The sequence below is a fragment of the Spirosoma migulaei genome (assembly GCF_054776855.1).
Genome location: NZ_BAAHBG010000038.1, coordinates 115,343 through 169,146 on the forward strand (window position 1 = coordinate 115,343; position 53,804 = coordinate 169,146).

The 53,804-nt window shown below is 47.7% G+C and carries 30 protein-coding genes (1 of these 30 cut by a window edge); 3 read left to right on the forward strand and 27 right to left on the reverse strand.

What is annotated here, in order from left to right; all coding sequences use genetic code 11:
- The 9 genes from ACYVGO_RS34155 to ACYVGO_RS34195 form a co-directional block, all read right to left on the reverse strand.
- Positions 1 to 27, reverse strand: the 5' portion of a protein-coding gene (locus ACYVGO_RS34155; RefSeq protein WP_460973197.1) for a glycoside hydrolase family 95 protein. Its footprint begins 2,814 nt before the window's first position; only the first 27 of its 2,841 coding nucleotides appear in the window; its start codon is at positions 25 to 27; its stop codon lies off the left edge, out of view.
- A gap of 88 nt (positions 28 to 115) precedes the next feature.
- The gene (locus ACYVGO_RS34160; protein ID WP_460973199.1) at positions 116 to 1,693 is read right to left on the reverse strand and encodes a sodium:solute symporter family transporter; all 1,578 of its coding nucleotides are present in this window, start codon (positions 1,691 to 1,693) and stop codon (positions 116 to 118) included.
- A 99-nt stretch (positions 1,694 to 1,792) separates the two neighbouring features.
- Positions 1,793 to 2,857, reverse strand: a complete 1,065-nt coding sequence (locus ACYVGO_RS34165) for a Gfo/Idh/MocA family protein (RefSeq protein WP_460973201.1) — start codon at positions 2,855 to 2,857, stop codon at positions 1,793 to 1,795.
- Positions 2,858 to 3,011: 154 nt separating this feature from the next.
- Entirely contained in the window at positions 3,012 to 5,522 is a 2,511-nt protein-coding gene (locus ACYVGO_RS34170) for an L-rhamnose mutarotase (RefSeq protein WP_460973203.1), read from the reverse strand.
- A 164-nt stretch (positions 5,523 to 5,686) separates the two neighbouring features.
- Entirely contained in the window at positions 5,687 to 8,479 is a 2,793-nt protein-coding gene (locus ACYVGO_RS34175; protein WP_460973205.1) for a glycoside hydrolase family 2 TIM barrel-domain containing protein, read from the reverse strand.
- A 107-nt stretch (positions 8,480 to 8,586) separates the two neighbouring features.
- Positions 8,587 to 9,489 (reverse strand): glycoside hydrolase family 43 protein, encoded by a 903-nt coding sequence (locus ACYVGO_RS34180; protein WP_460973207.1) that lies wholly within the window; start codon positions 9,487 to 9,489, stop codon positions 8,587 to 8,589.
- Positions 9,486 to 10,892: a glycoside hydrolase family 140 protein gene (locus ACYVGO_RS34185; protein WP_460973209.1), complete on the reverse strand. Its 1,407-nt coding sequence runs from the start codon at positions 10,890 to 10,892 to the stop codon at positions 9,486 to 9,488. The genes ACYVGO_RS34180 and ACYVGO_RS34185 overlap by 4 nt, the downstream gene beginning before the upstream one ends.
- 183 nt (positions 10,893 to 11,075) lie before the next feature.
- Complete coding sequence (locus ACYVGO_RS34190; RefSeq protein ID WP_460973211.1) at positions 11,076 to 12,491, reverse strand: RagB/SusD family nutrient uptake outer membrane protein; 1,416 nt, start codon at positions 12,489 to 12,491, stop codon at positions 11,076 to 11,078.
- A 108-nt stretch (positions 12,492 to 12,599) separates the two neighbouring features.
- A complete protein-coding gene (locus tag ACYVGO_RS34195; RefSeq protein WP_460973213.1) occupies positions 12,600 to 15,779 on the reverse strand; it encodes a SusC/RagA family TonB-linked outer membrane protein in 3,180 nt (1,059 codons plus the stop codon).
- Positions 15,780 to 16,190: 411 nt separating this feature from the next.
- Here ACYVGO_RS34195 and ACYVGO_RS34200 point away from each other — a divergent pair, with 411 nt between their 5' ends.
- Positions 16,191 to 18,935: a carboxypeptidase-like regulatory domain-containing protein gene (locus tag ACYVGO_RS34200; protein WP_460973215.1), complete on the forward strand. Its 2,745-nt coding sequence runs from the start codon at positions 16,191 to 16,193 to the stop codon at positions 18,933 to 18,935.
- A 28-nt stretch (positions 18,936 to 18,963) separates the two neighbouring features.
- On the opposite strand, the gene ACYVGO_RS34205 is transcribed toward ACYVGO_RS34200, so the two are convergent.
- From ACYVGO_RS34205 to ACYVGO_RS34280, 16 genes are all read right to left on the reverse strand, one after another.
- Entirely contained in the window at positions 18,964 to 20,475 is a 1,512-nt protein-coding gene (locus ACYVGO_RS34205; protein WP_460973217.1) for a sulfatase family protein, read from the reverse strand.
- A 211-nt stretch (positions 20,476 to 20,686) separates the two neighbouring features.
- The gene (locus tag ACYVGO_RS34210; protein ID WP_460973219.1) at positions 20,687 to 22,006 is read right to left on the reverse strand and encodes a Gfo/Idh/MocA family protein; all 1,320 of its coding nucleotides are present in this window, start codon (positions 22,004 to 22,006) and stop codon (positions 20,687 to 20,689) included.
- Between the two features lie 34 nt (positions 22,007 to 22,040).
- Positions 22,041 to 24,317, reverse strand: coding sequence for an alpha-L-rhamnosidase-related protein (locus ACYVGO_RS34215; protein ID WP_460973220.1), 2,277 nt, complete (start codon positions 24,315 to 24,317; stop codon positions 22,041 to 22,043).
- Between the two features lie 143 nt (positions 24,318 to 24,460).
- Entirely contained in the window at positions 24,461 to 25,300 is an 840-nt protein-coding gene (locus ACYVGO_RS34220) for a ceramidase domain-containing protein (RefSeq protein ID WP_460973221.1), read from the reverse strand.
- Positions 25,301 to 25,322: 22 nt separating this feature from the next.
- Positions 25,323 to 26,882 (reverse strand): hypothetical protein, encoded by a 1,560-nt coding sequence (locus ACYVGO_RS34225; protein WP_460973223.1) that lies wholly within the window; start codon positions 26,880 to 26,882, stop codon positions 25,323 to 25,325.
- Positions 26,883 to 26,941: 59 nt separating this feature from the next.
- Entirely contained in the window at positions 26,942 to 28,948 is a 2,007-nt protein-coding gene (locus tag ACYVGO_RS34230) for an NPCBM/NEW2 domain-containing protein (RefSeq protein ID WP_460973225.1), read from the reverse strand.
- Positions 28,949 to 29,275: 327 nt separating this feature from the next.
- The gene (locus ACYVGO_RS34235; RefSeq protein WP_460973226.1) at positions 29,276 to 31,525 is read right to left on the reverse strand and encodes a DUF7133 domain-containing protein; all 2,250 of its coding nucleotides are present in this window, start codon (positions 31,523 to 31,525) and stop codon (positions 29,276 to 29,278) included.
- Positions 31,518 to 33,551: an NPCBM/NEW2 domain-containing protein gene (locus ACYVGO_RS34240; protein ID WP_460973227.1), complete on the reverse strand. Its 2,034-nt coding sequence runs from the start codon at positions 33,549 to 33,551 to the stop codon at positions 31,518 to 31,520. Before ACYVGO_RS34240 ends, ACYVGO_RS34235 begins: the two co-directional genes overlap by 8 nt.
- A gap of 160 nt (positions 33,552 to 33,711) precedes the next feature.
- Positions 33,712 to 36,090, reverse strand: a complete 2,379-nt coding sequence (locus ACYVGO_RS34245; RefSeq protein ID WP_460973228.1) for a GH92 family glycosyl hydrolase — start codon at positions 36,088 to 36,090, stop codon at positions 33,712 to 33,714.
- A 309-nt stretch (positions 36,091 to 36,399) separates the two neighbouring features.
- The gene (locus ACYVGO_RS34250) at positions 36,400 to 38,691 is read right to left on the reverse strand and encodes a DUF7133 domain-containing protein (protein WP_460973229.1); all 2,292 of its coding nucleotides are present in this window, start codon (positions 38,689 to 38,691) and stop codon (positions 36,400 to 36,402) included.
- 129 nt (positions 38,692 to 38,820) lie between these two features.
- The gene (locus ACYVGO_RS34255; RefSeq protein WP_460973230.1) at positions 38,821 to 40,527 is read right to left on the reverse strand and encodes a hypothetical protein; all 1,707 of its coding nucleotides are present in this window, start codon (positions 40,525 to 40,527) and stop codon (positions 38,821 to 38,823) included.
- Positions 40,528 to 40,727: 200 nt separating this feature from the next.
- A complete protein-coding gene (locus ACYVGO_RS34260) occupies positions 40,728 to 42,092 on the reverse strand; it encodes a 3-keto-disaccharide hydrolase (RefSeq protein WP_460973231.1) in 1,365 nt (454 codons plus the stop codon).
- A 56-nt stretch (positions 42,093 to 42,148) separates the two neighbouring features.
- Positions 42,149 to 44,020 carry a RagB/SusD family nutrient uptake outer membrane protein gene (locus ACYVGO_RS34265; protein WP_460973233.1) on the reverse strand — a complete coding sequence of 624 codons (1,872 nt, stop codon included), beginning with the start codon at positions 44,018 to 44,020 and terminating at the stop codon, positions 42,149 to 42,151.
- Between the two features lie 25 nt (positions 44,021 to 44,045).
- Complete coding sequence (locus ACYVGO_RS34270; protein ID WP_460973234.1) at positions 44,046 to 47,387, reverse strand: TonB-dependent receptor; 3,342 nt, start codon at positions 47,385 to 47,387, stop codon at positions 44,046 to 44,048.
- Between the two features lie 107 nt (positions 47,388 to 47,494).
- The gene (locus ACYVGO_RS34275) at positions 47,495 to 48,583 is read right to left on the reverse strand and encodes a FecR family protein (RefSeq protein WP_460973235.1); all 1,089 of its coding nucleotides are present in this window, start codon (positions 48,581 to 48,583) and stop codon (positions 47,495 to 47,497) included.
- A 35-nt stretch (positions 48,584 to 48,618) separates the two neighbouring features.
- Positions 48,619 to 49,290 carry an RNA polymerase sigma-70 factor gene (locus ACYVGO_RS34280; RefSeq protein WP_460973236.1) on the reverse strand — a complete coding sequence of 224 codons (672 nt, stop codon included), beginning with the start codon at positions 49,288 to 49,290 and terminating at the stop codon, positions 48,619 to 48,621.
- A 413-nt stretch (positions 49,291 to 49,703) separates the two neighbouring features.
- Here ACYVGO_RS34280 and ACYVGO_RS34285 point away from each other — a divergent pair, with 413 nt between their 5' ends.
- Positions 49,704 to 50,468, forward strand: a complete 765-nt coding sequence (locus tag ACYVGO_RS34285; protein WP_460973237.1) for a DeoR/GlpR family DNA-binding transcription regulator — start codon at positions 49,704 to 49,706, stop codon at positions 50,466 to 50,468.
- A 115-nt stretch (positions 50,469 to 50,583) separates the two neighbouring features.
- On the opposite strand, the gene ACYVGO_RS34290 is transcribed toward ACYVGO_RS34285, so the two are convergent.
- Positions 50,584 to 51,294 (reverse strand): LytR/AlgR family response regulator transcription factor, encoded by a 711-nt coding sequence (locus ACYVGO_RS34290; protein ID WP_460973238.1) that lies wholly within the window; start codon positions 51,292 to 51,294, stop codon positions 50,584 to 50,586.
- A gap of 185 nt (positions 51,295 to 51,479) precedes the next feature.
- Positions 51,480 to 52,523, reverse strand: coding sequence for a sensor histidine kinase (locus ACYVGO_RS34295; RefSeq protein WP_460973239.1), 1,044 nt, complete (start codon positions 52,521 to 52,523; stop codon positions 51,480 to 51,482).
- A gap of 241 nt (positions 52,524 to 52,764) precedes the next feature.
- On the opposite strand from ACYVGO_RS34295, the gene ACYVGO_RS34300 reads away from it, so the two are divergent.
- On the forward strand, positions 52,765 to 53,804 hold a 1,040-nt coding region (locus ACYVGO_RS34300), incomplete at its 3' end, for a carboxypeptidase regulatory-like domain-containing protein (RefSeq protein WP_460973240.1).

Below are 53,804 nucleotides of genomic sequence, written 5' to 3' on the forward strand. Positions count from 1 at the left end.
TATTAAAAGAGAAAGGTGTAGGCGCATACTGTTTTTCATAAGCCACTGTAGCCTGGACGGCCACGTCCGGGTAAAATCAAGTTCGATTACACGCGGACGTGGCCGTCCAGGCTACTTAATAAAATACAAGATACAATCCCACCATTATGACAATCAGCGCAATCCAGGCTATCCAGACCCGTTGGGTAGGTTTCAGAATGGCGGTAGCCGTAACGGGTGTATAAATAGACGGATTTTTATCGAGTACTGAAATAAGAATCGCCTTGATCAACAATACCGCAAAAATGGCGAATGATAACAACAGATAGTGCGGCCAAAAAGGATATTCATCGGGAGGTAGAACCCATAAATATAGAATGCCCACGCCCAGACTGAATGCCGAGCCTGCTGACAAAACGGTATTTACGGCTGTTCGGGTAGTACGTTTCCAGAAAACGGTCAGTAGAAAAACAACAGACAAGGGCGGGGCAATGAACCCCAGCACCGACTGAAATACATCGAACAGGTTGAGTCCTTTGATGCTGTCAATGGCCAATGCCATCAGAATGGCAAACAGGCAACCCACCACAACCGTCATTCGCCCCACTTTGATCAATTGCTGGTTGCTGGCGTTTGGGTTGATTTTTCGGGCGTAGACGTCCATCGTGAATACCGTGCTCAACGAGTTTAACGACGAGCCAATCGTACCCACCAAAACCGCAATCAGTACCACAATCACCAGCCCATTCATACCCGGCGGAAACAGGTTCGTAACCATCGTCATATAGGCTTCGGCGGGGTCGTTGAGGTTCGGAAACAGAATAAAGCAAAGAATGCCCGGCAGAATAAAGAGCGGCAGCGACAGGATCTTGAGCCAGCCGATGAAGTTGACGCCCAATTGCCCCTGCTCCAGATTTCGAGCGCCCAGCACCGATTGCACCATACTTTGATCCGTACAGAAAAAGGCAATAGCGGCCACGGGATACCCTAGCAGAATAGCGGGCCAGGGGTACTTGGTATCGCTGGCGGGGTGAATCAGATTCCAGTAGCCAGCGGGCGCTTTCTGATAAACGGCTTCCAGGCCACCCACTTTATTGATGCCTAAAATCGTGAGTGTCAGCGAGACGACGATCAGCAGGATCATCTGAAACACATTCACGCGCGCAATGGCTTTCAGTCCACCCGTGTACGCGAACAGGCCCGCAAACAGCACCAGTACAATAACCGATTGCCACATGGGAATGCCCAAAATCTGCCGAACCAGAAAGCCACCGGCAAACAGCCCCAGCGACAACCACGAGATCAGGATTTTAATCAGCGCATACCAGGCCAGAATAGTTTGGGTAGATTCTCCATAGCGTTGCCCCATGAACTCGGGCATAGTTGATACATTGGCGGCTAAATACTTGGGCGCGAAAACAATGGCCAGCAGGAACAGAAATACGAACGCATACCAATCGAAATTTATCGCCACAATGCCCGTACTATACCCGATGCTCGCAAACGCCAGCAACATGGATGGCCCTACGTTAGTCCCCCACATATTGAAGCCAATGCTCGCCCAGCCCAGCGATTTATTTGCTAGAAACAGGGTTTCATCTGTGTGGCCTTTTTGCGGCTTACTCGCCCTATAGCCGATGATGGCTAGAATGACCAGGTAAGCTAAAACGATACCGTAGTCTAAGGCGGTTAAGCGATCAGTGATGTTGTTCATATACTAGGTGAATGGATAATGGATAATGGATAATGTATAATTGATAATGAGGGGCTTGCATTTCCATTTTACATTGTTCATTATCCATTATTCATTAATTTATGACAACCCATACTCTCTCAGCACATCCTGCACCTTCACCGGCTGGCCGGTTTGCAGAGACTTGTCCATCGACTGAAGCAGGGCCACTGTGCCGATGCCTTCTCTAATATCTGGGTACGCTGTCTGGCCCGATTCCAGGCAGGTGGCGAAATAGTCGAGGTAGTTCTGGTACTCGCCCGCATGATGGCTTTTGCCTTCAAACCGGAAGTAATGCTTCAGTTTGTGCTCCCAGGTTTGTACGATTTCCTCGCCCGTGCTGGTCGTGATGGCGTAGCGTAAATCCATGTAATCGGCCTGGCTGCATCCTTCGGTGCCGCGCAGAATACAGCTCATTTCGGAGTCGCGAACGTTGGGTTGAACGGGGCCGGTGTAGGCACCACTCACGCGGGCGATGCGTCCGTCGGTGGCTTTGAAAATGAAGTGCATGGTATCCACGTTTTTCAGGCCGCCCTTCCGACCGTTGGCGCTGAGCATGCCGTAGCCCATCACCTCCTCAATGTTGGGCAGATACCAGCGAATAAAATCGACCGGGTGACTGAGTCCACCGTACAACCATTTGAACGCATTTTCCAACGACCAGCCTTTGTCCAGGAACCAGCGATGGTCGGCGTGATAATAGCCTTCAATGGTGATCAGTTCACCGATTAGCCCCGCGTTAAAATCGGCGCGTTGCTTTTTCATCGGCTCAAAAAAGCGCGAACTCTGCCCAACAAATACCTTTTTACCAGTTTGTTCGCTGATGTCGATGAGTTCTTTTGCCTTCGATAAATCATCGATAAATGGCTTTGTACACACCACATGCTTGCCGTGAAGCATGGCCTGTTTGGTATGCTCCGCGTGGAATTTATCGGGCGTATAAATCGCGATGACGTCAAGGGTTGGATCATCGAGCAAATCCTGGTAATTGGTCGTATAGTGTTGAAAATCAAATTCTTTGGCCCGTTGCTGGCACAGTTCGATTTTCTGATCGCAAACTTTCACCAACTCATAATTCGGGCTCGACAGTGCCGCTGACATCGTACTGCGCCCTTCGCCTAATCCTAAAATGCCTAATCGTAACATGGTTTGTTATTTTGATTGCTACTTAGCTAGTGATGGCAGGTTCTTCAACCAGACATTGTGCGGTTTCTTAAAACCGCGCGAATACTTCTAAAGCGGTTTTGAGAAACCGCACCGTGTCGGGTTCAGAACCCGACACCACGGGATCACCTGATTTTTACTTTATCATCTTAAATCCCACCCACACCTCACCCGGCTTCGCCCCAGAAATCCCTTCCTGATACTTCTTCATTCGGGCATTCCACTCATCGACGCGCGGGTTGTTTTCGGTAGTTTTGGGATTGAGTTTGTCTAAACTTTCGCCTTTGGGAATGCTGATGACCAGCATGAGTTGCCGCCCGTTTCGGAATAGAAGCAGCTGCTGGAAATTGGCATTACAGAATCCTTTCGCCACTTCCGGCCATTTCTCGAACCGCGTGGCATGGTAGGCCAGATAGTCGTTCTGTAGCTTCGTGTCGGCCACCAGATTGGCGGTGAGTATCGTGTGATCCCATTCCCCTGCTACCGGCCCGGTGGCGCAGTTGTTCCGGTTGAATTCGTAGAATAAATCGTAATAGGTCTTGACTTTCGCCGTTGGGAAAGCTCCTTTCAAGCGCTCACTCAGCACGAACACGTCCTGCACTTTGTCGAAAATAACGTAATGATTTTCCCATTGATAGAGCGCTTCCGGATTAACTTTAGAGCGAATCATTACCTCCTTTATTCGCTGTATATCAATAGGTTGTTTCGCATCGGCAACCAGCTCGACAATAACCGGATTTTCTTTATTAATGCCCCAGCGTGCGTCGGGTCTGACTTTGTTGTTCAGCAGGTATTGATACGGTGTCTGGAGACCTGCTTTTGCTTTAATGCTATCCGCTACCTGAGGGCCGTTATGCGCCCAGACGTTGTTCGGGCCGTTGGCGTTTTGCAAGAATTTTTCGGAGGGCGTCCAGTTGTCTTTGATCGTGAAATACGACGAGCCTTCATCGGTATACAGATAAAACCAGTGGGCAGGCAGATGCGCATAAGGTGCTTTGTAGACACTATCGATATAATTCTCTGCAATAGTCGAACCCGGTTGCGCCGACAGGGTATAGATGGCGGCTGCATCGTACATGTGTTTGGCAAAGTGGTGAATCTTGTTCGCCACCACTTTATTGTTCCGCATCGCGTTGATGGTTTTGGTCCATCCCCAGCCCATACTGATACCGCTATAGCCTACCTCGTTTATCTCATTATGCTCGATGGTAATGCCTCTAACATACCCCGCTCCAATGGCCACGCAGCCCCAGTCTTCGTTGGTTACGTTGGTAATCAGGTTGTTGCTGATGGTCAGGTTGCTGCAGACTTCCCACTCATCGGTTGGGTTGTAGGGTAAGTGAATTTCAGTGGCTTCGTCGGAGAAAACACCTGCCTGAATGCCCGTGCCACCAATGTCGGTGAACAGATTGCCCCGGATGACATTGTCGTGAACGCCTTTGTGATAATCGAGTCCGGTTGCTGCCAGGTGCTCAAACCGGCAGTTTTCGAAGCCCGTATGATTGGCAAAGGAAACGTCCACAGCCGCTGCCGGACGACCGACCCAGGCCTGATTTTCCAGTGACTTTTTATCGGGCGTACCCGGAATTTTCAACTTATACGCATCCAGCATATACTGACCCGCCTGATGCGGCACATGCCCCTGCTGCGAAGGACGAAGCCAGCCCGAATGCTGGAATGAGATGCCTTTGAACATCACGTTTGCTACCGGATTATCGACCGTTCCTGTCATGCGTACCAGCGTTTCGAGGTTTGGGGCAATCACCTGAGCCGTTGCCAGATTCTCGTTCGGACGGGGGATGTAGTAGATTTTTTTCGCTTTGGTATCCAGAAACCATTCGCCGGGCTGGTTCAGGAATTGAATGGCGTTTGTCAGGTAGAAGGCAGAGTTGCCGGTTTCTTTCGAAAGCCAGGGCGAAGGCCACGGATGCTCGGATTGAATGCGACTTTCGGGTTGATGGAACCACAATTTGGCGCTATCGCCTTGCACCTCAATGCGTTTAATACGAAGATTGGCAATCGCCCACCATTGATGAATAAGCATTTCCAAACCAACTGCTTTCGATAAATCACCGACTTTAGGCGCTGGAATCCAGCAGGTTTGTTCCTGTTTATTCCAAGACAAAATACGATTCATCAACGGATAAGGCGTGTCTTTAGCGCGCGTTGCTTTAGTGCCATTCACCCACAGTTGCCGAAATTCCAGAAGCCGCCCACCCACGTTCGGCGCATCGGCCATCCAGACGTTTCCGATGGCTTCTTTGGGTAAACCAGGAATGGTGCCTTTTACTTTTTGCCAGCCTGGTATAGAAATGCCCCCACTTAAAATGGGTTTTTCCGTCGGAGCGGCTTCGATTACCGTTGGGGCTGCTGGTGTTCCTGAATCTTCCGGGCGAATAAAAACAGGCTCATTTAACGCATAAAGCCCATTTTTTAGATAGATATGAGCGCCTGTAGCAATACTCGGATCGGCTAGCCGACGCAGTTCGCGGACCTTACGCAACGCCATCTGCAAACTAGCCACCGGTTTTTCCTTCGTCCCCGCATTCATATCCGATCCATCTGGTGCCACCCAGATTTCGGCCTGCTGCGCGAAGAGGAGCGAGGGGAGGAGGGTCAGGAGTATTGTGGCTAGGAGTCGGTTCATGTTAATTTCTATAGTTGGAGCGTGGTGTCGGCGGGGCCGCCCGAGCGGTTCTTCAACCCGACACTGGGAGGTTTCTCAAAACCGACTTTGGCTTGTTCACGCGGTTTTGAGAAACCGCACAATGTCAGGTTTAGAACCTGACATCACTACTGCAAAAACGAAGTTCATTTCCCTGAAAAGTCAAAGTACAACGTCAATTCTTTGGCGCGGGCGGGTTCTTTTTCGTAGTCGTAAAAAATGTGTTTCATGCCCATTGGTCCTGTGGTTTCGTTGCGTTGTGTTTTTGTGCCGATACTGCTGATTCCCTGCATGAAGGAGATGTCGCCCGATGGGAACGTTGGCTCGTAGTTGTGCCATTGGTCAGTTTTCCAGTTGGGGGTGAATAACCGGAAGAAGACGTCTTCGTTTTCCGTGGCCACGGTAAAAGGTTGACCCGATGTTTCAAATCGGCACCAGTACATATTGGCGTGATAGCCTTTGAATTCGGGGTAAATAAACGGCGCTTCACCCGTTTCTGAGTTGTTATACGCTTTGTTCCAAACGCCTAACGCTCCTCCTTTCATCCGGTTTTTCCAGACGCGATACGGGCCTTTCCCCATCCAGTTCACCGCTTTCATCTCCGATTCTGGGAACGAAAAATTGACCCCGTCCATCATCGTGAAATAGCCATCCGGGAAATACCGCACCCGCATTTTGACCCAGCCCGACGGGTAAATGGTCCATTGCAAGGTATTGTAGCTTGATTTACGGTCGAAGGTCGATTCGATGATGACGCTTTTTCCGTCGCTATGTTCGGTGAAGTTTTTGAAGTTATTCACGCCTTCCTGCAAAATGGGGCCGTTGGTGAACGGGATTTTTCCCGCGCTGTTGGCCACTTGTTTCAATAACCCGGTTCGTCTGCTGAATGTCAGTTGAATGCCGTTTGCTGAAACAGTATAGAGTGAATCGGTTTCAGTCATTGTGACGGTGCCGGAACCGTCCTTGCTGATGAGTGAGGCTGCTACTTTGTTCGGTAGAGAAATGGGGAAACTCCAGGTAAACAGCTCGCGTTTGTGTGGGTCGATTGCCGTGATGTATAGAAAATCATAGTCCTTCCAATCAGCAGGCAGATAGGCTTTTAGCGTCCCTTTTTCGAAGGGTTTCAGGTTTGGCGCAGCAATCGAAAATGCTTTCGCTGCCGGTTTCGAAACATCGTATGGCCCGCCTACTTTGACCAGTTTTCCGGTAAACGAACATTGATTGGTGTTCGTGAACTGGTAGCGGTTTTCAATTGGGAAGCTGCCGTCAAACGCCGGGGTGATTTCCCGGTGCGCCAGTTTGATGGGCGACCAAACTTCTTTAATCGTAAAAAAACTGCCTTCTTTTTCCCGATACGGACCGACAATGCCATCGGCACCCCGATTGCCGTCTGTATCAAGGGGGCCTTTACCCTCATTTCGGTCGGTACGAACCACGCCCTGATCCGCGAAATCCCAGAGGAAACCACCAGCCGCCAGTGGATCGTGCCACATGGCTTCCCAGTAATCTTCGAGGCCCGCCCCGTGGCCGCCATCGTACATGCCATGCAGAAATTCAGTCGGTAGGGTTATGGAATGGCCGTGGTTGTAGTTGCCAATGCCGTAGTTGTACTCCCGATAATGCTGCGTATCGAAGCCGCCGAAATCCTCCCAGGCATGGATCACGTGCCGTTTCTGAATATCCAGTTGGGCGAACAACGGGTCGAGTTCGTAATTGTGACCACCTTCGTTCCCGTTGATCCAGAAAATAACCGATGGATGACTTACATCGTGTGTAATAAGCTCTTTGAGTAATTTGGTGCCGGTTGGCGTATCGTAATGGCCATGCCAACCCGCCAGTTCATCGAATACGAACAAGCCAAGCGAATCGCAAACGTCCAGGAAGTGATCGTCGGGGGGATAGTGCGACATCCGAACGGCGTTCATGTTCATGTCCTTCATCAGGTTCACATCCAGGATACTCAGCTTCTTACTTAACGCCCGACCCGACGATGGCCAGAATGAATGCCGGTTGACACCCTTAAGCTTGATTTTCGTGCCGTTCACGTAAATGCCATCCCGTTGCTTTACCTCCACCGTTCGGAAACCAAATGACTTCGTCAGCGTGTGAATCAGCTTCCCGTTCTGGGTTAGGCTGAATGTTACTTTGTACCGATTCGGTGTTTCGGAGGTCCACAGAAGTGGATTTGATATAGATTTTGTAAGTGTTGCTAACTGACTTCCGGTGCCAGTTTTTACACGAAACGGTGTACCTACTTTTTGGCCTGAAATTGTATAGATCTGAGCCGAAATATCTGTTGTTTTACCGCTTGTGTTGAGCTGAAGTTGAGCGGTAAACGTGCCGTTCGCTTTAGCGTCGATGGCTACGTTGGCGATGTGTTCGGCGGGGAGGGCTTCCAGATAAACGGGCCGGAAAATGCCACCGAAAATCCAGAAATCTCCTTTTCGCTCGGCTTCATTTACGGACTGATTTGCCGAGTGTTTCGATACCGTAGCTTCCAGTAAATTGCCTGATCCATAGGTCAATAAATTCGAAATGTCGTACTTGAAGGCGTAGTATGAACCCTGATGGATTTGCCCCGCCGACTTGCCGTTTATCTTGACTTCGGTGTCGGTCATGGCTCCCTCAAACACAAGGTTGATGTGTTTGCCTTTCCAGGATGCTGGTACCTGAAATTCATATTTGTATAATCCCTGCTCTTTTCCCCGCGAGCTATCTTTGGCGAAACCGTAATTGTATTTGCCAAACCCCTGCAACTCCCAGTTCGACGGTACTGGAATGGTTGTCCACTTGCCCGAATTCTGCCCAGCCGTGCAATAGAATTGCCAGTTTACAGTAGTGGAGTTCCCCGTGCCCGACAGGTAGCGTTTTTCCGTTTGCTGGGCTAACGTGAGCTGAGTTAGGGAAAGAAGGAGAGCTATTAAAAGACCGTATTTCATTTTTAAGTCAGTTGATTTTGTCATTCCGACCGTAGGGAGGAATCTCAAGTATCCTATAAGTCAGGCTTGAGATTCCTCCCTACGGTCGGAATGACAACAACTTAGTACTATTTCAACAACCCCTTCAAAACCCTCTTCTTCACCTTAAAAATCGTCCCATGTTTATGGCCTTCCGGGATTGCCGTTTGGGCCGAAACATCGGTGAAGGTTTTGAAATCGTGGGTCTTTACGGCACCGTATTTTTTGTCCTGGTACGAGTCGAAATAGATCAGCCAATCGTTGCCTACCTTGGCGACCGACGGGCCTTCGGTGAATTTCGTTGTGAAGGGTTCCGACACATTGGTGTAAGGGCCGGTTGCGTTCGTTCCAAAAGCCACTTTTATATTTCGCTCCGGACGCGTGTTGTCTTTCAGAACCAGCACATAATCACCGGGTTTTCGCTTCACGATCACGGCGTCGATGACACTGAATTTGGGGTCGAGAAAGAGTTTGGTGGGGGAGAAGGTTTTGAAGTCTTTGGTGGTCGTGTAGTACATCCGATGGTTGTTCTTTTCATCCTCGATGCCCCGCTCAAACCGACCCGGAATGGTGGAGGCCCAGATGATCACAAACTGGTCAGCTTCATCATCATAAAACAATTCGGGTGCCCAGACATTTACAGTTGTGGGTTCGTGTTCCATCACCGGTAAAAACCGTTCCTCCGACCAGTGAATCAGATCGTTGGAACTGGCGTAGCCGAAGCCTTTGTCGTCCTTCCAACTGCTTGTCCAGACCAGATGAAATGTACCATCTTTTCCTTGTGCAATAGACGGATCGCGCATTACCTTCTGATTGCCAATTTCAGGTTTCAAAAAGGTGCGATTCAGGTCTGTCCAGTTGTAACCGTCGTAGCTATACAACAGCCGAAGCCCCTCGTTAGCGGGTTCATGGAACGAGCTGAATAGATACACCGATTTCGAGCAGGAACTCAGAAAAAGCAGCGCGACGAGCGTGATAATAAGTCGGTTCATTTTTTCTGAATGACTAGTACCCAGTCATTACCGGCTTTCGGTTCGGCGGGTGGGTTGAATTCCTGAATGCCTTTATTGGCAACATCCCCAATGGCGGTCGTTTTGCCATCACGCGGGTTGAACCACGATGCAGTTACGCTATCACCCGGAAGTTTGCCCATGTTCAGCTTTATGTTCCGTCCGGTGTAGGTGTAAATGAGCGCGTAATCGGCTCCCCGGCTGGCTACTAAATAATCATACTGGTTGCCCTGATCGGCAATCAAGGACTGGTCGGGAACGCGGTCGAAAAAGGAATAGGTGAGTAGCAGATTTTTCAGGTAAATCATCTGCCCGGCACCGGGTGCGTCGATGGCTTTGTCCCAGGTTTCAATCGGGCCAAAAGACGTTTTTTTGTCGCCCTTTTTATACATCTGCATCACCGAGTTATGCCCGTACGTGTACCCAAAAGCACCTGCCAGCACCGACCAGTAGCCGTATCTGCGCACATCATCGGCCGTCCAGCGAGGCAGATTCACATCGTGCAGTCCATGCGGAATCCCCTCGTACGACGGTTCGCCGTCGATGGTTGGCTTGGTGGGTTTCAGGGCTAAATCAGTCTGGATATACCGCCAGTTATCTTCGCCATAATGCAGGGTTTCTTTGGCCGCCGTATCCTGAGCATAGGTCTTGTGACCCGACTGCACCATGTTGAAATCCAGCCAGTTTTCGTTGTGAAACCACTCCGATGACGATGATCGGCCGCGCGGGTGAAACGTAATCAAATGCGTCGAATCGATCTTATTGATCGTGCTGCCAATGGTTTTCCAGACCTCCAGCGAGTCACTGCCTTTAATGTCTCCGCCATCGAGCCAGATAATATTCGGACGGTTTTTGTAGCGATTGGCCAGGAATTCCGCGTATGTTTTTCCCTGCTGCTGATTGACTCCTCCCTTTTTTACATTGTTACCCCAAACCGGAACCAGCGCCATGTAGATTCCTTTTTCGGCCGCTTTATCAACCACAAAATCAACGTGATCCCAGAAATCGTATTCAGTTGAATCGGTGAATGCGTTGCCTTTAGTGAGCTTAGGCGTTGCCACATTCTTGCTAATCAGGGCTGAGTCGCCATAAGCATTTGTGACATCGAGTGTGTGCAACACCATCACCTGAATGACGTTAAAGCCTTTTTGCTTCCGGTTCTCCAGATAGGTTTCAGCTTCTTCCCGCGTCAACTTCCCGAATAGTAACCAACCTGTATCGCCCAGCCAGAAAAACGGTTTGTTGTCGCCAATGGCCAGAAATCGACTGTTCTCCGATACTGCAAGCTTGTTAGGGTCTGATAGGTTTTCATTCGTTTTACACGCAATGATTGCACTAGATAAAAAGGCGAAGAGAAGTAGTCGTTTACGTGTCAGGTTTAGCATGTACAAAGAATGAATTTTTCTGTGCTGAGAATGTGTATGATTTTTTCGGCGCTCTGTATGATTTTAGCAATCATAAATAGTTTATGGTTTTAGGTATATGGTTTACGGTAGGCTGACGCACGAAATTATTGACGCGCCAGCCTACCGTAAACCATATACCTAAAACCGTAAACCTGCAACCAATCAATACCCCGGATTCTGGACAATCGCTTCGTTCTGCAAGCGTACAATTTGCGGGATGGGCAGCAGCAGCTTGGTTTGGGTAATGGCTTTTCCTTTTGCGCTCAGGACAGGGACGGCCCGATTCGTCCGTTTCAAATCGAACCAGCGCTGAAACTCAATGGCCAATTCCATACGTCGTTCGTGTTCGATGGCCAGGTCGAGCGTTGCATATTTTGCCGATGGGTAGGTCGCATCGCCGAACTTCGGTAAGCCCGCCCGTGTCCGTACCTGATTCAGGTAACTGGCATCGCCGGTGGCTTCTGAGAGCATCAGCAACACATCGGCATAGCGCAGGACCATGAAGTTGTTGTTGGCAAGCGAAACGCCATTGACAATCGTAGCTCCCGTATTCGTCCATTTGGTAGGGAATTTCTGGGGAGTGAAGGTCGTGCCACTCGTGTAGCCAAGGGCAATCGTTATATCCCGACGCGGATCGCCCGCTTCGTATTCGTTGTACAGATCGTCGGTGATCTGATTCATGCCCGTACCGATGAAGCCTAAGCCAGCCGTAACGGGATAGTAGGTTTGATAATACCGGCTGAACGGTGCTGAAGCGCTTCCGCCCAGGTACTGAATCTCGAAAATGGACTCTTTCGTGTTTTTAACCGTCGGCCCCCACAAACCGGCAAAGGTCGGGATCAACGAATATTGATTGCTGTTCACCACTTCCTTCAAGACCGTAGCCGCCGACGTTTTATCGCCGAGGGCTAGGTATACTTTTCCAAGTAGTGTTTGGGCCGCTCCTTTCGATACCCGGCCTGGAATCGTCACGGCTGATGCCAGCGGAAGTTTATCGATGGCTGCGGTGAGGTCTTTTTTGATCTGGTCATAGACCGCAGACTGGGGAGAGCGTAATACGTTATAGCTTTCCTCGCCCGTAAGTGGAGTTGTCACGATCGGTAAATCGCCCCAGGTTTGCACCATATTGAAGTAATAAAGCGCACGCAAAAACATCATCTGGGCTTTCACACCATCTTTATAGGTAGCATCCAGGCTGGCTCCTTCAATCTTGTTTAGGACAATATTCGCGTTGAACAGCGCCTTGTAGTAGTCCTGCCAGAATTGATACACGACGGTGTTGGTGGTCGACAGGGCCAGGTCTTTAAACTGCCATTTATCGGCCTGAATCCCTGCAATATTGTACACAATGGCGTTGTCGCTCATCTGCTCGTTCACATACGACATAGCGCCCTCAGGGTGATAGATCGTGTACAGCGAGGAGTAAGCTGCGTTGACCGCCAGTTCAAAATCATCCGTTGTTTTGAAGTTATCGGCCGTTGGGTTGGAAATCGGTTTGAGTTCCAGAAACGACTCTTTACAGCCTGTAGCCGCCAGGCAGATACAGACGATGGTTAGAATATGTTTTATCGTTTTCATTTGATAAAGAGTGAAAGACTGAATGAGTGAAAGAGCGATGCCGTCGCCTGGTTAACTTCTCCTTCCTATTTCGTCCATTGTGAGTAAATTTAGACTGGGCTTCTTACCTTAAAAATCTGTTTTAAGACCTATGGTGATGACCCTTGGAATGGGGTAGGAGCCATAATCTACGCCGATGAAGGCACCGTTGGGCGCATTGCCAGACGCATTCAAGCCGTTGCTACCCGCCGAATAACTGGTGGCGTTATAGGTCGTATTCTCGGGGTCGTAGTTGGAGTATTTGCTCCAGAGGTAAACGTTGTCGGCGTTGACATATACGCGGGTTGTCTTCAGGGGCGTTTTTGCCAGCAACGACGCTGGGATTGTGTACGACACCCGGATGTTTTTCAGCCGAACAAACGAAGCATCTTCAACCCACAGACTCGTAAACTGATCCTGTAAACCTGTCAGATTCAACGTCGCGCGCGGATGTATGCCATCGCCGGGGTTAGCTTCCGAACGCCAGCGATTATCGACGAAGGCGTACATATTCCGGCCATTATTCCAGAAGCCAGAATACCGGTAACTCTGGTTCACGATTTTTCCGCCGAAGGAGCCCTGGAACATGAACGAGACATCGAAGCCTTTAAAGGAGAAATTATTGGTCAGGCCCGCTGTGAATTTAGGCTGATAATTTCCCAGCGTGGTGCGGTCGTCGGCCGTGATTTTTCCGTCGCCGTTTACATCCCGGATGATGGGATCGCCGGGTTTGGTGGTGCTGTAGTGCGGGGCTGCGTCGATAGCGGCCTGATTCTGGAATATGCCATCAGTCTGATAGCCGTAGAAATTAGAAATCGGCTGACCTACTTCGGTTTTAACCGCTACCAGAAAATCGGTGTAGATAATCGGCGCATTTCCGTTGCCGAGTTGCAGCACTTTGTTCCGGTTGCGGCTGATATTGAAATCGGTGGTCCAGGTAAATTTGCCGACAACATTCTTGGTATTGAGGTTCAGTTCAATCCCCCGATTCTGCATCTGACCAATGTTGGTCAACTGGTTCGAGAACCCTGAAATATCGGGAATGGGAACGTTGAGCAGCATGTCTTTCGTAATGGAGTTGTAAAACTCCGCCGATACGCCAATCCGGTCGTTGAATAGCCGAAGGTCCAGCCCAATGTTCAGCTGATTGGTTCGTTCCCATTTTAGGTTGGTATTGGCAATATTACCAATGGCCAGGCCCGATGCCAGGTTCGTGCCCGATGCATAGTTCGATGTGCCTAATAAACTGATCGATCCGTAGTTAGGTATCTGATTGTTACCCGCAACGCCATAACTTACGCGCAATTTTAGCAGATTAACCGCTTTCAGGTTCTGCATGAATTGCTCGTCAGAAACCAACCAGCCTGCCGAAACCGATGGGAAATAACCCCAGCGCGTGGCCGTTCCGAAACGCGAGCTACCATCCCGCCGAATGGCGCCTGTCAGGAAGTATTTATTCTGGAAATTGTACTGAGCCCGCGCCAGATAGGAGATGATCGACCATTCGGTAGCACTTGTTGAACCACTCGTGACAACCCCGGCATTCAGGGTTTCAACCAGGTCGTTCGGGAAACTGCCCGAGGTAACGCTAGCGAACTCATCGCGCTGTTTCTGAACGCTATACCCGGCCAGCACATTCAGGTTGTGATCACCAAAGCGGTTATCGTAGGTCAGTGTATTTTCTGACAGCCAGTTCAGCGAATAACTCGTTTGGGAATTTCCTTCGGCAGCCAGCAGGCTGGAATACCCATAGCCCTGGTTCTTGAATCGATACGAATTATAGCGGGTATTGAAGAGGTTGCCGCTGATACTTGACCGGAATTTGAGGTTATCCGTGATGTAATACTCGCCGAAAGCCGTACCGAGCGTGTTGAATGACTTGTTCTGTTTGTCGATATAACGCGTCAACGAGTAGGGGTGCCACAGGTTTAAGTCGTTGTAGGGCAGGTATTTATTCCAGACTGAGTTTGGGTCACGATAACCCAGATTCCCGTTTTCGTTGAATACCGGAAAAATAGGATCACTTTGCAAGGCCAGACTCACTACGTCACTTTTGCCCTGCGTTCCATCCGTCCGATCGAAAATAGTTGTGGCTCCCAGATTCAATCCAATTGTGAATCGGTCGGAGAGTTTATGTTTGATATTCGAGCGGATGGCCAGGCGTTTGTAATAGTTCTGGTCGAGAATAGCCTGTTGATCTAAATAAGCGCCCGAAAACAGAAACTGTGTTTTTTCGGTACCACCCGATACCGAAAGCTGCGCGTTATGTGAAGGGGCCACCCGAAACATCACATCCTGCCAGTCAGTACCGTTGCCAAACTGCTGTGGATTCGTAATGAAATCATCGGGAATGCGGTAGGTAACCGGGCGGGCACTGTTAGGGTCTGTTGCTTTATTAACACCCGGATTCAGATCGACCCAGGCGTTGTTGTGGGCATCATTATAGTAGCTGATCCACTGCTGGGCATTCATCATGTTTACCTTCCGGATCACCTGTTGCGTACCGTACTCATAACCTGCGCTAATGTTAGTTTTACCCGGTTTGCCTAGTTTCGTGGTAATCAGGATTACCCCGCTGGCACCACGAGATCCATAAATAGCGGCCGACGAGGCATCTTTCAGCACATCGACCGACTCAATATCCTGTGGGTTGATCAGGTTGAGATTGAAGTTTTCGAGTGGAACCCCATCCACCACAAACAGTGGATTCGTGCCCGCCGTAATTGAACTAATGCCCCGTATCCGAATGATGGGAGCAACGCCCGGCGCTCCCTGCGACTGGGTGATATTTACCCCCGCAATTTTACCAGCCAGGGATTGTGTAACATTACTAAACGAGCGGTCTTTAAACTCATTGAATCCAACGGAGGCCACAGCCCCCGTGATGGCCCGTTTACTTTGCGTACCGTAACCAACCACAACTACCTCATTAAGCGTCTTATTGGATGCCTGCATCGCTACGTCAATCACCGACCGATTGCTGATCTGAATTTCCTGCGATTCATAGCTGATGGAGCTAACCACTAACACCGCATTCTCATCGGCGGCAATCGAATAGGCGCCGTCCTGATTCGAGATCGTACCGGTCTTGGACGATTTTATCAGGATTGACGCCCCTGGGAGGGGTTTGCCGGTTTCGTCTGTAATTTTCCCCGTGATGGTGATGGCCTTTGTTTGGCCAAATCCAGGAGCCAAAGAAAAGAAAAGAAAAACGAAAATTAGGCTGACTAACCAAACGCTTCGTAGTGTTGGAATAGAGTTCATGTTCATAGATTTATCGGTAAAATAGTCAATTCAATCATTGAAAATTGCCAAAAAAGATATGTGAAGGTAGGAGGCTACCCTGCATGTACTCTCCTGTACTGTCCTGCTTTTTATTTCGAATTTTTTCTTTTACTTTCTTTTTAATCGATTTTATTAGAAAAAAGCCCTCAAAAGCTGATTAAAGACTATCTAAGTTTTTGTTTTCTCTTTGATTATGTAATAGCTTCGGTATATGTGCGGATTTTAATGAATACTCAGGAAGAAAAGAACGCAAATGACTTAACGCAAGCTGATACGGAGGAGTAAGAACCATTTTGAAAAAGGTAAATTTACTCGGTTTATTAGGTGTAAAATTGACCATGAGGTTAAATACTACTTCCTGCATCTAGCTAGTGATTTGAATGCCCTGATACTGATATGAAGCACTTTCTTTGCGCTGTTCTGCTACTACTGAAAATCAGTAGTTTGCAGGCCCAAACCGGTAAAATTTCCGGCCGTGTTATCGATGCCAACACGCAGAAACCGTTACCGTTTGCCAATGTCTATGTGAACAATACAACAATTGGGACAACAACGAACGACAGAGGTGAATTTATGCTCCAACAACTGCCGTTGGGTGCTTCGGAAATTGTCTTTTCATTTATTGGCTATACTCCACAGCAGCTAAGACTACTCGTAGAGGTCGATACGAAGTCAATCAGCATTCAATTGCAGCCCGATACCCGGCAAGTATCGGAAGTAAGCGTAAAAGCAAGCCGGGATAAGCTGTGGGAGAAACAGGTAAAACGATTCGAGCGTGTGTTTCTGGGAAATACGGCCAATTGCCGGATCGTGAATCCGTGGGTAATTGATCTGATTGAGGAGAAAGGCAGGACGATTGCAACAGCGTTGATTCCGGTAGAGATTGAAAATAAAGCGCTCGGCTATAGGCTTTTTTTTCAGTTGAAAAACGTTGGCTACTCCGCAACGGACTACTCCATTGTTGGGACTATCCGATTTGAGGAACTGGAAACCGCCGATGCATCGGTAGCACGTACCTGGACCAAAAATCGGGAACGAGCCTATCGAGGGTCCGCAAAGCACCTCATGAAGTCGATTCTGGATCACCAACTTAATGGTCAGGGCTTTCTGCTCTACAGAGAAAAAGTAAAAGGAAAACCGCGTAGCCGAAATTTCAGCGCTGAACTTGAGTATAATCTCGCGCCCAGGGATACGACTTCGCTGGTGACGAAAGGGGCAACGGTTAATGACTATCGAATTGCCTTTCCCGAGAAGGTGGAGGTACAGTACACCAATGAGTTTATCTCGAATAGTTTTTATAAAGATGTCGGTTATCCCGTTAGCTGGCTTGAGGTTAGGGGTGGGTTTGTTCAGGTCAATAAAGAAGGTACTATACTCAATCCAACCGATGTGGCCATATCGGGAAGTATGGCCGAGTCTCGCGTGTCGGGTATGTTGCCACTCGATTATAAACCCGGAACCCAACTTGTCACGCACGCCCGAAGTAACCTTGCTGCCAAGCGGCTTCAGGAGCAGGTGTATCTGCATACGGATAGAGCTTATTACTATCCCGGCGACAATATCTGGTTCAGCGCCTACATGACTTACCGGATTCCGGGTCTGATGGATACGCTTAGTAAAGTCTTGTATGTCGACTTAATCGACGCCGATCGGCAAGTGTCCCAAACCCGGATTCTCCCCATTGATACGGGTAGAGCAGCAGGCGTCTTTCCATTGCCTGCGGAGTTGAAACCGGGTGTGTATGTAGTACGGGCCTACACCCAGTGGATGCGGAATTATGGCATCGACCATTTTTTTTATAAGCCAGTCCAGGTGTTGAACCTCATTGATCGGGTCGATGGTGTGGCTCCTAAGCCTCTTACGGATAAGGAATTGGCCATTGCTTTTGATCAGCCCGAGTATAAAAAACGAGCCAAAGTGAAAATGCTTCTTAGGCTCGATACGACTGGGCTAGGCGAGCGTATCGACGGGAGTTTTTCGGTTTCGGTCATTGATGAAACACTCGTACTGCCGATAGCCGCGCCAATGACGATCAAAACAGCGCTATCCTTTTTTGAGCCTGCCACCGAATCACGTACCCCATTCAGCTATCCTATCGAAAAAGGAATCACGATTGATGGTCTGTATAAAGACAAAAAAGGGAAAGGGAAGAAGGCCGAATTAACCCTGGTCCCTGAAAATCTGGGTGGAATTTACCGCACCTCTACCCATAAGAGTGGAGAATTTTCGCTGACGAATCTGACAATTTATGATAGTACCAAATTTGTTGTTCAGCCATCGGAAGGCGCCGTTGTTGTGATCAATAAAGACCGCCCCAACCTACCAGAAAAATTGCCGGATGTTAAGCTGCATTTGAAAACCACAAGAACTCCGCATCGGGTGTATACGGGAGACACACTCCAGGCCAGGATCCTTCAAACCGTAAACGTGAGGGCGAAGAAACGAGTGACGTATGAAAATTCGTACGCCCAGCCGGATGTGTCTATAAAAGGTGAAAGCATGGAAGGTTATGCTACAGTAGCAGACGCCATTGCCGCCAAATTGCCCTCGTTTAGGTTAGTAAATGACCAGGCAAACTGGTACCTCATCTGGGCCAGGAGCAGTGTTCCCAACAGTAAAGATCTAAGTGCCAAAGCGCCCAACGGCAAAGAGCCATCGGGCAACGGTGACCTGGCTTCCCATGAACCCAATCTGTATATCAATAATGTACAGGTAGTAGGGGAAACGGCTGGTAACCGAATGATGCAGCTAAGCCCAACGATGATCGACCATATTGAAGTCAATGGCATGATTACAGCCAATCAGGGGGCAAGCGGCTCGAATGGATTGATTAACGTATTTACCAAACGAACTTCTGAACGAATTTCGAAACCGTTGTCTGTGGTGAACGTTCGTGGGTTTGATCATGACGTACCCTTTCGATCGCCGGATTATGATCGTCCAACAACAAATTCCGGTGCAGACGATTTTCGATCTACCTTATACTGGAACCCACTTGTAAACCTTACATCGACACAACCTCCCGTAGCACTTTTCTTTTTCACCTCCGATCAGGCAGGCACGTATCGCGTGGTTGTAGAGGGCGTGACCAGTAAAGGCGATCCGATTCACTCGGAAGCGGTACTTACCGTGAATGATTGATCGAACACAAGTCGGCTTTTACCGGAATCTACCTCGTTTTGCCTTGCCTGATTTGGTCTAGTAACGCGGTTAACTCCTTGACTTTCTCTGGATTTTTCTGGTATAGATTGGTAGTTTCGAGCTGATCGGTTGCCAGGTTATACAACTGCCCGACGGGTTCTCCCGCCTTTGGTTTTACGTCTCGTGGCTCCGTAAAACCACCCGATCCAAGGCCCTGTATGAGTTTCCAATCTCCTTTCCGGATGGCAAAATAACCAATCGATGAACTATGGACGACAGCTGGTTGATTGCCAACCTGTTTGGCTTTGCCCAGCAGTACGGGCAGAATACTATAGCTGTCTTCGGGGTTGGGTGTTTTGTTGCCAAGAATCTCTTTACAGGTTGCCATTAGGTTCGCTAAGGTAGTGGTCGCGTTACTCACCGATCCGGCTTTTACCTTACCCGGCCAGCGAACGATAAACGGTATACGATGCCCGCCTTCAAAGGCATCGCCTTTCATACCCCGGAATTCCCCGGCGGCTCTGTGGTTAAATTGCTTCACAAAGTTCTCGCGCCAATAGGGGCCGTTATCACTCGCAAACAGGACGATAGTATTGTCGGCCAGACCCGACTGTTCCAGCGTTTTTAGTACTTCGCCAACGGCGGCATCTACCTGCTGCACAAAATCGCCATACTCACCCGCTTTCGACTTGCCTGTGTAATTTTTAGACGGCACCCAGGGCGTATGCGGTGCCGCTAAAGGCAGGTACAGGAAGAATGGCTGCTTACGGGTCTGCTTTTTCAGGAAATCGGTGGCCTTGGCAACAAACGTGGGCAGAACACCATAGAAGTCGAAGGAGGGCGACATTTTTCCCGCCCGCCAGAATGGACCGGTATAGCCCGTTTGTAACTTATTTCCATCGGTATACCCGGTGGGTAATTCGGTTAGTTTCTGATTCTCCAGGTAGCAATAGGGGGGCATATCCAGCGAGGCAGGCAAGATGTACGAATAGTCAAATCCAACTGTGTTCGGGCCTTGCGCGGGCTTTCTGGAAAAATCAATGACTGCTGTGTCCATCTCGGTATTAATTCCGTAATCGGTGGTTGTCAGTAGCGCTTCATTGCCCTTTTTTACCTCCCAATCCAGTCCCAAATGCCATTTGCCAATTACACCGGTCTGATAACCATTACTTTTTAAAAACGAAGCCACAGTTGCTCGGTCGGCTTCGATGAGGGTTCGGCTATAGCCACGTAAAACGCCTACTGGCAAGCGGCTGCGCCAGGGATAACGACCCGTCAACAGCGAATATCGGGTAGGTGTACAGACCGATGAAGGTGAATGGGCGTCGGTAAAACGCATGCCCTGCGAAGCCAGTTTGTCAATATTAGGTGTCGAAATTTGTCCGTTCGGATTATAGACCGACACATCGCCATAGCCAAGATCATCGGCCAGAATATACACGATATTGGGCGCTTGCTGCTTTTGATTTGCCATGCTAAGGCAAAAAACGCCACCACCGACGACAAGTGCGACGGCACCTAATTTGATGAATTTGTTCATTTTTATTAAACGGTTACTGTTTCTGAGGAAAGGTCGTTGCTTGCCCTGTTAAGGGTTAATCAATCGATAGTTTTGTCATCCCGACGACAGGAGGGATCTCAAGTTGCCAGACGCTTGAGATCCCTCCTGTCGTCGGGATGACAAAAATGAGACTATAGAATGTTTTGTTGTACTTATTATTGGGTTGATAATCTGTGTATTAGTTAGGAATCTAAATCTTAATCCCCCATTCATTAGTCATCGGGCGACCGAGCAGGGCGTTGGCTTCGTCGTCATTTTTGAACGTTTCTTTCTTGGGGTTCCACTGCAGCGGCCGTTTCAGTCGATACGCAATGTTGCCAATGTTGCAAACTGACGCTGTACGATGGCCGATTTCTACATCACAAATGGGCTTGCTACGTTTCCGCATGGCATCGAAGAAATCCTTGTAATGATTATCGCTATGGTACACGTGTTTTTCCGTTTCGCCGATAACTTTTGTGGCTAACGAAGCGGGTGTTGTTTCCAGTTTCCGGCGCTGAACCCGGAGTTCGCCTTCGGTTCCGGTGAAGAGAATGGCATTACTCCAGTCCCATTTTTCGTGCGTCATTGTGATCCCGTTGTCGTATTTATACGTCAGGAATGGGTGTTCCTTGCCGTCGGGAGCAATGACCTCAACGGGCCCGCTGTTGTCCATATCCAATGACCATTGCACAATGTCAAACATGTGAGCGCCCCAATCGGTCACCATGCCGCCACCGAACTCCCGGTAGTTTCGCCAGTTGGGGAATACGTCTTTTGAGATGGGTGGCGCTAACTCCGAATTGAAGGCAACGGGAGCGTTCGGGCCGAGCCATTTACTCCAGTCCAATCCGTCGGGAATGGGCTCGGCGGGGAGGTCGTATGGAGTAGGTGGGGGGCCAACGTTAACTTTAATACTCTTCACATCCCCGATGTAGCCATTCCGAATCAGTTCGGCCGTTTGCCGGAACTCTGGCCAGGATCGTTGCATACTTCCTGTCTGGAATACCCGATTATATTTACGAGCTGCATTCACCATTGCCCGACCTTCTTTAACGGTCAGAGCCAGGGGCTTTTCACAATAAATATCTTTCCCGGCTTCGGCTGCCCGAACGGCCATGGCTGCGTGCCAGTGATCGGGAGTGGCAATCACCACGGCATCGACGTCTTTGCGGGCTAGTAACTCCCGGAAGTCCGTATAGACCGGAATATCGGAGTATGTGCCTGATTGAGGATTCTTGTCGTAATGGGCTTTAATTCGATCAAGGGCCAACTGCGATTTGGCTTTGTAGACCTCGCTAATGGCCACAATTTTGGCTTCGTTGGTTCCCAGAAACGAATTGATCAGTCCTTTGCCCTGCTTGCCGGTACCGATGAAGCCTAATGAAATGACATCGCTGGGGGGTAGATATTTTGTACCATCGGGGCGTTTTCCGCCCAACACAAAACGGGGTACAATCATGAAACCGGCCACGGCGGTGGCTGCTTTCCCAACGAATTCCCGACGATTAATTGACTGTTCCTCTTTCATTATTAACCTGAATTAAGGGTTGCTGACAGATGAGTTAATTCAATACTATAGTGTGTTTTCCTGAACGCACATTTTGTAGGAGTGAAAAGCCATTTCTAGGTTCATTCCTAATGGGTTTTCCATCTAAAAATAAATTGCGCCTGCCCGATGCATTGGGCATATACACATAGGCTGTAGTGCCGCCGGGAATCACAATGTCCATCGTCGCCTGGGTGATCTGTTTTCTAAACGTTACTGATATATTGCCCTTTATCGTTGGGGCTTTTAAACTTGCGTAGGTTAGGCTACCAAGTTGAGGCTTTATCTGAAAGGTCTCGAAACCAGGCGCAATCGTTTCGATGCCCATTAACTTTCTGACAATCAGGTTGGCGGGTGCTGCTCCCCAGGCGTGGTTTAAGTCCAGGTTGGGTTTATATACTTTGTCCCAGGCTTCCAGTGTGATGGTCGAGCCGGTTCGAATCATGTTATACCAGCTCCGTTGTGTGGTAGCGGTCAGGAGTTCGAGTGCGTAATCGCCCATGTCGTAATCGTACAAAGCATCCAGTAAAAACTGGGCACCATATACACTGCAAGCCATCCGGCGACTCTTGATAAATTGCTTCACGGATGCCAGATCATCAGCAGGAATCAGCCCAAATACTAGAGCAAACATATTGGCGTGGAGCGAGGAATGCGTCGTGCTATCGCCATCGTGAATCAAGCCCGTTTTGCTGTCGCGAAATACAAACCTAAAGGCATTGTAAACCTCACGGCTTTTTCGGAGATATAAGGCGGCATCTTCGGGCTTGTTTAAGACATTGGCAATCTGCGTCATCAAGACCAGATTTCGGTAGTAATAGGCATTGACGACGGCGTTGTAGGGTCGGTAGACAAAGCCATCCGTTTCGCCTTTGTATTCTTTTTCGGGACCGATGTAATCGCTGGTTTGTGGCCAATCGACATTGTCGTGCAGACCCCGTCGGCCATCAAAGAGTTTGTTCATATGGATCGAAGCTAAAAAAGCATCGGTTTGCTTGTTGGTTCGGGTACTGATCAGGCCAGTATCATCCGCCAAAGGCATGAGTATTTTCTTCTGTAATTCAGAATAGTACATCTTAAGAAGTCGCTCATCACCGGTGTATAGATAGTCGTTCCAGGCAATCAGTACATTTTGCAAACTCCATTCGGTTGGCCAGGTCGGGTGATAGAGTAAATACGTCATCGTACGACGGGCCATACTGTATTCGGTATCGACCGCATAATGCGATAGCTGGTTAATCAGCGCATCGGCTTCGTACGGAATCCGCTCCCGGTCGCCGTCAACGTAATAGCCTGTGAAACTGGTTGCCTTGATCGAATACCTGCATAACTCCCATATCTGATTCAGAATGGTATCGCTCGACGTAAAACCCGACGCCTGTTCATTGAATGGATAATAAACCATGCGTCGCTGAACGGATTCCTTGTCAATCTTGCCTGTATAACCCGTAATTGATAGGTATCGAAACGGGTATACTTCACCAATATAATCGGGCATCAGAATCGGATTCCGGCTATTTCGTTTGGCATCAACCGGCCACTGAATGGTATAGTCATGAGTGCCTTTTTCAAGGAGCAACGGCTTTCTGAGATAGCGGATATTACGTCCCGGATTTTTGTGAATCGTGTACGGTTTTTCAATCGCTTCACCTACTTCAATCCAGATAGTATCGGTAACATCGCTTATTAGATGGAGTGTCAATTGGGCAAGTGCATCTTTCCCGAAATCCAGAAAGTAAGCGCCTGATTCTGTTTGTTTTATAGCTGTCGGCTTTTGTGTATCAATAGTCAGCGGATAATGGGTAAATAGCTCCAATGGATTATGTTCCCCGTAATAAAAAGAAACTGGTTTTGAGAAAGTTGTTTTTATTCCTTTCTCATTCCAGACCTGAACTTGCCAATAATAGACATTGCGGGTTTCTAATGGTTTACCTGTGTAGGTGGCCCGGCTCTGAGTTGATTTTACTTTGCCGGAATCCCAATAATCGGCTTTGTTATTCTCTAGTATTTGAGACGATGAAGCCACTAAAATGCGGTAAGCCGAAATCCCCTTTATGGCTGTATCAACCTCCCAACTAAACGTCGGTTGTTTGCTGGTAATCGTAGCAAACTGATAGTGCCCCTGCTGCTTACTGGCTGATTCCAGTGTCGTACTTACCACTGCTCCATTTTTACGAACAGCATTCGTGTGCAGTAATAAATCGCACCGCAGGTTGATGGGTGGAGGTAGTTGTTGGCTTTTTGCGCTGTAGGCAAAAAGGAAGGATAAGAAAATGAAGTAGAGCCTAAGCATATTTTTCTATATAGCACCATGTAAATCGTGGTGTCAGATTCTTAAATCTGACATTGAGGTTTCTCAAAACCTATTGACACGAGGTTTTGAGAAACCTCTTTATGTCGGGTTTTAGAACCCGACATCACCGCAAAAAAACGACATCACAATGCGGCTATTTTTTTCCTCCCTGCGAATCGGAAAAAGGAATAGCTACAAACACTGCTGAGTGCCGTCAGTAAATGCCAGATGGAATGTCCCTGGATAAGGGAGTGGGGATCACAGCCTATTTTCTGCACATCCAACGTGCGAAACCGGACGGCGACTACCATCAATACAAGGCTTGCAATGGCTAATAGCCCCGACCGCTCTTTTCTAAACTGGACATAATTGATGGCGATAAAGATCAGTAGCGCCAGAATCAGGCCGGGCAATAATTTGGAGCTTGGAATCAGTAACGCGATTTTTAAAAACAGGATAATCAGAATCAGCAGCGAAACGGCCCAGATAGTTTTGACGGGTTGCGTGAACCTGACTTTATGCAGAACGTGATACAGCCCGATACTCACCAGCACCAGCGTAATGCCGTAGGTGCCGTTCATATCGACTCGCTGGCCAAGGTAGGTGAGCGATGCGTGAAAAAAAGCGCTGCCAAAGCCCAGATAAATAAAGCAGATACCCATCAAGGCCGACAGCATTGGAAACGATTCTAACCGATTCTGGCGCTTTATGCCTTCGTTTTTATAATCGTCGTAAGCAATTTGTAGGATCAGTACCCCAAAGAAGAAATACGCCAGATTGGAATACGTATTCATCCGTTGGTGAAAAAAGCGGGCCACATTGTTAAACTCGCAGTACTCGACCGTTAGCGCCGATTTGCTGACAACCATGCCGTCCCAAACCGAACCATTGAAAAACGAATCGAGGCCCCACCAGACAACCAGCATGCCCAGTGTCAGAAAGAGCGAGCGAATCAAGAACCTGTATAGTGTCTGGGTTTGCATGATGAAGAGTTAAAGACGTGTTTTATTGTTTAGGCGTGATTTCCAGTAACGGCGTCGCGGTATCCCAGGAAGCGGGAATTTCGTAAACGACCTTGATAACATTGGGACAAGAGCCCGAAACTTCCCATTCTTTCGCAAAAAGTGCCGGATCGACCTTCTCGGTCTGTGTGCGTTTCAACGTTGTATTTATGTTCATCGTCATGGAGGGCAATGTCCATAGGTTGTCTTTGAATGAGTCGGTTACCGCATTTTGGGCGCATACATACAGTTCAACAGTCGTCGCTTTGGTGTCCGCCAAATACAGGTTCATCGTCGTTTTGCTGACTTTTACGTTCGTCTTTCCATTACCGGGTACCAGCAACCAGCTTACATCGCCATTGGCCGTTTTCCAGTGTATAGCGCCCGTTTTAATTTGATTCCATACCCGTCGATTGCCCCATACACCGCCCATCATCCAATCTTTATAAATCGTGGCTGTTACCTGCTTCAGACTGTCACCTGCGTAGGTGTTGGGAACCGTTCGGCTGATAAACCGTGGACCTGAAAAGCCTTTAAGAGTTGCTAAATCTGCTTTTGGAATGGCCAGCCCCAGGTTGAAAATAGGAGCCAGGTTACTCATTTCGCCATATTTCGGCCCATCTGTTGTCGCAGGTATTGGTGCATGCTTTGCATTATCAACGGCAATGGCAATCCAGATGCCCATGATCGAAAAATATTTCTGCATGTCCATGCCGTAGCCCCGGAAATAGGGGCCAGGCATATTTTTGAGATTGGGGTTGTAAAAGGTTGCAGCCTCGTGCCAAAACTCCTGTTCGAGTGTTTGTCCCATTTGCTTCATCTCTGGTGAAAACGCCAGCTCGCGCCAGAAGGCAAGCGCAATTAGCGTGACCCCGTAATACGTTGGTGAGTTGTATTCGCTGAACGTTTTGTGCGATTGGTAAAGCTTGAAAATGGCACGGGCCTTCTGCAATCCGGCCATTTTTAATTCGTCTATCCTGAACTCAGTGCCAACGTAATCCATCAAAAACGAACTCATGATAGAGATATTCGTATAATCGGGAGCGACGTTCCGTTTCAGGGCACCACGAGCGGCATGAACCAAACCAGTTTCAAGTTCTTTCAGAATATCGGCTGGTAACAGATGACGGTATTTCTGACGGATAATAATCAAATCGCAACCGATGAACTCCCGCCAGTTTTGGTCAAACTTGTCGCCCTCCACGGTCGTTTTCCAGATTCCGTAGATTTTCGTGTTCTCGTCGCGATGCTGGTTTTTCAAAATCCAGGTCAGAATCTCAGCCGCATTTTCCTTGTCGCCCGGTTTGTTGCGAAACAAAAGAGCCTCGGCCAACCGCGTTTTGTTTCGCAGACTGGTGTGGTTGGTCAGGATGTCGGCTACTTTTTTACCGGCTGGAATTTCATCCGCCAGAAAATCCTCGAACAACTGTTTTTGATACGTCGACAGGGTTTGATACGTGTAGGTTTTGGTATAAATAGCATCACGCGACGCGTTCGGTTGGCCAAAAATGGAGCCTCCGAATAGGAGGTAGAAGGTAGTGCAAATGATGAGTACGGTTCGCATAGTCATTAATAATTAAAGGTTTAAAAGGGTGTCGGGTTTGAGAACCCGACACCACCCAACTACTTGCTTGAAACCAGTTTCAACATCACCACACCGTGATGCCGAATGTCGGTTTTGAACGACCCGTTAAACGTGCCCAGATCCTTTTGCCGCCACACATCACGCAGTTTATAGTTGCCTTTCAGACCAATTTTAGCGAAATCAAACGTGAATGATTTTGGTGTTTCAGTGCCCCAATGGAAGTACGATTGAGGTGTTTTTCCAAAGTCGGCCGTGTTGAACAGGCCGACTGCATACGAGCCATCTTCTAACGGTTTAAGCCAGATCTGGACACCATCTTCATCCCTGACAAGTCTTGCCGCTTTGCCCAGTGGGTCCTGATTGATCTCAATGACTTCATCATTTGCCAGTAGATTCAGGGTGAAATCGTCCAATTGTTCAATGGGGCAACCGATCAGCAGTGGAGCCGTCAACAGGCTGAACATACTAACGTGGCTGTACTGCTCGTCGGGTGTCAGGCGGGTATCGTGCAGGACAGGCCCAATGGAAACTTTGCCTACAATCATCATATCGGGGTCGGCCCAATGACCGGGTCCTGAAAACTCACTCCATTTATCCAGTGAAAAGGACGTCAGGTACAGGCTGGTCCAGCTATCTTTGATATCGGGCCCGGTTCGGTACATGTTTGACAGACGGGCCCAATCCGTTACTTTGTCAAACGGAGCATTGTTGGATAAACTGAACACAATATCCCGGCTCGATTGCTTGAGTGCGGTAGACATCCGTTCGGTCGAGTTGACATCAATTCGCCAGTCGTACTTCAGGAAATCAATGCCCCACTCGGCCATTTGACGGGCATCGTTAGTTTCAAAGCGGTACCTGGCAATGCGGTTAAACGCCCGCCGATTCTCTTTGATTGACTCGTGGCTTTCACCGCCTTTTTCAAAATCAGACGAAGCACCCGCATAGCCCCCGTAACTAGATATGTAAGGCGTGGAATACAAGCCCGCTTTCAATCCGAGCGAGTGAATGTACCCGACCATTTCCTTAAACTTCGGAAACTTCTCATTCGGTTGAAGGGCCGTTAGTGGCCCACCTCGTACACCTTGCCAGGCATCGTCGATGTTGATATACGTCCAGCCGTGGTCACGTAAGCCCGTTTTTACCATTGCATCGGCAGAAGCAACGACCTTTTCGCGATCAATGTTCGCTTCCCAGGCATTCCAGCCGTTCCAGCCAATGGGTGGGGTAAGCGCAATGGCATCACCAATTTTAATGGTCAATTGCTTAGTGGCCTCACCAACTGCATTTTTTGCTGTGAGTGTGGTTGTATAGGTACCTCTTTCGGCAATTTTCCCTGTGATAATGCCTGTTTTTTTGTCGAGCAAAAGCCTTTTGGGAAGGCCTTTTGCCGAAAAAGTCATAGGCCTTTGGCCCGTTGTGGCAATGGTATATAGGAACGGATTATTGGGTGTTGCCCCAACTACCTTCGCCGAGTTGATTCTTGGTTTTGGGGAGGGTAGAGGTGTTAAACTGTATTGTTTGTCAGTAGTTTGTACGTGCTCAGGCAGCGCCTTTCCAACCATGTCTACTTGTGCATTGATCCAATTGCAGTAGGTTTTTTTGTTCGCAATGCCGCCTACCTTATCGGTTACCAAAAGTCCCAACTGGCTGATTCCTGTCAGATCAACATTGATGGGAACAGGGGCATCGCCGATGCGCATGGCTTTGCTCTCAAACAGCACCTTACCATCGCCCAGTACATAAAAAGTAAGGGGAATGTCTTTATTGCCCAGATCATCTACACCGATCAGCGCCGAAAACCGTTTGGCCTGCTTCGTAAGGGCAAACGCCAGCACACAAGGCGATTGGGCACCCAGCCCCCGTGCATATCGGGTGCCGTTGATTCGCAACGTATCGCCCGTGTAATTGCCCTTCGCCTGAACCGGACGAATGCCTTCCGAAAAGGTTTGAATAGGCAAATCGTCCAGCCAGACAACAGTTGTCGTTTGGGCATAAGCGCCGAAAGAGGTGAACAGGAATAGAATTGTATAGAATTTGATCATGTTAGGTTAGGTAGTTTTTTTACCATTACGGGAATAGGAAGGGCACAAAAGCACTGTGGGGCTTTTTTATAAAAGCTCCGAAGTTGTTAGAAAATAGTCTTGAAAAGATGCCTGTTTATTGAGGCTAATTGACGTTTGTTATCGAAGCTGTTTAAACATTCTTTTTTGTTAAAACTGGGTGAATTTTTGTCATTCCGACGACAGGAGGAATCTCAAGTTTCATAATAGACAAGCTTGACCCGGCCGCCGGAGCGGATTCCTCCTGTCGTCGGAATGACAAAACATAATTACATGTTTTCTTGAACAGCAAAAATTCAAACAACTTCATTATTTATCAAAGTCACCTTCCAGCAATTGTTTTTCGTTAAAAATGCCGCTTCCAGAAGGCTTTTTATCCCTCATTTTTTTGACATCTTCAGTAGTAATCCCTTTTCCATCTTTCGCGAAGGCATTCTGGGTAAACCGAATAATGTCGGCAATATCCTGATCGCTGATTTCCTTATTATTGATAAGCGCCGGCATCTCGTTGTTTAGTTGGTACAACTTGCCGTTTACGTGAATCGGGCCACTAACCCCGTGCAGAATGATAGCCGCCAGTCGTTTCATCGAGCCATTGATGTATTCCGAATCTTTGAGTGGCGGAGCCAGATCCTGAATGCCTTTGCCATCGGCACCGTGGCAAGTCGCGCAAATGCTTCTGAATAATTTTAAGCCTTTTGTGCGGGGGTCCACGGCATTTTTTTCAGCGACGAAAATGGAATTCATCTCTTTTTTCTGCCGGTTCGTACTTGCTAGGGTTAAATCCTTTTTCAGCAGATCGGTTGGATTCATCGAGGCCAGGTACACCTCTTCTTTACCGCTAATGCTACTCGTTATAGCTTCCTGGAAAATGCCCTGGCTTGCATGTTTTTTGTCTATTTCTGCCAGAAAGGGTAAAAATGTAGCGTCCGATACCACGAGCCAGGGAGCTAGCGACGTCGACAGATACAGGTCGATTGTTTCATTATTCTGAGCCAGTAATTGCGTGCTGAGCGCCTTCATCTTAGCAACATGTGGCGTACTGGCAAATCGCTCCAACAGGCCTAACGCATGGGCAATGGTTTCTGGATTTTTTGATTGGCTGACAAGCGCAGTCAGGCTTTCAAACGAAAGGGCGTTTAACCCATCTAAGACATAAAGCGCATGGATGTCGGTTGAAAATGAATTGGTTAGCTTCGTCAACTTGGTGAGCTGGCTAACAACCGAGAGGTCTTTCTTCTGAATCAACAATTGTTGAGCGCGATCCCTTAACCAGCCATTTGGATGGCTAAGCAATGCCACCAATTGGGCGCTGGTAGCCTTCGACAAATCAGGTACGGAGTTGGGCTTTATTGTTTTGCTGGTCACTTTTAAAATACGCCCTGCATTCTGTAGCGTATCCAGCTTTTTAGCGGCTAGTTGTTCGGCCAGGTATTGCGAAATGTAGGCCTTGTGCTGGATGATGCCCCGGTGCATATCGACTATATACATCGCGCCATCGGGACCCGTAAACAAATTGACCGGACGGAAACCTTCGTCGGTGGACGCTATAAATTCTTTCCCTTCAATTGCCTGACTGGCCGTTGTTTGAAGCCCATTAAACTGTAGCACATTCCGCTTGATCAGATTGGCTTCGGGAACGCAGACAAACGCATTTTGAGTATAGGCTTCCGGGAAAACGCCACCTCTGTATACGAGGGGGCCACAAGCCGCCGTGACATCTTTTAAATAGCCTTTTTCATCCAAAACGCCATCCTGATAGCCCCGGTTGACGGAGGTTTTATGAATAGGATATACCCGATTACTGGCTAATCGTTTTCCTTCTGCAATAGTCGGTTTAAAGTATTTGTTCCGGATCAGTTTGTTGGGCAGCACAAAATCTCCCTGTAAATTGGTGGAGTTGTTATTGTAATACAGCCGACCAAAATTGTCTTTCGTTATGCCCCACTGACCACGCGCTGTAGTAGGTTCTTTGATCCATTTACCATTTTTTAGCTGGTACCTGAAATTATAATTGGCGTTGTAAATCCAGTTGTCGATGTTCATCATCAGACCGTTGGACGAGTGTTCCACATTTCCACCTTCGGCATAGACAGGATCGACCAGCGTTTTTTTGCCGGGCTTGTCGTTTTTGATTTCGACAAACCACAGCTTGGGGCCGTCGACATACAATAGACCGCCATAAACATGTGCCAACCCTCTTGGCAGAACAAGCTTATCCAGAAATACCTTGGCATGATCGGCCACGCCATCTTTATTCAGATCTTCTAAAATGGAAATCTTGCCGGTTGGCTCTTCTTCGCCGATACCTTCCAGGTTGGGCATATAACTAATCATTTCAACCACCCACATTCGGCCCTTATCATCAAAATCCATACTGACGGGGGCTTTCAACAATGACTCAGACGCAATCAATTTTAAGTCAAATCCGTCTTCTATCGTATAGTTTTCGAGCGAAATTCTGGGTTCTTCATAGGAGATGATCCTGAAGCCTACCATGAAGATGGAAAGCACTACTAATGAGGCAAATGCTAGTTTAAAGGGTCTTTTCTTAGTCATGTTTCTGACTGATTTTAGGTTGTTTTCCCGGAAACATCCGCAGTAGTACAACGCCGTGATGCCGTATGTCCGTTTTGAATGAGCCTGTAAAGGTACCAACGTCTTTCTGCCGCCACACATCGCGAAGCCTGTATTTGCCTGACAAACCGATTTTGGTAAAGTTAAAAGTGAACGATTTTGTTGGTTCATCGCCCCACCGAAAATACGATTCCGGTGTTTTGCCGAAATCACCTACGTTGAATAGCCCTACGGCATACGATCCATCTTCCAGTGGTTTGAGCCAGAGTTGAATACCCTTTTCATCCATCACCAGCCGGGCCGATTTGCCTAGCGGGTCCTGATCGATAGCAATCACTTCGTCGTTGGTGAGCAAATTCAGGGTGAAGGCGTCGAGTTGTTCGATTGGGCAACCAATGAGCAAGGGTGCAGCTAACAGACTGAACAGGCTTACGTGGCTGTATTGTTCGTCGGGGGTTAGGCGGGTGGGGTGAAGTTGGGTGCCGGTAGTAACGTTGCCCACAATCATCATGTCGGGGTCGTTCCAGTGACCGGGACCGCCATAGGGTGCCCACTTGTCGAGTGTAAAAGCCGAGACGAACAGGCTGTACCAACTATCTCGAATGTCGGGGCCGGTGCGGTACGAATTGGTTAGCCGTGCCCAGTCTTTAACGTTGGCAAACGGGGCTGAGTTGGAAATGCTGTATAAAATGTCACGCCCTGATTGCTTCAACGCTACCGACATACGCTCGGCTGACGGAACCTCGATTCGCCAATCGTATTTGAGGTAGTCGATACCCCAATCGGCTAGTTGACGAGCGTCGTTGGTTTCAAAACGGTATTTCCCAACGTAGCGAAACGCACGTTTGTTGGCCACAATGGAATCGGTTAACTGGCCGTTTTCGAAATTAGATGAGCCACCGATATAACCCGCGTAACTCGTAATCATGGGCGTTGAGTAAACCCCGACTTTCAAACCCAGGCCGTGAATATACTCCACCATATCTCCGAACTTCGGAAACTTTTCGTTGGGTTGAATGGCGTTGAATTTACCACCCCGTTTGCCCTGCCAGGCATCGTCGATGTTGATGTAGGTCCAGCCGTGGTCGCGTAAGCCCATTTTCACCATGGCATCGGCAGAGGCAATCACTTTTTCCTGATCAATGTTTCGAGCCCAGGAGTTCCAGCCATTCCACCCGATTGGGGGCGTAAGGGCAATGGTATCACCAATCTTAATCGTTAGTTTTTTAGTAGCTTCTCCCAGTGCATTTTTAGTCTTCAACGTTGCCACATACGTACCTCGTTGCGCTACCTTCCCCGAAATGATACCCGTTTTTTCGTCCAGTGAAAGCCCTTTCGGAAGCCCGATGGCTGAAAATTGCATCGGACGCTCGCCTGTTGTTGCGATCGTGTATAGAAAGGGATTGTTGGGCGTAGCGCCGAAAACGGTGGCCGAGTTAATTCTTGGTGTTTTGGGCGAAGCCGGTGTCAGAATATACTTCTCATCTGAGTTAGGAATGGTTGTGGGCCGATGATTGTCCAGCATAACGAACTGCGCGTTGGCCCAGTTGGAATAGACTTTCGTCCGGCCTTCGTCATTCACCTTTACCAACAGACCTAACCGCTTGATGCCCGTCAAATCGATACTCACTTTTTTTGGTGTATCGCCCAACTTCATTTCCCCACTGTCGAACAGAATTTTCCGGTCGCCGATTACGTAAAATGTATGGGGTAACTCCTTATTCCCCTTATCATCGACGCCCACCAGAGCGGTAAATCCGGCGGCTTTTCCATCCAGATAAAACGCAAGTATACTGGTGGCATTTACGCCCACGCCGTGGTTGAAATACTGTCGGTTCATGAGCATTGAATCACCTGCGGCATTTGTCTTGCCCAGCACCGCTGGAATACCCTCCGAAAACGATTTAATCGTCAGATCGTCCAGCCAGATCGCCGTAGTTTTTTGGGCGTACGTCTTTGCACCTATGCCGCAAATCAATGCAAATAGAAGCCCTCTCAACTTAATCATACTCTATAAATTTGATTTCTTGTGCGACCCCTACAGGGTCGAATGTTTACAGAAATATAATTCTGCTATAAGCATTCGACCCTGTAGGGGTCGCACGGGATTATCTGATTTTATAATCGCCAGTTACCACTAGCGCGTCAGCCCAGCCGTGCTACAAGCCCTACTTCGATGACATCGACTCAGGAGCATCTTCGGGCTTGCTACCCCAATCTTTATTGGGTTTATCGCCCATTTGCAGGGTTAATTTTCCCCCATTGATGACGGTTTCGTGCGACACCCACGGTTGGTTGAGAGCCTTGCCATTCAATTGCGCCGACTGGATGTAGAGGTTCTGGGCCGAGTTGTTTCTGGCATCGATCACAAATTGCTTCCCTTTGTAATAGGCAGGGTTTAGGTGAATGGTGATTTTGTTGAAAATGGGGCTGCTGATTTCATAAAATGGTTTCGCTGTTGTGCCGCCATTGGTCGAGAAAATGCCTGTTTTCATTAGAACTGACAAGCTGCCCATCAGGCCCTGATCCTCGTCTCCGCTATAGCCGTACTTGGGCGAAATGCCGCTGTACACTTTCTCAACCACTTGCCGCGACCAATATTGGGTGAGCCAGGGCGCTCCCGAATAGTTGAACAAAAAGGCTGTTTGGATGCTCGGTTGATTGCCGTAGTTGATGTACACCCGTCGTAATTCCTCCAGCGTTTCTTTATCGTGCGATTTTCCTGACACGAAATCGTGCTGCTGGGCTTTCTCAAGCGAACCGTTTAGCTTGGTTGTGAACGCTTCCCGACCGCCCATCAAGTTGATCAAGCCCTGAATATCGTGCGGAACAAACCAGGTAAACTGGGCGGCATTTCCTTCCTCCCAACCGTTGTCGTAGCGTAATATATCGACGGGCTCGGCCCATTTCCCGTCCAGGGTTCGGTTCCACATCCAGCCTATTTCGGGATTCCAGATGTTTTTATAGTTTTCGGCCCGCTTCATAAATAGGGCGTAATCATCAGTCTTGCCCAACTGTTTGGCCATCTGCGCCAGCGTATAATCCTGATAGGCATACTCCAGCGTTTGGGTCGAACCATCCTGATGGAAGCCATAGCGGGTTTTGCTCAACGGATGCGGCACGTAGCCCCGCTCCATGTAGTATTCGATACCACCCCCTTTGAATGTATTGTGTTCATAACCCGCCTTGCTCATCATGCCGCCGGGGAAATGATTTTTTCGCAGACCTTCGTACGCTTTGGCAATATCGAACCCCTTGATTCCCTTGAGGTAAGCGCTGACAATGAAGGGGGTCGTAGCCGCACCCGTCATCACGTAGGTATAATTGCCACCCGCTGGCCCTCGTGGAATAAGCCCGCCATCCTGGTACATCATCACCATCGAATTGACGAACGATTCGGTGACTTCGGGATATACCAGATGCCAAAGCGTATTGATGGTCCACTGTGCACCCCAGAACGAATCCGAATTGTGATGGTTGAATTTAGGCTTTCCATTAGCGTTAAGCGGTATCTGGCCGATACGCTGTTTCGGGCCTGTCATATCGGAGTATTTTCCGTTAACGTCCGACACTATACGTCGTCCCTGTAGGGCATGCCATAAGTCGGTGTAGAAACGACTCTGTTCGGTTTCATTGCCGCCTTCTACCTCGATGCGACTCAACCAGTTGTTCCAGTCCGTCCGGCTTTCCTGAATGGTGCGCTCAAAATCCCAGTGCGGTAATTCGGTGTTGAGATTGAGTCGTGCCTGCTCCGCACTGACGTACGAAATGGCCACTTTCATTTTCCGTACGTCGCCCGCTTTGGTTTTGAAACTGACGTAAGCGCCGGTACGCTCACCGTCAATCTCATTGGTGAGTTCTTCCAGCTTTCCGTTTCGCCAGCCGTTGAATGATTCGAATGGTTTATCGAACATAGCCACGAAATAGACCGTCAGGGTTTTGGGCCGACGAACCGTTGGCGCCATAATGGCGTAGCCCTCCAACTCTCGATTGCTTACTTTTTTTACGTGGCCTTTCTCCGTATCCGATGGCCCTAAAAAGGTCGAAAAATCAAACAGGATGTGGCTTTGGTCCGACTTCGGAAACGTGTATTTGTGAAAACCAACGCGGGTGGTCGAGGTTAATTCAGCCGTTATGTCGTATGCATCCAAAACAACTTTATGGTAGCCCGCTTTAATTACTTCTTTGGCATGACTGAATCTGGAACCGTACTGATTTGACCCCAAATGACCCTTGAACTCGCCAGTTGTAGGCAATACCGGAATGCCCGACAGTTGCCAGCAGTGAACATGGCTGAAACACTTTATACTGTCTTTTTCGTACCGATAGCCCGCATTCCAGTCTGCATCGATCGCGTTATCGGGGCTTAAATTGACCATGCCAAATGGGCGGGTCGCTGAGTTGAAAAAGAACCAGCGCGAGTTGGCCGCATCGACTAGTGGATTCACCAGATCGACGGGTTGTTTCAGCGGGGACTGTGCTAAAACAACCTGAGAAGTAATCCCGATTACGGCTAAAATGATTGATGAGAAGAAAGCGGTTTTCATGTACTTATCTAAATGATTATGAGCACAGATTGTGCTTTCTTTTTTTGACAGGATTGACAGGGTTTTTTAATCATAGAACCTGTTTAAACTTTTGTTTTTCGATTAAAAATCAATGTGAATTTGTCATTCCGACGATAGGAGGAATCTCAAACTTGACTAACACTGAAGTTTGAGATTCCTCCTATCGTCGGAATGACAAATTCGATCCCCAATTAATAGCAATTGGAGGAAGTTTAAACAGCCTCATAATCATCCTGTTAATCCTGTAATCCTGTCAAAAATACTACTTCTGCAATTTACCTGATTGCGTTAATTTTTAGGGGGTCCAGGGAGTAAGCTGTCAAACGCATCGATTGTCCAGGCCGTATTGACGGCTGAATATTGATCTCGAAGTGCTTTTACATCAGTCGGTTGTACAACTGCCGATTGGCGGCCCTTGCCGACCCGCATCGACGTGCCCACAAATTCATACCGTATATAGCTCAGCACCGAAGCGATCCATTCGTCGGAGTTATCTTTCATGGAAGCCATTTCGCTCGGATACGTTTTGCCGTCGATGGGGCCTTTCAATCCGTGCAATAGGATTCGGATCGCGATCTCTTTATCGGCGTTTACGTGTCTTGCTCCACGCAGTGCGGGGGCTGCCTTGGTTGGAAGTCCGTTGCCATCGCCACCGTGACAGGGCGAACACATGGACTTATAAATTTCGCTTCCGTTCGTAATCAGTTTTCGTTCGGCAGGGGTGAAGCCGGCCAGTTTAGCCCCGTAGATTTTGGCATCTTCATTTTTATCAATGCTCTTTTTCACACTCGCCAGCATTTGGTTGGTTGGGTTCTGTGCTAGAATGGCTTGTGCAATCGCCTTGGCTGATTCGTTTTTGTTTGATCCCAGCGATAACAGCAATTGCGTTTTTACATCGTAATTCGAATCGGCGGTTAGTTTGCCTAGCTTCTCAATCCATTGATTATCATTCTGTTTGATGTACGGTTCGCTCATCCAGATAGCTGCTCGCCGGATCTGTGGATCGGTATCGTTTAAGGCGACATCAAGGACTTCTTTGTTGATTTCGTTCAAGCCTTCGAGTGTCCATAAAGCGTGTAGTCGCCCCAGAGCAGATGCATTTTTCTTGCCCGTCGCCATCAATTTCAAGTCAGGAACCACCGATTTGTCGCCTAAAACGATGATCTGCTTTTGGGCGTTATCGCGCCACCAGCCGTTAGGATGGTCCAGATAGGTGAGCAGGCTAGCCGCCGGAACATCAAGTAGGGCAGGTTTGGGACCACGTTTATACCCATCATGCACCAATCGCCAGATTCTGCCCCGTTGATTCACCTTGGCCAGTCCGTAATAATCGATCTTTCCCCGCAGATAACTTCCTTTCTGAGTCCAGTTGGATTCCTGAATGATGCCCCGGTTCATGTCGATAATGTACAGGCATCCATCGGGGCCTGAGTACGTATTGACGGGCCTGAAAAACGCATCGGTGCTGGAAATGAATTCTTTGTGATCATATACATTCTCCAGGTACGTTTTCCCATCTCGGTTGACGACTTTAGCCCGCCGGATGATCCGCGCAACGGGTTCGTTGATGATATAATCACCCACCAGATCGGCAGGAAGGCGGTCTCCTCTGAAAATGGATTGGCCATTGGCCGAGGTGAAATGGTTCAGGGTGCTATCTGGACGTACGCGGGGCAACCCGCCCTGTACATCAGGATTCTGAATACTCGACCAAACCGGGCTGAAGGTTTCTTCGCTGTACGCATCGGCAAACTCTAACTGGCCATATTTTGGATTGATCTGAAAACCAGATCCTGCGTTTTCTCCCCCTCCCCGGCTAAAGAATAAGCGCCCGTAGTTATCGAACGTTAAACCCCACTGCCCATTTGAGCCACTGTGCAGCGAATCTGGTCGAAGCATACCATTTACGTACCGAAACCGGATCGGGTCGACGGTTTGATAGATGTAATTGTCGAGGTTCCAGACCAACCCACTTCGCTGGTGTTCCAGATTGCCCGGAGCCACTTTGCCTACGGTATAAACCGCCTTTTTTACATCCGATACCCCGTCGCCATTCGTGTCTTTGTAACTGTAAATATCATAGGTATCGGTTTCGTTGACCAGCAGTTCGTGGTTTACGCAAAGCAGCATGCGGGGTAATACCATTTCTTTGATAAACACCGAACTCTTGTCCATTTTACCGTCATTGTTGGTGTCTTCCAGCAGCATAACCCGGCTGATTTTATCTTTAGTGCCTGTGCCATCCGCATCCTGCGTATACGTTTCCATTTGCGCCACATACATTTTCGCATTACCATCCCAGGCAATGGCCACGGGTTCGGTAATCATCGGCTCACTCGCCACCAGTTCCATGTGATACCCTTCTGGAATGATGAATTTTGCCTGGCTTTGTTCGGGCGTGAGGGGCGTTAATATAAACGGGGCAACCGTTGGCAAACTGTCCGTTGGCTGGGAAGTCTGACTGGGCGAAGTCGCAGCGACCGTTGTGGCAACGGGGCTTTTTGTCGCTACTTTAACGGAGCAGGCATAAATGACGACAGCGAAAGAAAGTACGCTGTATTTCAGGTTAATGGATTTCATTGAGTTTCGAGTTTACTCCTTTGTTTTTATCAGGGCATTCGCCAAAGCCGAGAAAAGCCGTGCCACGGTTCTTACGTGACGCTGAAATAAACCGTGGCACGGCTTTTCTCGGCTTTGGACGAACATGAATTAGCCTATCAAAAGGCTATGTTTAAAAGGTGTAAAGCCTGTAATGTATACTGTTGGGACATCCATTGCCGGTAAGGCCCCCCGTAGTTGCACGCCTGTGTGTTCGGACTTTCCCGGCCCAAACTGGATGGTGTCGGCGCCAACCGAATACGAGCCTGATTCGCCCGATAGGAGGTAGGCGGTTTCTTTCTTAGGATGTTTTTTGACACCTGCCAGCGTGCCGCCGGGCCGAAAAATTAACTCCAACGCTACCGGCACACCCTCAGTACCGGTAATGTCGATGTCTACTTTCAGACCCTTCGTTGCCTCGGTAATCTTCACGGTCGTGTCGAGCTTTTGCACCTCGCTTTGTGGACGATTGGCCCGGAGCATTTTGTCCCAATCGCCATTCGGGTCGATCTGATCTTTAGCGATTGGCTGATAATAAGGCCCTTCCAGCGATTTGTGCATCACCCAAGAGTTACCCTGCTGTTCAATTTTTTCGGTTTGGAACTGTCCTTTCCCGAAGAACGAAGCCGCCACCCGCATGCCCTGTAAAACGGCATTGCCTTTGTGAAACGTGAGCCAACTGGCATTGTTCGATAGTAGGGTCGCGTCCCAGTTGTCCCGCCGGATGCGTACGACACCCGAGTACGGAAACGCTTTGGCATAGTTGGTTGGTAAGGGTTTGCTGGCGGGGAGTTCGTTCCAGAGTGTGGGGTCTTCCAGAAAATAATCGAGGTAGCCCGCTAGTTGCTCTTTCGGACACGTTTTCTCGATCAACCGACACATGGCAGCCATTTCGCCGTTTTTGTCGAGCAGGGCCATGTAGCGATAGCAGTAGTAATACTTGGCCATGTTGCCAATGGTACCTTTGTCCTGCCGGTTCGATGCCTCCGTGACGACCTCGCCATTGGGATGAACGTAATACAAGGTCATCATCAGGTTTTTGCGGACGGGCTCAAACAGCTCCGGCTTTTTCAGCCCTCGGGCCATGATGATCAACGACCGATCGACGATGGGCGAGTAGGTGTTGGTGCTCTTTTCGTTGAACTGTCCATCGGGGTCTAAGTCAATATGTTCGGCGAGCCATTGGTCAATGCGTTTGGTGTATCGGGGATCGGGAAACACCTCATTTAATTTGGTCAGTGCCGCCGATACGACCCAGCGATGGTTTGGTGTATGAATACCCCCTACACTCAGAGCATCACCCGCTTTTTTTAAAAACGCCTTTAGTAAATCGAGGGTTGTTTCTGAACCGTTAACATTGGCTTGCCTGATGAATTTATAGGCCGGAACGATATTTTCGAGCAGGAACGCCGTGTCGGGTGTTGAATGAAAGTTGGTGTCCAACAAATCAATCGTGCCATCTTCGTGCTGCATCTTCAGCAATGCCCTGGCCGCGGCTTCGACTTCTTTTAGTACTTCTTTCGATTGATAGTGAGTCGATTCCGGACAGGCAATGAGGGTGCTTGCCCGCATAATGAACCCGCTCGTGGAGTGCGGATTCGGCATGTCCATATCGTTCATGTAGCCACCCACATACTTGTTGGCCGGGTTCGTGACCTTTAGGGGTTTGTAATTGGCCAACTGCTGGTCATTGATTTTTATCCACTCAAGCAGCCATTCGGGTTTGGGAGGGGCTAGGCTGGTAAAGCCTTTAAATCCCAGTGTTGGAAGCAAGCAAAGAGTAGTTGCGCTGAGTGTTACAAAATTCCGTCTGTTCATTTTTTGGAAAGTCTATATAAAAGCATCTCTACCCCCGTTGCTGTGAGGACATAATACTATTGAGCGTGGAGTCAGTTTCTTAAAACTGACAAGCGAGGTTTCTCAAAACCTCGTTGAGTTGATAGTTTATTCGGTAGGTTTTAAGAAACCTACTGTGTCAGTTTTAAGAAACTGACATCACTCCGACAGTCAGTAAAAACCTAAAACTCCCGAATCTTAATACTCCTGAAAGCTACCTCATCGCCGTGGTCCTGGAACAGGATGTGGCCGGACGGCGCCTGGGCAAAATTGGGATACGTTTTGTATTTGCTTTTGGCTACCAGATTGCGGAATATCTGCGAATATCGGTCGTATTCTACCGCTTTGAGGTTATTGAGCCAATGTTCAACATGCCCACCTTTCACAACAATTCGCAGTTTGTTCCATTTCCCCGGCGGGTTCATTCGTCTGGCCATCGTGCCTTCTGAGAGGTTTTCGGCGGTGATGAGGTCGTAGAGCGAGCCGGTTGTCCGGTTGCCGTTTACACCTTCTTTGGCATCCGGGTGCTCTTTATCATCCAGAATCTGAAACTCCGGCCCTGCGCCGGTGCCCGGCTTTTTGGTCCGGTCTTCAACCACGAAATATTTTACGCCACTATTGCCCTTCGTTGATACCTTAAAATCGAGTTCCAATTCGAAATTTGTGAATGCCTGATCGGTGACAATATCTCCACCTTTGCGCAGGCTATCTTTTTTAGAACCCAGGACGATCAATTCGCCATCCCGCATCGCCCAGCCTTCTTTAGGGAATGCATCGCCATTGGCTACTCGCCAGCCTGCGGATGTTTTGCCATCCCAAAGCAATCGCCAGCCTTTTCGCTTCTCATTGTCGGAGAGTTGATTGGGGAGGTAGTTTACTTCTTCGATGGCATCACCGCCTTGCCAAACGGCATCTTTCAGGTTATCGGTGGCAATTCGGATGTTCCGCCACTGAACGGTAAGTCCTTTTTGTTCTTCCTTTTTGATTTGATGAACCTGTAGGGCAATGATTCCGCGAGCCGTTTGTGAGTCAAGGAGATTCGCGCAGGGGATTCCGTTGATCCAGGTTCTAAATCGGGGACCAATAGCTTCAATATGATATTTGTTCCATTGGCCAACATGGAACGCTTTCTGGCCCTGGGGATTGATGGATAGCGGATACAGCCAACCCATTCGGGATTCATCGAAAATGCCGCCACTCCAGACCCGGTCGCCGGGATCAATTTCAACCTGATAGCCGTGTACACGCCCATTCATAATGGCAGGGTCGCTTATACTTCTGATTTGAATGCCCGAGTTTAAGCCCGGATCAACTTTTACCTCTAGTTCCAGCACAAAGTCGCCGTAGGTTTCTTCGGTACACAGGAACGAATTGGGCGTATTCATCTGCGAAACGCCAACAATTGCCTTATTGACAATCTTGTAGTCGGCGTTGCCGTTGCGCTTCACCCAGCCTTTTAAGTCGGTTCCGTTAAAGAGGTCTTTCCATTGGGCCTGGGCATTGATGGTAAGAAGTGAGAGTAAGGCTAGTGAGAGTAAGGATTTCATTGTAAATATTAGGTTGTGGGATTGCGCGAACGAAGACGTTCGCGCAATCTATCATCTTAATAGCCAGGATTTTGCGGCATTGCGGGGTACGACAAGTCGATCTCACCTTGTGGAATTGGCCGCAGATTGTGTTTGTCGGATATGGAAGCACTTTTTGCAGCCCAGGGATTATATTTTTTTACCCGTTCAACCAGTTTGCCGGTCCGTTTCAGATCGAACCATCTTGAATATTCACCCATCAATTCGCGGGCACGTTCGTCAAGAATCAGGTCTATCGTAATGTTCGCCGATGTGGCGCGATACGATACGGCTTCCAGTGATTTAACATTTTCGGGGCTCTTCGCGCATTGCGGATCAGTTCCTTTTTTGACCAATGCCCGATCCAGCACTTTGTTATAATATACTTCGGCACCGCCTAGTTTGCCGCCTTTGGCTCCTTTTACAATGGCTTCGGCAGCAATTAAATACGCTTCGGCTGATCGGAAAATCGCTTCGTTGAACGTGCCGAATGCATCGCCATAGGCAATACCGGGCTGCCAGAATTTCCACATCAACGGCTGGTCGCCGGGGAATCCGCTCACGTTTACGGCGCTTCCATTGACGAATCCGTATCCACCACTGTATTCTTCTACATTCACAACCGAATAGTTCTTTTTGCCACCCAGATCAATTCCCCGGTCGGCTAGTGCAACGGCGGGTTTGTTCCAGGGGCGGAAATAGACAACCGTATCGCCTGCTTTTATGTCAATTTTAAGGTTGGGGTTCACGACGGGCAACGGTTTGAACCCGGCTACCGGCAATAAGGCATACCCAACTTCCACAAAATTGAGATCGTAACGGGAATCATTTTCCGGGTCGAACAGGCGATACATGGCCGGATTGGTCACGTGAATGGGTTGATACCGGTTGTAATCCGTCGTACGGCCTTTGGTGCCCGGATAGCTATCGCCACTTCCGCCGAAAACAGAGTGCAAATTGTTCCCACCAGCGGCATCCTGCGTAAACGCTGGGTCGGTTTTGTTGGTCAACACATCGGAATTGTACTGGACGGCAAAAACGATTTCGGCGTTTTTGTCATTCTGAGCACCCGTGTATTGTTTCAACGGATTTTCGGAGCGTGTCGGAAACAAGGCGCTATAGGTGGTTGCCAACGGATAAGCATCAATAATTTTATCGGCATATTGAAGCGCCAGATCAAAATCGGCAGCCGAGCCACCCAATGCATTGTTGAAATTCCAGCCACGCGTTAGATAGACACGGGATAACAAAAACTGAACAGCGCCTTTGGTGACCCGTCCGTAATTACTGGCCGTAACCGGCAGTTTCGCTTCGGCGTCGACTAGGTCCGCAAGAATCTGTTTGTAGACATCGGCCGAAGCGACCCGCTTTGCGTCTTTGCTCGGGCTGACTGTTTCGGTGAGCGGCATAGGTACATCGCCCCATTGCTGAACCAGGTAGAAATAAGCTAACGCCCGCAAAAACTTGGCTTCAGACACGCGCACCGCTTTGGCATCAGCCGTCATGGTTGTGATCCCATCTGCGCGACTGACAACGGTATTCGTGCGGGCAATTTCGGCATAGAGTAAGGTCCAGAGGGTTTGTAATTCGGGTAACGTAGCATTCAGGCGAACATCGTAGTGTTCCAGCGCACTGGTTGATAGGGTTGCAAACTTGGGATCGCTAAAGCCCGTTTGGGAGAAAATATCCGTGCCATTTAAAACAAGTGTGCGAGCCTGGTGAATATTTCGCAGCAACGGATAACAGGATCTGACCAGATCTTCGAAGCCAGCCTCGGTTGAATAATAAACGTCTGTTGTGAGGGTAGTCAGTGGTTTTTCAGTTAGAAAATCCTCTTTACAACCGGCTACAACCATCCCTATCAGGGCAATGGTGAATGTAGTAAACCGTATATATCGTGTTGATTTCATTGTCGTTCTGTTAGTGGGTTCGAGGTTAGAAGCTGACGTTTACGCCCAACGAGTACACGGCCGACGGTACATCATCCTGATAGATCGATGAATTGAATTCTGGGTCGAAGCCGGTGAATTTGGTGAACACAAACGGATTCAGGATCTGGGTATAAAAACGGGCATTTGAAATTTTCAGGCCATCGAGCGCTTTTCTGGGCAAGGTATAGCCCAGCGTAATGTCAGAAATTCGTAGAAAGCTGGCATCCTGATAATTGATCGCGCTCCGATAGGGATTGGCCGCCACAACGCCAAAGTAGGTATTGGATGGGTTATCACTCCGCCAGTAATCCAGCGAAGCCAGCTTGTTATACCGCGTGTTGTTCATTTCGCCAAACGTCCCTGCGAGCGTATTGTTGCTGTATTGCACGCCATTTCGGTAGTACGTAAAGAAGGAGAAGTCCAGGTTTTTGTATTTGAACCGGTTGGTAACCCCCAAAATCCAGTTGGGGAGTTGGGTGCCAAGTACAACCCGGTCGTCGATGGCGTCGGTCGACGAAATCTGGCCATCGTTGTTCTGATCGACTACCCGCACCGAACCGGGCTCCTGCTTGTATTTAGCCGCTAAATCTTTGTCGGCCGTTTGCCAGATGCCCGCAAACTGATAATCGAAGTTCGAGCGGATCGGGGAACCCACAAAGAGTTTGTTTCCTTTGTCAACAGTCTGACCATCACCGTATAAGGATAGTAGTTTGTTTCTATTGAGGGTGAAGGCAAACGTACTGTTCCAGGAGAAATTATCCTTGGCAATGTTAACCGTATTGAGCGTAAGTTCGATACCCTTATTCTCAATAGTACCCACATTGGCGACCACCTGGCTGAAGCCGGTTACGGTTGGAATTTTCTGGTTCAGAATCAAATCGACCGTTTTCCGATTGTATAATTCGAGCGAGGCAGCAATCCGGTTTTTAAAGAAACCGAAGTCGATCCCCAGGTTAAATTCCTTACTGCGTTCCCAGCGCAAATCTTTGTTGGCTAACGTGGCTGGTGCAAATCCATAGGCAGCGGTGCCATCAAAATCATAACCTGTGTTCAGCAGCGTTGCCTGGGTACTATATGGGTTGACGGTTGAGTTCCCCACCTGGCCATAGCTAAGCCGCATTTTGAGGTTGGAGAATACATTTAGCTTACTGATAAATGGCTCATCGCCCATTCGCCAGGCTAGCGCAACCGACGGGAAAAATGCCCATTTGTTGCCTTCTGCCAGTTGCGAGGCCGCATCTGAGCGGCCCGTTAGGGTCAGCAAATATTTGTCGTTGTACCCATAATTAACCCGTCCCATAAAAGACAGAAGCGACTTTTCGGTAAGCGAGCTGGCATAGGACGTAACCGTTCCCGTCGACAGCGCGTACCAATCAGACGCAAAGGGCAAGTCTTTGGCGGCTATCGTATAGGTTTCGTTGCGTTGATAAAAGGCACTTTGCAAGCCCGTTACCGTAATTTTATGCTTTCCTAATTCCAGGTTATAGTTCAGGATATTATCGATCGTATAGTTGCCCATTGTCTTATTATCATACTGGGCTCTTGGCTTGGCACCAATCTGCGATTTTGTCCATTGGCCCCTGAAATCGCCTATTTTGGTAGCACTATAGGACGCCGAAAGCGATGTACGAAAGGTTAATCCTTTGACTAAGGCTACCTCGGCATAGGCGTTGCCCAGGGCGGTCATCACGGTCGTTTGAAGCTTCGAATTCTTGGGATCAACATCGGCCAGTGGGTTTGGCACCTGTTTGTCGTTTATTCCCATCCAGAAGGCAAGTCCATCAACGTTGATATCTCCATTTTCGGATGGATTGGCGAGGTCATTATAATAGGCCACGCCCGTTGGCCGGGCCCGGTAAGCACCCCGTAACGACTCCTGAGAACCCACATCCTGGTTGCTGTAGGTCAGATAAGAGGTGAAGCCTACTTTGAAGCGATTGCCCAACTTGCTATCTAAACCTGCATTTAAGTTATACCGCTTAAAGCCTGTAGAGAGCACATTGCCATTTTCATTTAAATACCCACCCGAGAATCGATAGGTCGTTTTATCACTACCGCCCGATACGCTCAAATTATGGCTCATTTGAAGCGCCTGTCGCGTAATTAAGCCCACCCAATCGGTCGATTTTCCACTATTTATGACGTCCAGTTCAGCAGCCGTAAACGTCGCTCCTGTAGAACCTTCCAGAACCCTATCTGTATACGTCGCCTTATAAAACTCCTGGGCATTCATTAACCGGGGGATGTGCGCCGGTGTTTTCAGGCCAACGTAGCTATCATAGCTCACTCTGGGTTTGCCCGAAAGTCCTTTTTTCGTCGTGACAATCACAACACCATTGGCACCCCGTGCTCCATAAATGGCGGTTGAGGAAGCATCTTTCAATACGTCCATCGACTGAATATCATTGGGGTTCAGGTTGTTCAGGTCTCCACCAATCAACCCATCAATGACAATTAATGGCTCCGTCGAGTTATTGATCGTGTTTTCGCCCCGGATGGTAATGCTATAACCCGCCCCTGGTTTGTTACTCGACTTGGTTACCGTAGCCCCTGCCACTTGCCCCTGAATAGCCCTGGCAGCCACAACTGGATTTGCTCGGGTGATATCTTTCGACTGAATCGAGGCAACCGCACCCGTTAAATCTGTCTTTTTTATTTCGCCATAACCCACTACAACAATTTCGTCCAGTTGCTTTAAATCAGGCTTCAACACAATATCGAATGCCGTTCTATTGCCAATAGCGATGCTCTGAGATTCATAGCCAATAAAACTGAAAATCAGCTCGGCATTTTGACTGGCAACGGAAAGAGAAAATTTTCCGTCAACATCCGTCGTCGTACCCTTAGTCAGGCCTTTAATGATGATACTGGCACCAATAATGGGCTCGCCTTTATCGTCTTTTACAGAACCTTTAATGGGGATATCGGCCGGAATTTCGGCTACTAATTCTGTCGACTGATGCTGGATTGAACTCGTTTTTACTTCAGCCCGATTTAATACGATCTGTTTACCTAATACCTTATACTCCAATTGGAGTGGCTTTAGGATATTTTCCAGGACTTCACCGAGTGTTGAATTGTCGAGCGAAAGGGTTATTTTTCGCTCTGAACGAATAAGGCTTGAACTGTAGATGAACCGAATTTCAGCTGATTTTTCAATCTCATTCAATACCTGTTTAATTGATCGATTTTCTACTTTTAAACTAATTCGCTTATTGAGTAATTCCTGAGCATAGCCACCACTCGCGATGGATATACTAAAAAATATAATCGATAGCATAAGCTGCGAGAATACGATTCGCAGAAATTTACTTTTTGCCCTAAAAATCCGTAGCGGGTTTTTCATGGATTTGTACTTTTTTGTTTAAGTGGGAGTAGGAGTGAGTTTAGTAACTTTAGGAAAATATAAGCTTTGAAGGAAAAAAGAGGAAGAATAATGCAGGCTTCGAGTACTTACCTGCACCCATTTGATTTTAAAATTATTTGATTGTCGAGTTCCTGATAACTTGCCTCTAAAGCCGTGCAGATTAATTCTAATTTTTCTGAAAGAGGCTCATCCGACAGGTGCGCCGTTAGCCGACAATGAGCCAGTTTTTCTTTGTTATAAACAATGTCGATGCTATAGGCTTTTTCTAGCACCTTCAACACTTCGATAGCCGGTGTATCATCGAAATTGAATGTAAATCGTTGAATGGGAAGTTCAAGTTGAGATTGATCGACAATGACTGGCTTGTCGATTTTATACTTATTACGATTTACTTTTACTTTTTCGTTTGGATTTAAAATGAATCCATTGAGCGTATTACTTTCTAATTTTTGATCTTTATCCCGATCGTATTGCAGGAAGACGGCAACCTTTCCCGTCTTAACAATTACTTCTATTTCAGATGTTTTAGGCTGGGTTTTAACCGAAAAGCTAGTACCTAAAACTTTAGTTATTAGTTCATTCGTGTACACGAAGAAAGGTATCTTTGAGTTTTTCTGTACCTCAAAAAAGGCCTCGCCTGATAGGATAACTTCTCGCTTTGTTTTATTATACTGTTTGGGTGAGTAGCAAATTTTACTTTTTGGCTGTAAAATTATTGAACTCTTATCGGGCAGGTTGATCAGCATGGGTTTAGTTGTGAAATTTTCTTTTTCATAAATTTCACCCGTTTGTGCTTTGGTATTTTTTACGAGTTGGTTATACGAAATAAAATCCGGTCTGTTGAGCCGTAACCAACCTACCCAGACAAACGTTAACACAATGGCTGCAGCCGCTACCCATTGGAAATAGACGTAGAAGTTCCTACTTTCTGAAGGTATGACAACTTCTCTGGTTTCGTTTACTGGATTTGCTATATTCTGATATACTTTTTTTAAGCCGCTATCAATGTTAAAAATGTACTGAGGGTGTGTCTGTTCCCATTCATCTAAATATTGAAAAAATAACTCTTTATTTTCTGGATCACTAAGCCATTCTTCAATAAATTTATGCTGTATGGATGTTGTCTTTCCATCAAAATAATCGAATATTATTTTTTTTGTTAAGATTGGTTTCATGATAAGCTTATTTAAAATTCAGGTTGATTGGTGCGTTAATAAAATAAATAGACTAAAACAATATTTAATATATATTGTGATTTTAATTCTTCTCGGATCTTTGCTAAAGCTCTACTAATAAGCCGCTCAACAGCGCTTACTGTGAGTTCCATTTCTGTTGCAACTTCGCTATATTTTTTTCCTTCCAGTCTGTTTAATTGAAAAGCACGCCTTGCTTGTTGTGGAAGGTGTTGAATAGCTATGTCCAATTTTTGACTAAGCTCATGGAAATGGGTAATTTCATTCGGTTGTAGTACAGGAACCGTGTTGCTGGTTTGGCTATCGACCGAATAATTATCAAAATTTGTGTTACGATTTAATTCCAGCTTTATATAATTATTCGCTCTGTTTTTTACTGAAATGTATAAGTATGATCTGAAGGAAGTCGTTATACTCTCATGGATTTTGTTGTTCCAGAAATTTGTAAATACTTCAGCGACAATATCTTCGGCGATTTCTTTTGAATAGACATAGCGGATAGCATGGTTACACAGGTTCGTATAGTACTTTCGAAAAAGTAGCTCAAACCCTTCTTTGGGTGAATTGGTGAAACAGGCCTTTATAAAATACTCATCAGAAAAAACTTTGGTTTCTGGCAGATCTTTTGAGATACTTATGGGCTCTTTTTCGAAAGAAAACTCGTCTTTCTCTTCCTGTTCATGTACCATTGTTACGGATGCTAAAGCTTTTTGTACCTAAATGAAAACTGAACTAACGTAAGCGTATTGGGCCTTAAGTAGACAATTGCCAGCTTGGCTTGGTCCGGAACTACGCTATTGGCAAGGTAGTTTCAGAACCGTTTAGCTACTAATTGATTGATGGATAGGGTGCGTTTTAAAATGTGCTGATTCTAAGACAAAGTTTTGATATTTTACCCCACACTCTTAGCGATATTAGTTTTCTAGGATATAATTATACTTGTTCGAGCTGACTGATGTTTAGTGAATTAGCTACTTAGTTGAATGACTTAAGCAGATGCCGAGCCCATTTTTGCTTCTTATCGATTGCTTTCGTTTAGTATCTATAGCAACGAATATTATACTTTTACTTACTTTTGGCTGATTCAGAAAAGAAAAATAGTATGCTACCGAATCAGCGTCGGGATAAAATACTCGAATTATTGAAGGAGGATGGCTCAGCCAAGGTGGTCGATCTGGCGAGAATCTTTAAGGTAACGGAGGTGACGATACGTCAGGACCTCGAAAAACTGGAAAAGGATGGGCTGGTGACCAAAGAACATGGGGGTGCCTACCTGAAAAACGTTGAAGATCAGGTCAGAACGGTATCCCTTGGTAACCAGGAAAATATCGACAAAAAAGAGCTGATTGCCGCTAAGTGCCTGGAATTCATTGAAAGCGGTGATAGCATCATTCTGGATTCGGGCTCGACAACAACCGAAATAGCCAAGAAACTCCGCGGTTACAAGAACCTCACGGTCATTACCAATGCGCTGAACATTGCCCTGATTTTGGGGGCTGAACCAGGTATCGAGCTGATTGTGACCGGTGGTGAGTTTAAACCACCAACCTTATCGCTGACCGGTCAAAAAGCCGCCGATTTCTTTAAAGGTATTAACGTGCAGAAGCTCTTTCTGGCTACGGCGGGGATTTCACTCAAGGCTGGTCTAACCTATCCAAGCCTCAGCGATTTAGTTGTTAAGAAAGCGATGATCGATGCCGCCGACACGACTTATTTAGTCGCTGATTCGACCAAGATGGGCAAGAGCGCATTCGCCAGTTTAGGTGCTTTATCATTGATCGATTACATCATCACCGATGCGGGCATTGAGGAGAAGCACAAGCAGGTGTTTCATGATAACGAAATCGAGTTGATCATCGCCAATTAAGAATTTTAAACGCAAGGGGCGCAAAGGTGAGCGCAAAGAACGCAAAGTTTTTATCTTTATACTTAGCGTTCTTTGTGTTCACCTTTGCGCCCTTTGCGTTTAAAAGGGAGTCCATCTACAATCCTAGCTCTCTCAGGAACTCTTCTCTATAATTACTGCCAATCGGGATTTCGGTTTTGTCGATAAAAATCCGATTGCCTTCGATATGGGTAATTTTTGATTTGTTGACGATAAACGAGCGGTGTACACGAAGGAACAGGTTACTGGGAAGCAGATTGACAAAACTCGAAAACGTCATGCTTGGCATGAATGTAGTCTGCGAGGTAGTGATTTTTGTGTAATTCCCATTGGCTTCCGCAAATAGTAAATCCTCATGTACTAGTTTATAGATTTTACCGTCGGTTTTAATAAATGTGTAGGCTTCGGACTTCTCTGGAATAGCTGCCGGACTTGGTGTTGAATGAGCTTGCAAACGCTCCAGCGCTTTATCGACGGCAACAATAAATCGTTCTAGTGAAAAGGGTTTTAGTAAATAATCACAGGCCGATAAATCGAAAGCATCCAGCGCGTATTCTTTATAGGCCGTTGTGAAAATGACCTGTGGTTGATTTTTGAGCGTTTTTAAAAATGCTATGCCGTTCAGAATGGGCATGTTGATGTCTAGAAATAGAATATCGACGGGCTGCTTATGCAATTCAGCTTTGGCAGCTATGGCATTGTCGCAGGAAGCAACCACGTTCAGAATGGGCAGATGATTGCAATACGTTTGTATAATCTCCCTTGCAATGGGCTCATCATCGACAATTAAACAGTTGACAGTCTTCATTTTATGTTTTTAAGCATAGGGGCACAGAGGTAGGGGTTTTTTTGTCATTCCGACGCCAGGAGGAATCTCAAAGCCCCTTGTAAATCAAGCTTGAGATTCCTCCTGGCGTCGGAATGACAAAAAAATAAATAGGGAAAGCTTATACAATTTCTCATAATAACTCTGTGGCTCTGTGTTGAATAAATTTACTTTGTCCGAAGTTGCAATAACACCGTATAAAATCCATCCTTCTCCTGAATGGTCAGGTCATGCATAGTAGGATATAATAACTCAAGTCGCTTCTTCACGTTAGCAAGCCCAAGGCCACTGCTTTTTTCCAGCGTCTCCTGCTTGTTATCGGCAGGGCCAAATGAGTTTTTTACGGAAAACAGAATTGAATTTGCCCATACTTTTACCTGAATATCAACTATTATTTTCTGATCGAGTGTATTCTTCGAATGCTTAAACGCATTTTCAATAAAGACGATCAAGAGCATTGGGGCAATCTTGAAAGTCGGATCGATCCCATTTTCTATCGACGTTGTTAAGTCCAGCCGATTGCCAATGCGTATTTTCTCAAATTCGATGTAATTGTTAATATACGCCAGCTCATCGGTTAAGGGGACGAACAACTCTTTGGAGTCGTATACAGAGTACCGTAATAAGTCGGCGAGTTTCAATAGAAGCGTTGGCGTTTTATCCGGCTGCGAAATTGAAAGCCCGTACAGATTATTCAACGTATTGAACAAAAAATGCGGACTCAACTGCGATTGCAGTAAATGGAGTTCACTCTGACTTTGTTCTGCCTGGGCTTTGGCTTCGTACAACTGGCTATTAATTCGTGTGCGGATTAGTTTAAGGAAAAGGCCGCTTAGTACGCAAAAGAGAAAGAACGGTATGATCAGAAAGATGACAAACATTAACTGGTCCGAATGATTACGTAAACTGTTGGCAAACTGCGCAACCACAAACGCGAAGCCTGTCAGTAGTAGAGGTAAAAAGACTAATAGCCAACTGGGAACCTTTTTGTTGGCGGGTATCCACAAGTACGCCAGGTATCGACCAAAATAAATGCCAACCAGACAAAGAAATGTGCCAGCCAGGGCCGCTTCTTCATCGTCTCTCTCCACTACCGTTTCCGTATACAAATTGATGATCAGATAGATTGGAATGGCAGAAAGCACCCAGATGAGCGCATGCTTCTGTAATTCGGTTAGCTCGTTTATACCGGTGGTTTGTTGTTTTTTCACGATCACTGTCTGGATTGGGAGGTACAAAGCTGAGCACACAAATTGATACCACTAAACGTCCAGGACGGACACGTAAAAATAGCTGACGAAATCCCGGTAAACGATTACGAATCGGTTCGACATCCCAAATCCTGATTCTGTCAGGTCAAGCCTGTTGTTCAACATAATTAGTTTTTGAGCCCACCCAACCCGCCAATATTTGCTCATCATCTTATGGAGCCGGGCTCTAAAACGTTACACCATGCGACCTGTTTTGCTATTTATTCTCTACTTTATTGTGGCGATTTCATTATCCGCCCAAGCGCAAACTAAGCTCATCAATGGGCTTGTGAAGGATCTCCAGAATGAACCCGTGCCGGGTGCCACCGTTCGCCTGATCAGCCTGACTGACTCGACGCAGGCACTGGGTGAGCTAACCAACAGCAGCGGGAAATTTTCCTTTAAAAACCTCATAAACAGCAGCTATCGGATACAGATAACAAGCGTTGGGAATAACGACTACCGAAGCGGAACGATAACCATTGACGACCAGCATCCAATTATCGACTTGCCTGTATTTATCCTAAGTCCGTCAAAAACAACACTGAAAGAGGTAACTGTAGTGGCCAAACGTCCGATGATCGAGCAGGATATTGATAAAACAATTGTGAATGTAGATGCGATGATTGGTAGCGCCAGTAGCAATACGCTGGAAGTACTGGAAAAAACGCCCGGCGTAACGATAGACACCGACGGATCAATCAGCCTGAACGGAAAAACGGGTGTACTGGTCCTGATCGATGGTCGGCCTACCTATATGTCGGGGCAGGATTTGGCGGCTTATTTGAAATCCCTGCCGGGCGGCTCTTTGGATAAACTGGAACTGATGACGAACCCGCCCGCCAAATACGACGCGGCCGGGAGTTCGATCATTAATATTCGATTGAAACGGACTCGCGTACTGGGTTTTACGGGAAGTGTCTCGGCTGCTTATAGCCAGGGTGTTACAAGTCGAAGTAATGATGTGATCAACCTGAATTACAATCACAAAAAACTCAATCTGTTCGGGAGTATCGGCTATAACAAAGACGGCAACTATTCGAATGATGGGTATGATCGGACATTTTATGACGCCAATGGAGTCCTGAACTCATCGGTGCAGTTGCAGAATAACTATACCTACAGCAGCCACGGCGTGATGGCCAGACTGGGTATGGATTATGCGGCTTCAGAAAATACAGGCATCTACATTCTTGAAGTAGCCATCCCGAACGTAAAACGCTTTCGTAGCCAGTTGCTCTT

Coding starts and splice junctions, on each gene's coding strand:
- ACYVGO_RS34225 (WP_460973223.1), bottom strand. CDS start 26,882: ATGCGAACCGTACTCATCATTTGCACTACCTTCTACCTCCTATTCGGA.
- ACYVGO_RS34285 (WP_460973237.1), top strand. CDS start 49,704: ATGCTACCGAATCAGCGTCGGGATAAAATACTCGAATTATTGAAGGAG.
- ACYVGO_RS34250 (WP_460973229.1), bottom strand. CDS start 38,691: ATGAAATCCATTAACCTGAAATACAGCGTACTTTCTTTCGCTGTCGTC.
- ACYVGO_RS34170 (WP_460973203.1), bottom strand. CDS start 5,522: ATGAACCGACTCCTAGCCACAATACTCCTGACCCTCCTCCCCTCGCTC.
- ACYVGO_RS34220 (WP_460973221.1), bottom strand. CDS start 25,300: ATGCAAACCCAGACACTATACAGGTTCTTGATTCGCTCGCTCTTTCTG.
- ACYVGO_RS34270 (WP_460973234.1), bottom strand. CDS start 47,387: ATGAAAAACCCGCTACGGATTTTTAGGGCAAAAAGTAAATTTCTGCGA.
- ACYVGO_RS34265 (WP_460973233.1), bottom strand. CDS start 44,020: ATGAAATCAACACGATATATACGGTTTACTACATTCACCATTGCCCTG.
- ACYVGO_RS34200 (WP_460973215.1), top strand. CDS start 16,191: ATGAAGCACTTTCTTTGCGCTGTTCTGCTACTACTGAAAATCAGTAGT.
- ACYVGO_RS34275 (WP_460973235.1), bottom strand. CDS start 48,583: ATGAAACCAATCTTAACAAAAAAAATAATATTCGATTATTTTGATGGA.
- ACYVGO_RS34180 (WP_460973207.1), bottom strand. CDS start 9,489: ATGAACCGACTTATTATCACGCTCGTCGCGCTGCTTTTTCTGAGTTCC.
- ACYVGO_RS34210 (WP_460973219.1), bottom strand. CDS start 22,006: ATGAAAGAGGAACAGTCAATTAATCGTCGGGAATTCGTTGGGAAAGCA.
- ACYVGO_RS34160 (WP_460973199.1), bottom strand. CDS start 1,693: ATGAACAACATCACTGATCGCTTAACCGCCTTAGACTACGGTATCGTT.
- ACYVGO_RS34290 (WP_460973238.1), bottom strand. CDS start 51,294: ATGAAGACTGTCAACTGTTTAATTGTCGATGATGAGCCCATTGCAAGG.
- ACYVGO_RS34185 (WP_460973209.1), bottom strand. CDS start 10,892: ATGCTAAACCTGACACGTAAACGACTACTTCTCTTCGCCTTTTTATCT.
- ACYVGO_RS34175 (WP_460973205.1), bottom strand. CDS start 8,479: ATGAAATACGGTCTTTTAATAGCTCTCCTTCTTTCCCTAACTCAGCTC.
- ACYVGO_RS34280 (WP_460973236.1), bottom strand. CDS start 49,290: ATGGTACATGAACAGGAAGAGAAAGACGAGTTTTCTTTCGAAAAAGAG.
- ACYVGO_RS34235 (WP_460973226.1), bottom strand. CDS start 31,525: ATGACTAAGAAAAGACCCTTTAAACTAGCATTTGCCTCATTAGTAGTG.
- ACYVGO_RS34240 (WP_460973227.1), bottom strand. CDS start 33,551: ATGATTAAGTTGAGAGGGCTTCTATTTGCATTGATTTGCGGCATAGGT.
- ACYVGO_RS34165 (WP_460973201.1), bottom strand. CDS start 2,857: ATGTTACGATTAGGCATTTTAGGATTAGGCGAAGGGCGCAGTACGATG.
- ACYVGO_RS34215 (WP_460973220.1), bottom strand. CDS start 24,317: ATGCTTAGGCTCTACTTCATTTTCTTATCCTTCCTTTTTGCCTACAGC.
- ACYVGO_RS34195 (WP_460973213.1), bottom strand. CDS start 15,779: ATGAACATGAACTCTATTCCAACACTACGAAGCGTTTGGTTAGTCAGC.
- ACYVGO_RS34255 (WP_460973230.1), bottom strand. CDS start 40,527: ATGAACAGACGGAATTTTGTAACACTCAGCGCAACTACTCTTTGCTTG.
- ACYVGO_RS34230 (WP_460973225.1), bottom strand. CDS start 28,948: ATGATCAAATTCTATACAATTCTATTCCTGTTCACCTCTTTCGGCGCT.
- ACYVGO_RS34190 (WP_460973211.1), bottom strand. CDS start 12,491: ATGAAAACGATAAAACATATTCTAACCATCGTCTGTATCTGCCTGGCG.
- ACYVGO_RS34245 (WP_460973228.1), bottom strand. CDS start 36,090: ATGAAAACCGCTTTCTTCTCATCAATCATTTTAGCCGTAATCGGGATT.
- ACYVGO_RS34260 (WP_460973231.1), bottom strand. CDS start 42,092: ATGAAATCCTTACTCTCACTAGCCTTACTCTCACTTCTTACCATCAAT.
- ACYVGO_RS34205 (WP_460973217.1), bottom strand. CDS start 20,475: ATGAACAAATTCATCAAATTAGGTGCCGTCGCACTTGTCGTCGGTGGT.